The 57,671-nt window shown below is 37.1% G+C and carries 50 protein-coding genes, 1 pseudogene and 1 riboswitch (1 of these 52 only partly in view); of the genes and pseudogenes, 41 read left to right on the top strand and 10 right to left on the bottom strand.

Annotation, left to right across the window (positions count from 1 at the left end; translation table 11 throughout):
- Positions 1 to 94 precede the first annotated feature (94 nt).
- Positions 95 to 1,351, top strand: coding sequence for an MFS transporter (locus B3D98_RS00875; RefSeq protein ID WP_288579753.1), 1,257 nt, complete (start codon positions 95 to 97; stop codon positions 1,349 to 1,351).
- 70 nt (positions 1,352 to 1,421) lie between these two features.
- Here the strand turns inward: B3D98_RS00875 and B3D98_RS00870 are convergent, their stop codons facing one another.
- Entirely contained in the window at positions 1,422 to 1,862 is a 441-nt protein-coding gene (locus B3D98_RS00870; protein WP_054549492.1) for a cell wall hydrolase, read from the bottom strand.
- A gap of 134 nt (positions 1,863 to 1,996) precedes the next feature.
- The gene (locus B3D98_RS00865; protein WP_048394329.1) at positions 1,997 to 2,551 is read right to left on the bottom strand and encodes an ECF transporter S component; all 555 of its coding nucleotides are present in this window, start codon (positions 2,549 to 2,551) and stop codon (positions 1,997 to 1,999) included.
- 178 nt (positions 2,552 to 2,729) lie between these two features.
- Here B3D98_RS00865 and B3D98_RS00860 point away from each other — a divergent pair, with 178 nt between their 5' ends.
- Positions 2,730 to 3,578 (top strand): pyridoxamine kinase, encoded by an 849-nt coding sequence (locus B3D98_RS00860; RefSeq protein ID WP_288579752.1) that lies wholly within the window; start codon positions 2,730 to 2,732, stop codon positions 3,576 to 3,578.
- A 34-nt stretch (positions 3,579 to 3,612) separates the two neighbouring features.
- Here the strand turns inward: B3D98_RS00860 and B3D98_RS00855 are convergent, their stop codons facing one another.
- Positions 3,613 to 4,158, bottom strand: a complete 546-nt coding sequence (locus B3D98_RS00855; protein WP_288579751.1) for a DinB family protein — start codon at positions 4,156 to 4,158, stop codon at positions 3,613 to 3,615.
- Positions 4,159 to 4,266: 108 nt separating this feature from the next.
- On the opposite strand from B3D98_RS00855, the gene B3D98_RS00850 reads away from it, so the two are divergent.
- Positions 4,267 to 4,764, top strand: a complete 498-nt coding sequence (locus B3D98_RS00850) for a GNAT family N-acetyltransferase (RefSeq protein WP_288579750.1) — start codon at positions 4,267 to 4,269, stop codon at positions 4,762 to 4,764.
- A gap of 421 nt (positions 4,765 to 5,185) precedes the next feature.
- On the opposite strand, the gene B3D98_RS00845 is transcribed toward B3D98_RS00850, so the two are convergent.
- Positions 5,186 to 5,341, bottom strand: a complete 156-nt coding sequence (locus B3D98_RS00845; RefSeq protein ID WP_082148167.1) for a YvrJ family protein — start codon at positions 5,339 to 5,341, stop codon at positions 5,186 to 5,188.
- 172 nt (positions 5,342 to 5,513) lie between these two features.
- Between B3D98_RS00845 and B3D98_RS00840 the strand changes: the two genes are divergently transcribed.
- Both B3D98_RS00840 and B3D98_RS00835 read left to right on the top strand, forming a co-directional pair.
- Complete coding sequence (locus tag B3D98_RS00840; protein WP_288579749.1) at positions 5,514 to 6,062, top strand: sigma-70 family RNA polymerase sigma factor; 549 nt, start codon at positions 5,514 to 5,516, stop codon at positions 6,060 to 6,062.
- Positions 6,063 to 6,065: 3 nt separating this feature from the next.
- Positions 6,066 to 6,257 carry a hypothetical protein gene (locus tag B3D98_RS00835; protein WP_004228187.1) on the top strand — a complete coding sequence of 64 codons (192 nt, stop codon included), beginning with the start codon at positions 6,066 to 6,068 and terminating at the stop codon, positions 6,255 to 6,257.
- Between the two features lie 50 nt (positions 6,258 to 6,307).
- On the opposite strand, the gene B3D98_RS00830 is transcribed toward B3D98_RS00835, so the two are convergent.
- A complete protein-coding gene (locus B3D98_RS00830) occupies positions 6,308 to 7,207 on the bottom strand; it encodes a 3-hydroxyacyl-CoA dehydrogenase (RefSeq protein ID WP_054549488.1) in 900 nt (299 codons plus the stop codon).
- Positions 7,208 to 7,641: 434 nt separating this feature from the next.
- Between B3D98_RS00830 and B3D98_RS00825 the strand changes: the two genes are divergently transcribed.
- Positions 7,642 to 8,700 (top strand): S-layer homology domain-containing protein, encoded by a 1,059-nt coding sequence (locus B3D98_RS00825; RefSeq protein WP_288579748.1) that lies wholly within the window; start codon positions 7,642 to 7,644, stop codon positions 8,698 to 8,700.
- Between the two features lie 40 nt (positions 8,701 to 8,740).
- On the opposite strand, the gene B3D98_RS00820 is transcribed toward B3D98_RS00825, so the two are convergent.
- The gene (locus B3D98_RS00820; protein ID WP_231595704.1) at positions 8,741 to 9,427 is read right to left on the bottom strand and encodes a zinc transporter family protein; all 687 of its coding nucleotides are present in this window, start codon (positions 9,425 to 9,427) and stop codon (positions 8,741 to 8,743) included.
- A gap of 207 nt (positions 9,428 to 9,634) precedes the next feature.
- Here B3D98_RS00820 and B3D98_RS00815 point away from each other — a divergent pair.
- From B3D98_RS00815 to B3D98_RS00805, 3 genes and pseudogenes are all read left to right on the top strand, one after another.
- Positions 9,635 to 9,852, top strand: a pseudogene (locus B3D98_RS00815) (glutathione-dependent formaldehyde dehydrogenase); the annotation flags it as partial.
- 232 nt (positions 9,853 to 10,084) lie between these two features.
- Entirely contained in the window at positions 10,085 to 11,773 is a 1,689-nt protein-coding gene (locus tag B3D98_RS00810) for an FAD-dependent oxidoreductase (RefSeq protein ID WP_066037161.1), read from the top strand.
- Between the two features lie 133 nt (positions 11,774 to 11,906).
- Positions 11,907 to 13,520, top strand: coding sequence for a GNAT family N-acetyltransferase (locus B3D98_RS00805; protein WP_288579747.1), 1,614 nt, complete (start codon positions 11,907 to 11,909; stop codon positions 13,518 to 13,520).
- 38 nt (positions 13,521 to 13,558) lie between these two features.
- On the opposite strand, the gene B3D98_RS00800 is transcribed toward B3D98_RS00805, so the two are convergent.
- Positions 13,559 to 14,176, bottom strand: coding sequence for a 3-ketosteroid-delta-1-dehydrogenase (locus B3D98_RS00800; RefSeq protein WP_288579746.1), 618 nt, complete (start codon positions 14,174 to 14,176; stop codon positions 13,559 to 13,561).
- A gap of 224 nt (positions 14,177 to 14,400) precedes the next feature.
- Here B3D98_RS00800 and B3D98_RS00795 point away from each other — a divergent pair, with 224 nt between their 5' ends.
- From B3D98_RS00795 to B3D98_RS00755, 9 genes are all read left to right on the top strand, one after another.
- On the top strand, positions 14,401 to 16,002 hold the full coding sequence (locus B3D98_RS00795; RefSeq protein ID WP_288579877.1) for a Na/Pi cotransporter family protein: 1,602 nt from the start codon (positions 14,401 to 14,403) through the stop codon (positions 16,000 to 16,002).
- Positions 16,003 to 16,070: 68 nt separating this feature from the next.
- The gene (locus B3D98_RS00790) at positions 16,071 to 16,520 is read left to right on the top strand and encodes an SACOL1771 family peroxiredoxin (protein WP_054549471.1); all 450 of its coding nucleotides are present in this window, start codon (positions 16,071 to 16,073) and stop codon (positions 16,518 to 16,520) included.
- A gap of 141 nt (positions 16,521 to 16,661) precedes the next feature.
- Positions 16,662 to 17,297 (top strand): sugar transferase, encoded by a 636-nt coding sequence (locus B3D98_RS00785; RefSeq protein WP_048394351.1) that lies wholly within the window; start codon positions 16,662 to 16,664, stop codon positions 17,295 to 17,297.
- Between the two features lie 10 nt (positions 17,298 to 17,307).
- The gene (locus B3D98_RS00780; protein ID WP_175400733.1) at positions 17,308 to 18,438 is read left to right on the top strand and encodes a glycosyltransferase family 4 protein; all 1,131 of its coding nucleotides are present in this window, start codon (positions 17,308 to 17,310) and stop codon (positions 18,436 to 18,438) included.
- Position 18,439: 1 nt separating this feature from the next.
- On the top strand, positions 18,440 to 20,113 hold the full coding sequence (locus B3D98_RS00775) for a GNAT family N-acetyltransferase (RefSeq protein WP_288579745.1): 1,674 nt from the start codon (positions 18,440 to 18,442) through the stop codon (positions 20,111 to 20,113).
- Positions 20,094 to 20,840 carry a hypothetical protein gene (locus B3D98_RS00770; RefSeq protein WP_231595696.1) on the top strand — a complete coding sequence of 249 codons (747 nt, stop codon included), beginning with the start codon at positions 20,094 to 20,096 and terminating at the stop codon, positions 20,838 to 20,840. Before B3D98_RS00775 ends, B3D98_RS00770 begins: the two co-directional genes overlap by 20 nt.
- A 4-nt stretch (positions 20,841 to 20,844) precedes the next feature.
- Positions 20,845 to 21,837, top strand: coding sequence for a polysaccharide deacetylase family protein (locus tag B3D98_RS00765; protein ID WP_288579744.1), 993 nt, complete (start codon positions 20,845 to 20,847; stop codon positions 21,835 to 21,837).
- A 389-nt stretch (positions 21,838 to 22,226) separates the two neighbouring features.
- Complete coding sequence (locus B3D98_RS00760; protein ID WP_288579743.1) at positions 22,227 to 23,213, top strand: agmatinase family protein; 987 nt, start codon at positions 22,227 to 22,229, stop codon at positions 23,211 to 23,213.
- 115 nt (positions 23,214 to 23,328) lie between these two features.
- Positions 23,329 to 24,216, top strand: coding sequence for a 5'-3' exonuclease (locus tag B3D98_RS00755; RefSeq protein ID WP_004228212.1), 888 nt, complete (start codon positions 23,329 to 23,331; stop codon positions 24,214 to 24,216).
- A 90-nt stretch (positions 24,217 to 24,306) separates the two neighbouring features.
- On the opposite strand, the gene B3D98_RS00750 is transcribed toward B3D98_RS00755, so the two are convergent.
- On the bottom strand, positions 24,307 to 24,810 hold the full coding sequence (locus tag B3D98_RS00750) for a C39 family peptidase (protein ID WP_054549466.1): 504 nt from the start codon (positions 24,808 to 24,810) through the stop codon (positions 24,307 to 24,309).
- 56 nt (positions 24,811 to 24,866) lie between these two features.
- Positions 24,867 to 25,211 (bottom strand): thioredoxin family protein, encoded by a 345-nt coding sequence (locus tag B3D98_RS00745; RefSeq protein ID WP_081010969.1) that lies wholly within the window; start codon positions 25,209 to 25,211, stop codon positions 24,867 to 24,869.
- Positions 25,212 to 25,564: 353 nt separating this feature from the next.
- On the opposite strand from B3D98_RS00745, the gene B3D98_RS00740 reads away from it, so the two are divergent.
- The 19 genes from B3D98_RS00740 to B3D98_RS00650 all read left to right on the top strand — a co-directional run bounded on the left by B3D98_RS00740 (position 25,565) and on the right by B3D98_RS00650 (position 50,344).
- Positions 25,565 to 27,949 carry a 3-hydroxyacyl-CoA dehydrogenase/enoyl-CoA hydratase family protein gene (locus B3D98_RS00740; RefSeq protein WP_288579742.1) on the top strand — a complete coding sequence of 795 codons (2,385 nt, stop codon included), beginning with the start codon at positions 25,565 to 25,567 and terminating at the stop codon, positions 27,947 to 27,949.
- Positions 27,950 to 27,998: 49 nt separating this feature from the next.
- The gene (locus tag B3D98_RS00735) at positions 27,999 to 29,171 is read left to right on the top strand and encodes an acetyl-CoA C-acetyltransferase (RefSeq protein WP_054549464.1); all 1,173 of its coding nucleotides are present in this window, start codon (positions 27,999 to 28,001) and stop codon (positions 29,169 to 29,171) included.
- Between the two features lie 126 nt (positions 29,172 to 29,297).
- Positions 29,298 to 31,082: an acyl-CoA dehydrogenase family protein gene (locus tag B3D98_RS00730; RefSeq protein WP_054549463.1), complete on the top strand. Its 1,785-nt coding sequence runs from the start codon at positions 29,298 to 29,300 to the stop codon at positions 31,080 to 31,082.
- A gap of 184 nt (positions 31,083 to 31,266) precedes the next feature.
- On the top strand, positions 31,267 to 31,623 hold the full coding sequence (locus B3D98_RS00725) for an arsenate reductase family protein (protein WP_004228225.1): 357 nt from the start codon (positions 31,267 to 31,269) through the stop codon (positions 31,621 to 31,623).
- Between the two features lie 81 nt (positions 31,624 to 31,704).
- On the top strand, positions 31,705 to 32,085 hold the full coding sequence (gene gcvH / locus B3D98_RS00720) for a glycine cleavage system protein GcvH (protein WP_004228227.1): 381 nt from the start codon (positions 31,705 to 31,707) through the stop codon (positions 32,083 to 32,085).
- Between the two features lie 91 nt (positions 32,086 to 32,176).
- A complete protein-coding gene (locus tag B3D98_RS00715; RefSeq protein WP_004228229.1) occupies positions 32,177 to 32,518 on the top strand; it encodes a hypothetical protein in 342 nt (113 codons plus the stop codon).
- A 14-nt stretch (positions 32,519 to 32,532) separates the two neighbouring features.
- Positions 32,533 to 32,844: a thioredoxin family protein gene (locus B3D98_RS00710; protein ID WP_054549461.1), complete on the top strand. Its 312-nt coding sequence runs from the start codon at positions 32,533 to 32,535 to the stop codon at positions 32,842 to 32,844.
- 56 nt (positions 32,845 to 32,900) lie between these two features.
- Positions 32,901 to 33,004: riboswitch (SAM riboswitch) on the top strand.
- 82 nt (positions 33,005 to 33,086) lie between these two features.
- Positions 33,087 to 34,115, top strand: a complete 1,029-nt coding sequence (locus B3D98_RS00705; protein ID WP_288579875.1) for a methionine ABC transporter ATP-binding protein — start codon at positions 33,087 to 33,089, stop codon at positions 34,113 to 34,115.
- Complete coding sequence (locus B3D98_RS00700) at positions 34,105 to 34,773, top strand: methionine ABC transporter permease (protein WP_004228234.1); 669 nt, start codon at positions 34,105 to 34,107, stop codon at positions 34,771 to 34,773. Before B3D98_RS00705 ends, B3D98_RS00700 begins: the two co-directional genes overlap by 11 nt.
- A 68-nt stretch (positions 34,774 to 34,841) precedes the next feature.
- On the top strand, positions 34,842 to 35,693 hold the full coding sequence (locus tag B3D98_RS00695; protein ID WP_054549459.1) for a MetQ/NlpA family ABC transporter substrate-binding protein: 852 nt from the start codon (positions 34,842 to 34,844) through the stop codon (positions 35,691 to 35,693).
- Positions 35,694 to 35,906: 213 nt separating this feature from the next.
- Positions 35,907 to 36,779 (top strand): response regulator, encoded by an 873-nt coding sequence (locus B3D98_RS00690; protein WP_054549458.1) that lies wholly within the window; start codon positions 35,907 to 35,909, stop codon positions 36,777 to 36,779.
- Positions 36,776 to 37,819: a HEAT repeat domain-containing protein gene (locus B3D98_RS00685; protein WP_054549457.1), complete on the top strand. Its 1,044-nt coding sequence runs from the start codon at positions 36,776 to 36,778 to the stop codon at positions 37,817 to 37,819. Before B3D98_RS00690 ends, B3D98_RS00685 begins: the two co-directional genes overlap by 4 nt.
- Positions 37,820 to 39,241 (top strand): glycosyltransferase family 2 protein, encoded by a 1,422-nt coding sequence (locus B3D98_RS00680; protein WP_054549456.1) that lies wholly within the window; start codon positions 37,820 to 37,822, stop codon positions 39,239 to 39,241.
- A complete protein-coding gene (locus tag B3D98_RS00675; protein WP_288579741.1) occupies positions 39,238 to 42,417 on the top strand; it encodes a hypothetical protein in 3,180 nt (1,059 codons plus the stop codon). Before B3D98_RS00680 ends, B3D98_RS00675 begins: the two co-directional genes overlap by 4 nt.
- Before the next feature lie 468 nt (positions 42,418 to 42,885).
- Entirely contained in the window at positions 42,886 to 44,211 is a 1,326-nt protein-coding gene (locus tag B3D98_RS00670) for a nucleotide sugar dehydrogenase (RefSeq protein WP_288579740.1), read from the top strand.
- A gap of 17 nt (positions 44,212 to 44,228) precedes the next feature.
- A complete protein-coding gene (locus tag B3D98_RS00665) occupies positions 44,229 to 45,662 on the top strand; it encodes a polysaccharide deacetylase family protein (RefSeq protein WP_288579739.1) in 1,434 nt (477 codons plus the stop codon).
- Positions 45,659 to 47,527, top strand: a complete 1,869-nt coding sequence (locus tag B3D98_RS00660) for a glycosyltransferase family 2 protein (RefSeq protein WP_279495930.1) — start codon at positions 45,659 to 45,661, stop codon at positions 47,525 to 47,527. The genes B3D98_RS00665 and B3D98_RS00660 overlap by 4 nt, the downstream gene beginning before the upstream one ends.
- A complete protein-coding gene (locus B3D98_RS00655; protein WP_288579738.1) occupies positions 47,524 to 49,275 on the top strand; it encodes a polysaccharide deacetylase family protein in 1,752 nt (583 codons plus the stop codon). The genes B3D98_RS00660 and B3D98_RS00655 overlap by 4 nt, the downstream gene beginning before the upstream one ends.
- Before the next feature lie 22 nt (positions 49,276 to 49,297).
- The gene (locus tag B3D98_RS00650) at positions 49,298 to 50,344 is read left to right on the top strand and encodes a glycosyl hydrolase family 18 protein (protein WP_288579737.1); all 1,047 of its coding nucleotides are present in this window, start codon (positions 49,298 to 49,300) and stop codon (positions 50,342 to 50,344) included.
- A gap of 28 nt (positions 50,345 to 50,372) precedes the next feature.
- Here B3D98_RS00650 and B3D98_RS00645 read toward each other — a convergent pair whose 3' ends face one another.
- Entirely contained in the window at positions 50,373 to 51,275 is a 903-nt protein-coding gene (locus tag B3D98_RS00645) for a LysR family transcriptional regulator (protein ID WP_288579736.1), read from the bottom strand.
- Positions 51,276 to 51,429: 154 nt separating this feature from the next.
- Here B3D98_RS00645 and B3D98_RS00640 point away from each other — a divergent pair, with 154 nt between their 5' ends.
- The 4 genes from B3D98_RS00640 to sufD all read left to right on the top strand — a co-directional run.
- Positions 51,430 to 54,375, top strand: a complete 2,946-nt coding sequence (locus tag B3D98_RS00640; protein ID WP_288579735.1) for a histidine kinase — start codon at positions 51,430 to 51,432, stop codon at positions 54,373 to 54,375.
- Positions 54,347 to 55,111, top strand: a complete 765-nt coding sequence (locus tag B3D98_RS00635) for a response regulator (RefSeq protein ID WP_054549450.1) — start codon at positions 54,347 to 54,349, stop codon at positions 55,109 to 55,111. The genes B3D98_RS00640 and B3D98_RS00635 overlap by 29 nt, the downstream gene beginning before the upstream one ends.
- A gap of 479 nt (positions 55,112 to 55,590) precedes the next feature.
- Positions 55,591 to 56,370, top strand: a complete 780-nt coding sequence (gene sufC, locus B3D98_RS00630; protein WP_016994918.1) for a Fe-S cluster assembly ATPase SufC — start codon at positions 55,591 to 55,593, stop codon at positions 56,368 to 56,370.
- Positions 56,371 to 56,388: 18 nt separating this feature from the next.
- Positions 56,389 to 57,671: the 5' portion of a Fe-S cluster assembly protein SufD gene (gene sufD / locus B3D98_RS00625; protein ID WP_048394394.1), read on the top strand. The gene runs 25 nt beyond the window's last position; 1,283 of the gene's 1,308 nt are visible here — the first part of the coding sequence; it begins with the start codon at positions 56,389 to 56,391; its stop codon lies off the right edge, out of view.

Raw genomic sequence — 57,671 nt, 5'->3', positions numbered from 1 at the left:
TTGCGGTCGTAACTTTGAAGCTTCCTCAAAAGCAGGTTTTATCCTGACCTCGAACTCATATACATAAAATAAAAGCTAATAGGAGTAGTGATTATTGGACAAACAACAACATAAGTACAGATGGATTGTGTTTGTTGCTGTATTGTTTACCTATTTGTTAATGGCAAGTCAGCGAACTGCTCCAGGGTTAATTACAGATCAATTGATGGAGGATTTTGGGGTAACGGCTTCGACAATCGGGTTATTGACGAGTATTCAATTTTTTGTGTACACGAGTTTGCAAATTCCGATGGGGATTTTAGCTGACCGATTTGGGCCAAACCTTTTCCTCATCATTGGTGCCATCCTTACAGGTATAGGAACCATTCTTTACAGTCTAGGTACACATGAATTCATTCTATTCTTTTCTAGAATGCTTACTGGTGTAGGAGATGCGACCATATGGGTGAATATGGTGCTTATTTTGGCACAATGGTTTCATAAAAAGGAGTTTGTCCGATTAATTGGCTTTGCAGGTATGACAGGGAGCTTAGGTTTCTTATTGGCAACAGTGCCTTTTGCTACATTGATTCTTTTATTAGGTTGGCGAATCACCTTTTTCTCTACAGGACTTTTACTATGCTTATGTGGTGTACTTCTTTATTTTGTGCTCGTACAAAACACAAAACGCATTTTTTCAAAGGAATCTGTAAGCATAACTAAAGAAATAAAACGTGAAAAAAGCTCCATATTATTACGAAGAATATTTTCAAGCAGGCAAGCATGGTCTTTATTTTTTTGTCATTTTGGCGTTGTGGGCGGGTATGTTGGCTTTATTAGCTCGTGGGCAGTACCATATGGGATCAATATGTATGAGATGTCACGGTCAGAGGCTAGTCAGTTAATTATGATTGGTCTAGTCGGAGCGCTTTTAGGAGCACCATTAATGAGCTGGATTGCTGGCTGGTTAGGTACAATTAAGAGACCCTATATTGTTGTGCATATTGCGGTTTTAACGAGTTGGTTTGCCTTTCTTTTATTGAAAGGACATCCGTCCATTTTCATGCTCATTGTCCTGTTCTTTATCATCGGCTTTGGCTATGGTGCAAGTGCTTTAACCTTTGCGGCAGTTCGTCAAACTTTCCCTTTAGCTGAATCAGGCATTGTTTCTGGATTTGCCAATACAGGGGGCTTTCTAAGTGCCGCATTGCTGCCGATTATTTTTGGGTATATTTTAGATTACTTTCAAGCTGCCACAGGCAATGTAAATGATGGGTACTACTATGGCTTCATCTCGCCAGTCATATTTTCTATCATTGGCTTGATTGGAGTAATGATGTTTAAGGAAAAGCTTTTAAAAGTGATGGATTAAGCCATGCTATAAAATATAAGCATAAAGGGATACCTGCAATAGAGGTATTCCCTTTTTAACGTTGAACGTATTATCCCATATATACACTCTCACAAGTATCTGGAGCAGGTTCATAAAAGCAATGATTCTTAAATTGTCCTGTAAACGGCTGACCATACCATGTTGGGGGACATGGTGCATATGGATTGAAGTACCAGAGTGCGTATTTTGCTGGATGTTCTCGCCAGAAATCTAAGTTTTGTTTCGCCAATCTTTTTTCCGTTTCTCTCGCTCGTTGGTAAAACATATTGCCTTTTTGAACAGCTTCAAAAGAATAGTTTCCACCTTGTACCTGGTAAATAACCTGCTCAATCGTTCTTACATCATTGAAGTCTAAACAGGACGCCACTGCACGATTCACAATGACATTGCCCACGTAAAGCATACCTTGTTGACCTTCACCCTCAGCTTCTGCCCTCATCATCCTTGCCATTAAAGCAACGTCTGCATCGCGGTATTTTACTCTTGGCATTTTTCCACCTCCACCTTATAGTATGAAAAAAATCAAGGCTAGTTTCGAGTTATCTTGAAATTCATTGTTTCTATATCTCACACCATAAAAAATGCCATCTTTACTGTATTGAACAGCAAGATGGCGTATTCTCATTAAAAATTCTTTTTGAAGTATGGCGTTTTCTTCAGTACAACACATACCGGGATGGCGATAACTAAGCCTACGATGTTTTGAATGACATCCCCAGGAATGGATGCCAGCGGGGCAATCCAGCTGTTGAACATAATGGCCTGCCCAACATAGTATACGGCAATCATCACGGGCATTGATACTACTGCTCCTAAAATATTCAACCCAAGATTATCACCTTTATGTCCTTTTGACCAAGCAATTTTACCAACAATGAAGCCTTGTAATGCGCGTGAAATAATGGTTGTGGGTGCCCAAATTAACCAGCCACCTACGATATCGAATAAGCCCATTCCAATAGCTCCAGCAAGTGCTCCTTTTTTTGGTCCAAATAAAATAGCGGAGATAAACAGCATAGATGTTCCTAAGTGGATAAGACCACCTTGCCCTATTGGTAGCTTCAGATTGATAAACATTGTAGCAACGAAAACAAGTGCTGCTAAAATGGCTGTAATGACTAAATCAAATGTTTTTGTACGTGATTTTGTATAGGATGTTGGCCTTTGTATATTTTGCATTTGTCTCTTCCTCACTATGATGAATATTTTGATGATTTTTACTTTAACAAAGGACTGACTATTGTAAAAGTGTCAATTTCATAAAAAAGTTAAGGGTCAGTTAGAGGTTATTTTCGCATCTTTCTAATTGTGATACGATGAGGAGAGTAAAAGCAGGATGAGTTAGGTGGAATGTATGATGAAAAAAGTTGCAGTAATTCAAGATATGTCGTCCTTTGGAAAGTGCTCGTTAACGGCGGCGATGCCTGTACTCTCTGTGATGGGTGTGCAAGCAGTCCCACTACCAACAGCTATTTTAACGGCTCAAACAGGATATTCAAGCTTTTATTGTGAAGATTTAACGTCAAAGATGGACTCTTTTATAGACGAGTGGAGTAAGCTTGGAGCTACCTTTGATGGTATTCATACAGGCTTTGTTACAGGTAAGGAGCAAATCGATAATATATTTCGCTTTTTAGACGTGTTTCACTCAAATAAGACGACGTTGCTTGTCGATCCAGTAATGGGCGATCATGGTGAGGTCTATAAGATGTTTACTGGTGAATTGCTTGATCGTATGAAAGCGTTAGTAAAGTGTGCTGATATTATTACGCCAAATGTTACGGAATGTTGCTTGCTTACAGGTTTATCCTATGAAAGGCTATTGAGCTATCAAAATGATACAGATTATATTCATGCCCTTAAGGAAGCAGGTCAGCAGTTACAGCAAGCAACTGGAGCAAACGTCATTATTACGGGTTTGAATCCACCAGTAGGGGATACGGACAAGCGTTATGTTGGCAATATGTTTGTCGATTCCGAGCGGTCTTTTCATAATATCCGCAACTATAATGGTGAGAGCTATTCAGGCACAGGCGACCTCTTCGCATCCATCATAATGGGCGGCATGATGCGCGGACAAGATTTAATGGAGTCAATGAAACTAGCAGAAACATTTTTAGCCGCTGCAATTGAAGCTACTTCGAAGGAGCAAGTACCTCGTGAGGCAGGCGTGCATTTTGAAAAGTTTTTACGTATGCTGCTTTAGAAACTATAGAGTGACCTAAAATGTTAGCATCATTTTAGGTCACTTTTCTTTTAACAGCAATCTCATAGTGATGTCTCTCATGAATAGCCAGCAACTGAATAGCTTGAATGAGATTAGGATAATGCGCAATGGGATCAGGAAAAACAATATGCCCTGCAACATCCTCGTCTATATTTTGTACTAACTTTTGCAAAGCAAGTGTCTCGTTGATAAGTAATTGCTCGATATCATAACTGTTTAATACAAAGCGTATTTTCTTAGGTGGAATCAAAATACTGGGTGCTCGCATTCCATGTCCTTTTTTGGATTGATATTCTTCATAAATATCATGTATTTCAGTAGAGAATGGCTTGTTTCTTCGCATTTTAGCGATAGGCGTAAGGAATAAAGAATATTTGGTTGCTGTGTGGAGCATTTTGAGAATCAAATAAAGGTGATAAAAGTGTTCACCAATGGACCATTTTCCCTCGCGTGTTACTCGCCATAGTTCTTCCTGTGAAAGTGAATGAATAGCTGGTAGATAGTGTGCTCGTTGCGCCTGTAATGTAAGAAAGTGTTTTGACATATTAGTAGATTCCATAGATTTCCAGCTCCCTTATTTCCATTTTAAGGATTACTGTTGGAAAAGTACATCAAATGCCAATCGTTATGGCCGATAAATAGGAAAAGTATGATAGGAGGAAAAGGCATGGAAATTAGACAATTAAAAGCTGCAGATGCTGAAGTATATAGAGATTTAAGATTAGAGGGATTGCAAACAAATCCAGAAGCTTTTGGCGCTAGCTTCGAGGAAGAAAAGGATTTGTCAATTGAGTCGTTTGCAAGTAGGCTCGAAGGACAGGGAACATTTACGTTTGGGGCATTTGACCAGGAGGATTTACTCGGTGTGGCGACATTGGTGCAAGCAAATAAAATGAAGCTAAAGCATAAAGCGAGTATTTTTGCCGTTTATGTTTCTTCAAAAAAACGGGGATTGGGCATAGGAAAACAACTAATGGTAGAGATCATCAATCAAGCAAAGACACTAGTAGATGTCGAGCAAATTAATTTAACAGTTGTTTCTTCCAATGAATCAGCAAAAGGATTATACAAATCGTTAGGTTTTCACGTTTTTGGAACAGAACGAAACGCCTTAAAAATAGGGCAGCAATATTTTGATGAGGATTATATGGTGCTGTATTTCTAAAAATGCTAAAAAGCCTTTGAAGTATTCCATCTTCAAAGGCTTCAATTTATTAGGATGAGTAACAATGGAACAATGAAATTAAAGCAAGGAATAAAAGAATCCCCGTAATAAAAAGAATAAGTAAAGAGCTAACAATGCCCACTTTTTTTATAAGTAACCATAGACTTAGCAAGATAGTAAGGACCGATAATGGGAGTGCCAGCCAAAATCCAAGATTCCCCAAGTATTCAATCATAATGGGGAATGAATGTTGAAAGTAATTGTAGGGAATATCTAGCATGAGAAAAATGGCCAATATAAGCTCCATAAAATCCCCCCATCTACATATTTGTTCTTACATATATGGTATGCAGAAGCATCTTTAAGTCACACGGCAGCATCCTTTTTAAAGGATGCTGCCGTATATTTTTTTATAGGCTTATTAATTTTCCCTTTTATCTAACAACTTCAAGATAATCGCTTCCAAATTTTCTATTTTCTTCTCAAAACGCATAAAGAGATAGATGGTAATGGCAATAGGGAAACCTGAATTACCTATTAGGTGAACCCACATTTGTATAGTTTCAATTGGTATCATAACATCTTCCTCCCTCATTATTGTGATGCTTACAGTTATGAAAAGTGAACGTACGATTAATAAAATCAATATGAATGAATAAATTAGAGAACATTTGTTCTGTTTTGGTTTATAATAGATATATGATATTCACTTTAATGAACAAGAAGGCGAATATATAGGAGTGATGCGAATGTGTAATGAGTACAAAATAATAGAAGAGTTTTTTTACAGAAATAGAGAACAGGTTAAAAACCCAATTATCAGGAGTTTTTTGGCAGATGCACAAAATCTTTATTTGGTACAACATGCAATCTTATATCCCAATGATTGTAATTTGAAAATGGTTGATGAAACATTTCAAGCTCATTATCAAAGGGTACAGAAAATAAAATATATCAGCAATTTAATTTATTTCTTTAGCTTGGATTTCGATAAAAAAAAGAGAAGATTGCAAAATCGCTTTTTATTAGTCGCAGATAGTGGTCTAATGGACGACGGTATAAGTTACGAAGAGAGAGAAGAAGAAGGATTATTAGAAAAAATTGAAAATGAACAGCTCTTTAAAGGCTTGCAAAAATTAACAGACAAGCAACTGCAAATTTTAGAAATGATTTATGTCAAAGACTATTCTATAAAAGTAATCGCTGAAACATTAAAAACAACACCACAGAATATATCCAACCTGCATCGAAAGGCTTTAAAGAAGCTTCATCATATTATTAGAAAGGAGGAGATTTAGTCAATGCAGAACAATATGAATGAGGAGATGCTAATAATTATTGAAAATTTTACGCCAAAAATTAAGCAGTGTCTTCATCAAACAAGTTACCAGGATAGAGAAGACTTAGAGCAGGAGATTAAGCTGAAAATTATTGAAAAGCTGACAACGAAGGAATTTGAAAACACACCTAGTTTTTGGAATTTTTTTGTATGATAAAAAAAGAGCAATGCCCTTTTAAGAAGGACAATTGCTCTTTTTAATCATTAACCCTTTAAGAAATCTGGTTTTGCAAAGCTTGGATTTGGATATGTGTAGAAGCCTTCACCTGTTGCGCGGCCCAATTTGCCTTTTTCGATGTACTCTGTTTTTAAGAGGTTAGCTAATTTTTTCATGTTTTCATCACCAGTGGCAGTTGCTTTCGCTTCCACAATGTTATAGGCAGTGTTAATGCCAACGATGTCTAGAATAGCAAATGGTCCAAGTGGAGCGCCTGTACCAATCATCCATGTTTTATCAATTGTTTCTGGATCGGCCACTTCTTTTACAAGTAAAGATTCAGCTGCATCTAAAAACGGAACTAGTAATGAGTTTAAAATATAGCCAGGTTGCTCTTTATGCAATGGTAGTGGTACCATGCCAATGGCGCGTGCAAATTCAATCACTTCATCAAATACTTTCATATCTGTACCAGGGTGTTTCATAATTTCCGCAGTATTGTTTTTCCAAATTGTATTAGCAAAGTGAAGAGCTAAAAATTTATCAGGACGGCCAGTTGCTTCAGCAAATTGGCTTGGTAGTAAAGTAGACGAGTTTGTTGCAAAAATTGTTTTTGCCGGTGCTACTTTTCCAAGATTCGTGTAAAATTCTGTTTTGATGCTCACAACTTCAGGGATTGCTTCTATAACAAGGTCAGCATTGGCAACGGCTTGCGCCAAGTCACTATTAAAAGTAAGACGTGCATAGGCTGCATCCACTTCTTCTTGTGTAGCACCTAAATCTTGTTGATAAAATGGTTTTAATTTTGTAATACGATCCTGTGCATTTTTTAACGCCTCATCGTTAATGTCATACACTGTTACATTAAAGCCTTTGAAAGCAGATTGATAAGCAATTTGGCTTCCTAATACACCACTACCTGCAACCGTAATGTTTTGATAATTCATCGAAATTCCTCCTTTGAAATTGTTACATCAATATAATAGTGTGGATATGTAGATCAATCCTTCGTTACAATTCCATACTACTTCTACCGTTGAATAAAAATCAAATGAAAGCCTCTAACATTATATAAATATAAAGTATATTGAAAGAAGTTTCTTTCCAAGTATGTACCCGCTGTTAAAGAAATATAACAAAGAACAGCCTTTAAGCTGCCCTCATTTGAGAGATATATCTAATTACATATGTAATTGTTGTAGATAGCATTAAGTAATTTGTCTTTCTGTTAAACTAGTTTCAAACTCATAAGTAAAATAGGAAAATTATAATGTGTTAAAAATGGGTCTTTTATATAATTATTGTTTAATTCCCATATTTTTATAGATTTATAAACTGTTGTTTTAGTACACTGAATCTATGAATTGAAGGGGGAAAAACAGTGAAGAAAATAATGTTAGCTGGTGCACTGAGTATTGCATGTTTTACAGGGGTTGGTGGACAGGCGTATGCCCAGGATGCAGTAAATGTGGCAAATATAATCCATCCAAAGCAGAATGTTGCAGCCACTAGTCAGTTACAAGCCATGCCCTATCAAGATATTTATAAAATGCTTTTGTTATCTAAAATAGGCTTTGAAAATAACGAAGTGTCGATTGTTACAACAAAAAATAGTATTACAGTGAAAATTTCATTAGAGGCGATTCTTCAATCGTACAAAGATGGTACAAACCTCTATCCTGAGGGAGAAAAAGAGTTTAAGGAAAACTATGAAGAACTGAAGAAGTTATTTGGGCCTGCGATTCAAATAAAAATTACACAAACTAGTAATGGCTATAAGAGTGAGATATATACAGCTGGCAAATGGGAAGCAGTTAGTGCAGAAGATTTAAATGATATGGTACAGGTATTTGCTCGTGCCGACGTTGAGTTAAAAGCAGGTGGATATTTCAAGGATGCTATTGGTCATTGGGCTGAAAGCTATATTCAGTTACTATATCAAACAGATATCATTAATGGGACAACGGCTACTATGTTTAATCCAAATGGACAAGTGACGCGTGGAGAACTGGCGGCTATTATTTTCCGTGCATCTGGCTTAAATGTGAATGAAGATTATGAGGGTCCTGCTTCTTATACTGATCTTAGTGGTTTCTGGGGTGCTAAGGAGGTAGCGATTCTTGAGGAGTATGGCTTAATCGATATTTTCAATGGTGAAAAATTTGAGCCGAAAAAGCCCGTTACACGAGAGGAAATGGCCTATATTACTGCTAGGTATTTAGAAGGTATGGAAGTGAATGTTGCGCAAGTGAGCAAAAACAATTCATTCACAGATAAAAATCAAATGCGTCAAGAAACAGTAGAGGCTATCGGTCTATTGCAACATCTAGGTATTTTAAATGGTACGAATGGTAAGTTTAACCCAAAAGGTAATCTTACTCGGGCAGAGGTTTCTAAAATTTTAACGCTTACTTTAATGCTAGTTAGTGAAGAAGAATAAAAGAGGAAAGGGATGTCTCATGCGCGGAGACATCCCTTTGTTATTCAACAAGTATATGGAAAATATAGCTTAGGAAATAACCTAGAAAGAGATACATAAAAAATGCTTTAAATGAGACTTTCTGTAGCTGATGCAAAATGAATTCAGAAATACTAGCTGTAGCAATCAGTCCTATCGAAATGCCCATTAAGATCCCTTGTGCTTTGTCTGGTAAAGCCCAATACTGACCAAACCAGATGAAAATACTAAAGAAAATAGAGAAGATGAAGAAATAAATGAAAAGTCTCCAAAGCCTTTCACCTTGAGAGATGAGTGCAGTAGATAATGCAAATCCCTCTGGAACATGATGAAGAATAATGGAGGCTGTGAGAGAAATACTTAATGCAGCATTCCCAAGTAAATTTCCAACAGTGAGACTAATAGGTATTGTATGGATAATCATTGCTAGTGTTAATAGAGAGACAGAGGGATTCTGTGCATGAGAAGCATGAAATAAGGTATCTAGTAGTTGGAAGATGAAATAACCAATAAAAATACCTAATATAATCCCAAATGATTGATAGATTTGAAAGGAAGAAGGGATGATATCTAGCACAAGCAAGCCTACTAAAAAACCTCCGCACAATAATGATAACCCCTGTGTCGTATGCTGAAATAGCTTAGAGAAAATCCAGGCAATCGCGCCCCCAATGCTCACACTGAAAAATAGAAAACCGCCAAGTATCATTGCACTCACCTGTAAAATTCCTCCGCCCTATCATCAACTTAATCCTTTTTCAAACTATATGCTAAGTAGAAATGAATATGCTTGACATTGAATTGCCTGCATAAAAACGATCATGATAAAGATGTGCATACTGCAGGTTAGCGAAGGAAAGAATAGAGTCGAAAATATATGCTTGTTGTGATGATACTATGCAAAGGGAGTGTTGTCGTGAAGGCTATAACCTATCATGGAAATAAAGATATTAGAGGGTCCAACTGTTAAAAGAAGGATGATATTATTGTGAAAATCACTTCTACTGCTCTTCGTGGAACTGATTTGCATATTTACCAAGGCGCTATTCTGTCACATAAGAATTATGTAATAGGTAAGAGCATGTGACAAAAGTGAAAAAGGGTGACCGTGTCGTCTTGCCTTTTAATGTATCGTACCATTACATATCAATTGCCATTAGAAGAAGCAAGTAGCCTATGAAATATTTTGTGGACGGGAAGATAACTGTATAAAGGTGATTCTAAACCCTTAAATCGAGTGAGTATGCTCCTTTTTTTGTGGAAAAATAGGGAATGGTTTAAATTGACTGAATATTGGTTTAATTCTATACTTTTTAATAGAAAGGACAGATTCATCGATTTAGCTCATATAGGGAGGAATGGTTGAATGAAATGGGATGCTAGTTATGATGTAGTAGTAGTAGGCTCTGGTGCAGCGGGATTGACAGCAGGTTTAACAGCAAAGTTACAAGGAATGAAATCATTAGTGATAGAAAAAACAGATCGCTATGGTGGTGCTTCTGCTATTTCAGGCGGTGCTTTATGGATTCCTAATAATCATATCATTAAAGGTGCAGGTGTCCCAGATACACATGAACTTGCACGCCAATATCTAGATTCAACAATCGGTGATCGTGTGCCAGAAGAGCTAAAGGAAGCTTATATTACGAGAGGGCCTGAAATGTTACGCTTTTTATACAATAAAACAAAGCATATGCGCTTCCAATATGCAAAAGGCTACTCGGATTATTATCCAGAAAAACCAGGTGGGTTGTCACAGGGACGCTCCATTGAACCACTTATTTTCGATTTAACAAAAATGGGCTCTTTAGCAAATTCTATGCGTCGTGCAACTCTATCAACAAAAGGCTTCACGATGAATAGCTACGAGTTTCATAAAGTAAATATGATTACCCGGACGCTAAAAGGTAAAACTACTGCACTGAAATTAGGGGCGCGTTTAGTCAAGTCAAAGGTGACTAAGAGCGATCCAGTAGCATTAGGAGAAGCTTTAATTGCACGTTTACGCCTCTCCCTTGCAGAAGCAAATGGTGAGCTTTGGCTATCAACGGCCTTTAAAGATTTCATTATGGGCAAAGGAAGAGTAATTGGAATTATTGTGGAACGAGATGGACAAGAGCTTAAAATTGAGGCAAAGAAAGGTGTTGTTCTGTCATCAGGTGGCTTCTCACATAATCAGACACTTCGTGAAAAGTATTTACCAAGTCCTACGAATGCTGCATGGACTTCTTCTCCAGAAGGTCAAACAGGTGACATCCTTGAACCTGGCGTAAAAATTGGTGCGACGTTGGATTTAATGGATAAAGTATGGGGAGCGCCTTCTGTTATTGATCCACAAGGACATCCATTCTTCCTTGTGGCAGATCGTGGCGTGCCCAATATGATTGTAGTGGATAGTGCAGGGCAACGTTTTGTCAATGAAGCGGCTCCATATCATGAATTCGTGGATACGATGTATAAGCATCAAGAGGTCACACAGCAGGCAGTTCCTTCCTGGATATTAATTGATGCTTCAGCTAAAAGCCGTTATATTTTTACAGGATTGTTCCCAGGACAGGCATTCCCGAAAAGTTGGTTTGAGCATGGAGTTGCAAAAAGTGCGGAAACAATTGAAGAGCTTGCCAAACAAATGGAAGTGCCAGCGGAGAACCTAGTAGCAACGGTGAATCGTTTTAATGACTTTGCGCGGAACGGACATGATGATGATTTTTATCGAGGAGATAGTGCCTACGATAATTACTACGGGGACCCGACACTACCAAATCCAAATTTAGCAGAAATCAAGAAAGCACCATTCTATGCATTGCGTCTATATCCTGGAGACATCGGCACAAAAGGTGGCCTCGTAGTAGACGAATATGCTCGTGTAATAAAGGAGAATGGCGAACCCATTGAGGGGTTGTATGCTTCTGGCAATTGTTCAGCGTCTATCATGGGGGAAACGTATCCTGGCCCAGGCGCAACCATTGGGCCTGGTATGACACTAAGCTTTGTGGCGACAGCACATATGGCCAATGCAGTGACAAAAGATGAGGTATCACTTGTAAACGTGTAAATGAAACGAAGCCCTTCCTTTCTAATAAGGAGGGGTTTTTACGTTGGTGTAATGTTCTAATACTTTCTTGCTAGGAATATAGTGGCTACTAAATGTATGGCGATGATCATGTGAAAAGGAGCGATTTAGTTCATTGCTAGCTTATAAACTCATAACGACTATCGAAGAGTTAGAGCCCTATCGGAGCATTTGGTCAGAGATTCTTGAAAAAGAGTATAATAATAACCCTTTTATTGAGTATGAATGGATTTCAACTTGGTGGACAACGCTCGGGATTCATGACAATGTCAAAATTTACATAGTGGAGCATCAAGGTATAGCAGTGGCCTTTTTTCCGTTAGTGCATTCTGTACGATTTGGTACAATCCATTATTTCAGCTTTTTAGGACAAGGTTTTGCGACCTATATGGAAGTGATTGCTGATAAGGAGTGGTTAGAACCTTCGATTACGTTTCTTTTGAAGGAGTTTTCACGAAAATATAAGCGTTATTTAATCGTGTTACATGGATTATTAGAAAGTAAAAATACCTCTCAAGAATTAGAAAAATATGCGATTGAATATCAGATGCCTCATTCGATTTTTCGAACTGTCACATCTTATATTGATTTCCAAACCATTCCTATGGAAACATTTCTAAAGAAGCATCGCAAGAAATTCAAAAGCCTTAGACGGCGTGAAAACAAATTAAAGTCTCTTGGTCATGTCGCCTTTCAGGAAGTGAATCACAATCATCTACAAGACATGTTTACGTTGTTCAAGAGAAGATGGCAAAAGAAAATTGATAAAAGTGGCTTTACTGAAAAGCAAACTCGTCTATTTTATGAGCAGCTAGCTAAAAGCAACAGTAAGGAGCTTCGCGTAGAAGTCGATAGCTTACAATTTGAAGGACAGTGGATTGCTTTTACAATTGACCTATGCTGTAGAGAGCGCAATTTTTGTCAGGCAATGGGCCATGAGCCAGATTTTAATCTATTTGGTCCAGGACGCCTCATTGAAAAAGAGAATATGCTAAGAGCACATCAAGCTGGCTATCGTTATTATGACTTAGGAAGTGGCTATGAGCCATATAAGTTTGAATGGTATACACATATTGATTTTACTAGGAAGTTTGTAATGAGTACAAAAGGAGTTAAAGAGCGTAGTATTCGATTATGGATGGTCATGCGTGATCGCCTAAAAGGGCTATTAACGAATAATCATCAGCTAGTAAAATTGAAGCGAGACCGATTAGGAGAACTGCGTTATTTTCTGAAGCATGCAAGCACGAAAGATTGGCTAAGAGCTTTTACAAAAATGTTCCAACGAATGCTAGCCATTCATATTTTAGATGTTTATATTGCAAAGCAACAACAGAGTAACGGAAATGTGAGATTTCAAGAATTATCAATGAAAGACATCATGACAATGGAGGATCGAGCGAAAAATGTTACAGATTTCTATAAGGGCTATCGACTCTTTGCAGATAGCGATCATGTCATCTATAAGCGACACGATCAAACGGTAACCGAAGAAACGGTTAACTATTCCTATGAGCTGTCAGACAATATGTCGTTTATAAAAGAATATGATAGCTTGCGACTAGAGGAGATCGTTGCAGATGTGCAGCGGGAAGGGAGAGCAGTCTGTACAATAGTCCCTTGGTATAAGAGAACCAGACGAAGAAAGCTCATGCAGGCAGGCTTCCATAAAGTAGCTAAAATTAATATAATAAAGATTTTCAAGTGGCGAAAAATATACGATATCTAAATAACAACACCCTCAGCATATTTGCTGAGGGTGTTTCATTAAAAATGAATACCAGGTTTATCAATTAGCTTACAGCCTGTACCATACTTGGCTTTTAAGGCACCTCTGAAAAGAGTGTGCTCCAGCTCTGGGAATGTCTGTTTCCAAAGTTCAAAGACATTATGGCTAGATGCTTTGCCGTCCTTTGTTAATCGCGCAATATGGAAGCCATATTCATCATTACAGCGAGCCAATGGGCGGTTTTCTCTTACTGTAATAATTCGACCACTTGCCGTCATTTCATATAAGCCTTCATAGCCAGCAATCGCACGGCTTTCTTCTTGTCCTTCAACTAAAGGCTTTTCTTCATTTGGTGCTACTTTTTCCTCTGTCGTTGCTTCTTGTTCAGAAGATTGAGTTTCTTTAGCGCTGTTTCCTGCTGGTAGTTGTTCAACAATCACAAAATCTTTTTTAGAAGCTTTATCGCTCATTGTCGCCATCACGTTCATGATAGAGCCTACATAGCGTAATGGTTTTTCTCTTCCTTCTTCGAAAACAAAAATATTATACTCGGTTTTATTAATCTTTTTCATAATAATATTACCCGTTGTAATAGTAAAACCGATGAATTTGTTCTTTTTAAGTGCTTGTATTGCTTCTTGCTTTGTTAAAATCATTTTGAAAATCTCCTAAAGAATTATTTATTCTATTCTACCATAAAAATTATCACATTGTTTTTCGTAAAATAATGGATGATTTTGTGCGATGCAGGGAAATATCCCTATTTTCTCAAAATTAATAATGGTACTATTAAGAATGTTTGGGGAATAAAACTCCTTTAAAAAGGAGCTTTCATAATAGAGATACAATTTTAGTAGGGAGTGTTGAAAGGTTGATCAATGTGCTTGGGGGCATAGGTTTATTTTTACTTGGAATGACGATGCTAACAAACGGTTTAAAGGAATTGGCAGGAGATGCCTTGAAAAAATGGCTCAATCGTTTTACAGGTGGGACCATTAGCTCGGTACTATCTGGTACATTTATGACAATGCTTGTACAATCCTCCACGGCCACGACCTTGATTACGATAGGTTTTGTCAGTGCTGGACTTCTTACATTTGTCCAATCGATTGGCGTTATTATTGGCGCCAATATCGGGAGTACGAGTACTGGTTGGATTATTTCATTAATCGGCTTTAAGATCAATATGCAGACAATGTCACTACCTTTTATTGCGCTTGGTGTATTTGTCCAATTGCTCGCACCACGTGATTACAAAGCAATTGGAGGGCTAGTGACTGGTTTTGGCTTATTATTTTTAGGTATTGATGTTCTTCAAGGAGGAATGGCTGCGGTACAAGATAAAATTCCATTCGATGCATTTAGTGCAAATTCTATTAGTGGAAAACTAGTTTTAATTGTTTTGGGTCTTATCATGACGGTTATTATGCAAGCTTCTAGTGCTGCAATAGCGGCCACTTTAACAGCTTTATATGCAGGTGCTATTGATTTTGAACAGGCTGCTTATTTAGTCATTGGTCAAAATATCGGGACGACAGCTACAGCGTTATTTGCTGCGATTGGTGCATCAACAGCTGCAAAACGAACAGCTGTGACACATGTAATGTTCAATGTAGTCACTGCTATACTAGTGACATTGGGTGCAAGGTTTATGTTTGCTCTTACAGAGTTTGTCACGAAATCCATCAATGGTAGCTTTGATGAAACACTCGGCATTGCTGTTTTCCATACATTATTTAGTGTGATTGGCGCGATACTTTTTGTGCCATTTGTTCGTCCTTTTGCAAAGGCCATTGAAAAAATGATCCCTGAAAAAGGAAATTATTTAACTCGTAATTTAGATAGTAGTGTTGCCAAACTACCTGGAGTTGCTGTAGAGGTATCCTTTAATACATTGCAAGATATTACTAAGGAAATGACGACAGTACTCGTTTCCCTTATTCAAGGAAAAAAACGCACAGCTGAAACAGACAGTAGATTGGCTCAAATAGATGAGGCAATCGAAAAAACACGTTTATTTATGGATGCTATTCAATCTTCCTCTCAAAAAGAACGGTATAAGCATATTGCCCTTTTACATGCTTTAGACCACTTATATCGTTTGTCAAAGGCATTACGTGAGCAACATCCAAATGCCTTTCAATTACAGGAGACATTAACCCAAAAGTGGTTAGAGGTATTGGAAAAAGTACTACTAATCATTGATGAGGATGAACGTCTACCTGAGATTGCTACCTTGCTTGAGGTTACTTCCTCTGAAATGGCTACGGTGCGTCGTGATAAACGAAACGCATACTTTGAGCACACTGTTGAAAATGTGGTAGAGTTAGAGACAGCTGTATTGAAAGTGGAGACTTTGCTGTGGATTGATCGACTTGTCTATCACTATTGGCGTACGACCGCTCGTCTTGCAGAGTACCAAACCGTGACTAAGAAAGGTCGTCATATTGACACAGAAAAAAATACAGTAACAGTTGAATAAATGGAATGCTCGTCTTACGTTTGTAAGCGGGCATTTTTCTTCGCTTTACAAATAAAGGAGGATCTAGAATGGTTCAGCATAAATTTACAATGGACTTAACTTGGTCAGAAGGAAGAAACGGTACAGGAAATATCCAAGCTAGTAATTTGCAAACACAAATTTCTATTCCTCGGGAAATGAATGGACCTGGCATTGGTACAAATCCAGATGAAATGCTTTTAGGGGCAGCTGCAACCTGTTATTTAATTACACTAGCTGCTTTATTCGAAAGGTCAGAAATAGATGTACTGGAATTATCCATGCAGGCCCATGGATTTGTTAGTGTAGAAAATGGCATTTTTACGTATGAAAAAATTGTCCATAAACCGACTATTATTGTGCAAGAGCTAACAGAACATCTTGAAAAAAGACTTCTACGCTTAGCACACAAGGCTGAACAAACATGTATGATCAGTAAAGCATTAAAAGGTAATGTTGTAATTGAATGTGATGTTCAAATTTTTGAAGCAAGCATATAATAAGACAGCAAGAGTTATTCAGCAAGTAACGCTGATATAACTCTTTTTTTCATAAAATAAGCACTTTTTCTAAAATAGTTCTAGAAATGTTCAAAATGAATATATAGAGTTAAGTGCTAAAAAAATGCAAAGGATGATGTATTGCACGTTCAGACAGCTCAGAATCTCACATTCTATGGTCAGTACGGCAAAAGAATATTCGATATTATTGGGGCATTATTTTTGCTTTTTATAACAATTCCTCTAATGCTAGCTATATTCCTCATTTTACTCATAACGACAGGTCGCCCCATTTTTTTTAAACAAATCCGAACTGGCCTCGATCATCACCGCTTTGTGATTTGGAAGCTACGAACAATGTGTATTCAGGCAGTTCCAGTCAATATGCCGACTATTTGTGCTGATGGTATCCCTGATGATTATTATTTTAAAACAGAGCAAGATACACGCATCACAAAAGTGGGCGCTATTCTTCGAAAACTCAGTATTGATGAAATTCCACAACTTTTAAATGTGTTAAAAGGTGATATGAGCATTGTAGGTCCACGTCCTGAAGTACCAACGATCACGAATGCATATAATTCCTTACAGGCTCGGCGTTTGGAGGTAAAGCCAGGATTAACAGGCCTCGCTCAAATTAATGGTAGGTCGAATATTTCACATGGACAAAAAATATCATATGACATTGAATACGTTGATCATTATTCCTTTTGGTTGGATGTCCAAATTTTGTTGAAGACAATTTATGTTGTCGTTGCACGCACAGGTGCTTATTAAAAAATAAGGAGTGGCCATACTGAAGATCGTTCAGCTTATTACAAGAATGGATAAAGTTGGAGGTGCGCAAAAACATGTGGAGGCACTTGCTATCCACTTAAAACAGGATGGGCATGATGTCACAGTAGTGACGGGCTCCTACCAACCATCACTGTGGCACTTACAAGAGCATAAAATCCCTGTTATCAGTATATCTGCTCTTCAACGGGCTATTCATCTAGCGAAAGATCTTCAAGCATTTTGGCAATTAAGAGCCGTTTTCAAACATCTACAACCAGATGTTATAGCCACCCACTCCTCTAAGGCTGGTGTGATTGGTCGCATAGTTGGTAGGTTGTTACAAATTCCAACTATTTTTACGGCACATAGCTGGAGCTTTACAGAAGGTGTTCCTTACAAGAAAAAGCTATTCTATCAACGGATGGAAAGATCAATTCAGCCATTTACGACAAAAATTATTACAGTGTCTGAATATGATCGGGAACTAGCACTAATGAAAAAGGTCGCTCCTGCTCATAAATTGCTGACTATTCACAACGGCATTGACCCTATCGAGAGAAATAAGACAACTGAAAAGATATGCATGGAGCAGCCAGTCATTGTCATGGTTGCTCGTTTTGAAGTGCCTAAAAGACAAGATGTCCTGTTAAAGACTTTAGCGGAACTGACAGATATCCCTTGGCACCTTCAATTGATTGGAGATGGTTCTCTGCGTCCAGCTCTAGAACATTTCGTTGAACAAAATCGATTATCCAATCGTGTAACATTTTTAGGTAATCAATTAGACGTTCATTCTTATCTTGAGAAAGGCCACCTATTTGTTCTGTTATCAGATTGGGAAGGCTTGCCGATTTCGATTATTGAAGCGATGCGTGTAGGACTTCCTATTATTGCAACAAATGTAGGGGGTGTGAAAGAGCTTATTATTGATCATGACAATGGGTTTTTAGTGGAGCGAGAGAATAATGAATTATTGAAGAAGAGGCTGCATCAATTATTAATGGATGCTCCTTTAAGAGGGGAAATGGGGACGGCAAGTGAGCAGCGTTATTTACAGTACTTCACCTTCATCCCCATGTATCAAAAAACATTAATGGTTTATCAACAGGCTGTTTCAGAACTAGTGAAGAAAGGGGATTAAATTGCAATTAATTCGCATTAGAACTGATGATGAGCTTATGTGGTACAAGGAAATTTGGGATGCCATTTTAGAAGAAGAGAACAATGATAATCCATTTATAGAATTTGCTTGGTTTTATAATTGGTGGCAAATTGTAGGACGGAAAGTGCGTGTAGAGCTTTACGCCATTGAACATGAGGGGACAATTAGGGCCTTTTTTCCTTTTACAGTGTCTATTCGTTGGGGGGTAAGGGTGTATGCTTTTGCGGGAGAAAACATCGCCAATTATACAGGGGTTGTGGCTAAAAAGGAATGGTTACAGCAAGTTACAACCTTTGTTTTTGATGAGCTCATTAAAAAGCATCGGCATATTCTTTTTTCCTTGCATGGGTTATTAGAAAGCAAGGTGTCTACTAAGATCTTAGAGCAATACTTTGTAGAAAGACAATTACGTACAAGCCTGTTCCGAGTTGTGACACCCTATCTTGCTTTTTCGGAAATTGATTTTCAGCGCCATTTCAATCAACGTCGAAAAATGCATGGCGTTGATCGACGAGAACGAAAACTAAGAAATTTAGGCTCCTTAGAAAGACGTGAGGCTTCACAGGATGAGCTTTGGCAAATGTTTCGGTTATTTGATCGACGTTGGGCAAAAAAACTAGATACAAGTGGCTTTACAAAAGGCAAGAAAAGAGATTTTTTTGAGCGTTTAACGATGCTTAAAGGTGAGGCGTTACAGGTAGAGGTCGATGCACTTGTCTTTGAAAACCAGTGGATTGCTTTTACCTATGGATTATACTGTCGTGGCCGCTATGTAACATATGCTCTTGCACATGAGCCAACTTTTAATTTATTTGGTGCTGGTCGGATAGTCACTCAGGAAGCCATCCAGCGAACGTTTACTGCTAACTATCGCTTATATGATATGAGCATAGGCTATGAGTCTTATAAATTTGATTGGCGTTCAGACATTGATTTTACAAGACAGATGCTTGCTAGCAGCGGTACGAAACGTACAAATCTACTGGCAGGTTTTTTATCGTTAAAGCAAAGGCTCAAAGAATTTATGAAAGGGAACCAACGAGTCGTAGATTGGAAGCGTAACACACTGGGCCATTTACGATATTTAGTAAAGTATGGAAAGGTAAAAGATTGGCTAGAATATGGACAACAATTCGTAGAAAAATTTATTCGTTTGAAACAAGTGGAGCTGTATGAATTATCCCCATCAGATGACGTATCACCACAGCAACCTGTCGGAAACTTATTTGAAGAAATGTCGATTCAGGAAGCGATGCAACTTGATCAGGAAGAAGTCATGGCCCTCCTTTATAAGGGCTATACGATTTATAAAGACTCCTTTGCGGAAACGAATAAGCTGGCGTTTGCATTACATGCCACAAACTGGCGAGTGGATTCAATGCAAATTGTAGAAGCCTTACCGAAGCAAACCTATTTTGTAGCCTATGATGTTTTCAAACAAATCGACATTATTACAGCTTTTTTACGGAAAATAAAACCAGCACAAACATTGTGGGTATCGGTAAGTTTTTGGCAATGGCGCAAGCGCAAGCGCTTAGTACAACTAGGCTATAAACCTATTTCTCGAATGAAACATTATAAACTTGCTCGTTTTGAGCGACACCGTGTAGAAAAATATACAGAGAGTGGGGGCGATGTACATTCTGTCCATTAAAAGTAAGCGATGGAATATCGCAATGCAGCATTTTTATTTTCTCGAAAAGCCAGCCAATTTTCGAAAGTCTATGAAAGTTGTAGGCTATACGCATTCATTAGTACCAAGTCGGAAGCTTGTAAAAAGCGAAACGATTCACATTTATTTGCAAGAGCATGAGCTTTCATTGTATTTAGCACTGTCTGAAGGTAATCGTAAAATCTTACGACGTGCCCAAAAAGAATCCTATCAAGTCATTTTGTATAAAGAGCCATCCATAGAAAATTTGAAAGCCTTTCAGCAATTTTACAATCAATTTGCCAAAAGAAAAAAAATTGAAGCAATCGGCAAGTCGCAAATGGAAACCATTCTGCTCCTCAATGAACAGGGTGCCTTATTATTATCGGAGATCCAGAGTTTTTGTGGACAGACATTATGTTATCGATTAGATATTGTGCATGAGAAAAAAGCGATGTCTTATTTCGAGGCAACATGTCATGCAACCGCATTGCCTGCACAATTAAAACGTCCTTTCCGTTATGCAAATCGGTTTTTAATTTGGCATAACCTGCTACACCTAAAGGAGCAAGGTTTTGTCTTATATGATATGGGAGAATTAACGGACAATCGAAATGTACGAGCCTTTAAATTAAGCTTTGGTGGCCAGGTTGTTCATGTTTACTCAGGCTACATTATCCAATCAAAAATACGTGCACTTTTACTAGGTGTGCAAAAATGGAGGAAGTAGCAACATGAATGGTGGGGGTCTCGTTATTTCATTAGATTTTGAGCTGAATTGGGGTGTCCATGACGTATTTCGTTATGGCCAATACAATAAAAACCTATATGGTGTCCGTAAAGCCTTGCCCAGGATACTAGCGTTATTTGAGCAATATGACATCCATGCAACTTGGGCTACAGTTGGATTATTGTTTGCTGAATCAAAGGCAGAAATGGCTCATTATTTGCGAGGTATCCCTGTGAAATATGAAAATATGCGCTTTGCAGCACATACACAGCTTGCAAAAGTTGGCGAAAATGAACAAGAAGATCTACTGCATTTTGGTAAATCTTTAATAGAGGAAATTAAACGTACACCACATCAGGAAATAGGAAGTCATACCTTTTCTCATTTTTATTGCTTGGAGAAGGGCCAAACAGAAGCTGCCTTTTGTGCAGATTTACATGCAACCAAAACAATTAGTGACGGTTATACTGCGCCTATGAAATCGATTGTCTTTCCTCGTAATCAAGTAAACAAAGACTATTTTACAGCATGTATAGAAGCGGGGTATGTTTGCTATAGAGGCACCGAAAATCATGAGCTATATGACGCACAAAAGTTTACGAAAAAGGGAAGACTTTTAGGTGCTAAGAAGTGGTTAGATAGCTATTGGAATATAACTGGTCATCATATAGCCACCCTGGAAGAAATGCAAGAGGAGCAACTGATTAATATTCGATCAAGTGCTTTTTTAAGGCCATACTGTAGTCCATTGCGTATATTCGAAAATTTAAAAGTAAAGCGAATAAAGGAAGGCATGCTCAAGGCTGCACAGGCACAAGCCTTTTATCATTTATGGTGGCATCCTCATAATTTTGGCAAGCATATTGATAAGAATTTGGCGATGCTAGAAGAACTATTAAGTTATCATCAAGAACTGCGTAATCAATATAATTTTCAAAGCTATTCCATGTATGAGGTAGCGGAACTTTGCGATAGCCTTTCGAAACAGCAGAAGTAATAATGGAAGAGCTCTCTGTACGAAGAGTTGGTAAAAAGAGGTTTGCTCTCTGAAGAGTAATTAAAGTGCTTGTAAACGAGAGAAAGTCATTTATTAAGAGTGTCAAAGCGCTCAAGGTAGGTGAACAACACTCAAAAAGTTGAGAACAGCCACAATCTCCTAACAAAAGAAACATGTAATTTCTAAGCAAACTGATTTCACGTTTGCTTTTTTTGTTTATCAAAAGAATATTTTCAATATAAGAGAAAAAAAGAAAAACTTTGACGAAAATCATTGTACGAATGGTACTATTACTATAAAGAAAATATGTTAGGACATTTACAGGGGAGCACCAATTGATTTAGGTCAATTGAACTTGAATGGAAAAGAGAAGAAGGTGGTAGATGAATATGTTTATACAATCAGAATGCCAATGGAAACAGGAGAATGGATCAGCTATGCATCAGTGGATAAAGCAGCAAACAAATCCGAATCCGAATGAGGTGGATATTGTCGTATATGGAGCGCTTTTATCATATACCAATGGTGCGTCGTCAAAAGCGCAATACCCAACAGCCTTTCGTAAGGCTTGGCCAGGTTTTCAATCATATAATTTAGATGAGCAGGTGAATTTACGTGCCCTTTCAGTTGTGGACATTGGGGATGTGGCGATTCTAGAAAATGATCGAATGCTTTCGGAATCTGCCATCGAGGCTGCTGCAGAAAATTTAAGTATAGCCTTTCAAAGAAGTTTTACTTGTTTGATTGGGGGAGATCATACTATTACAGCGCACTCCATAAAAGGTATAAAAAATGCCTTCCCACAGGATCGCATTGGCATCATTCATATTGACACGCATTTAGATGCAAGAAACCAAGAGGAAATTGGTTTAGCACAAGATTCTCCAATTCATCAGTTAATTGCAGCAGGGGTTGTTGAGGGGAGACATGTCTATAATGTCGGTTTGCATGGCTTTTTCAATTCACCCGAAATGATTCATTATGCTAAAGAACAAGGCATTCATATGATTACGTTAAAGCAAATGCGGCGTGATGGTATTCAACTCACAATACGTGAAATGCTGCGTCAGCTTATGTATGAAGTAGATCGCATTTATGTGTCTGTGGATTTAGATGCACTTGATATTGTATTTGCCTGTGATGTTCCTGCAGCTTCACCTGGTGGTTTAACGGCTTATGAGTTATTCGATATCCTCAAGCTTATTGGCGAAAATGAGGGTGTTCGTCATATTGATTTTGTTTATGCTGATCCTAAAGAAGGTATACTACGTCCAGAAACTGTTAAAATCGGTGTAACTGCATTTTTACAATGGTTGACAGGCATTCAACTAGATCATCGCAATCGTATCTCGAAAAAAGGAAAGGTTATGTTGTAAAGCAAGTGTATTTCCGAGTATTAACAATGCTGATTTTTAAAAGTTTGCTATAATGTTTAAATAGAAAACAATAAATAAATACAAACTTTGTATTGTAATAGAGAGGAAATTTATGATGACAACAAAACCAAGATTATTGATTGTCGACGGTATGGCACTGTTATTCCGTTCTTTTTTCGCTTCGGCTGCCATGGGGCATTTTATTCGCTTGGCAGATGGAACACCTACGAATGGGGCCCAAGGATTTGTGCGACATGTTCTAACAGCACAAACTATTATGAAGCCAACACATATGGCTGTTTGCTGGGATATGGGCGCACATACATTCCGCAATGATTTATTTGATGGCTATAAAGCGAATCGCCCAGCACCTCCAGAGGAAATGCTACCACAATTTGATATGGCGAAAAATTTATCGCAGCAAATGGGTTGGCAAAATTTCGGGGTGAAGGGCATGGAGGCAGATGATTTAATTGGCTCCATGATAACGAAATGGCAGGACGAGGCAGACATTACGGTCATTAGTGGTGATAAGGATTTACTTCAGCTTTTAAGGCCATCTACAGAAATTGCGTTTATGAAAAAGGGCTATACAGAATACGATATTTATACGCATGCTCGCTTTAAAGAAGAATATTGTATTGAACCTTCACAGTTTGCACAGGTGAAAGCCTTTATGGGTGATTCAAGTGATGGCTATCCAGGTGTGAAAGGGATTGGCCCAAAACAAGCGTTAACGCTTATTCAAACATATGGCTCAATAGACAAAATACTGGCATCACTCGGTGAATTGAAGCCAGGTCAAAGAACAAAAATTCAAGATAATTTAGATATGTTGCAGCTATCACATGAGCTTGCAACGATTCAAACCAATGTACCAATTGACGCTGATTTTACAAGCCTTGTGTTACCAACTTACGAACCACATATTTTTAAAGCAATAGAAGAGCGTGGCTACACACTAATTGCCAAGCACGCCCGTTCTTTGTATTCGCTTATTTAATCAATCATCGCAGAGTATAGTCATATGCTCTGCTTTTTTTATTGTAAGGAAAAGAATAGAGAGCAAAAAGAAGGCTAATCGATATTTGCTCTAGTAAGGAACCATTTTCACGAAGGATAATACCTTTTCGTTGTCTTTATAGAGAGCCTGACGAATTTGGCTATCACGTTGCGGACCACCATTATCATGGAATATTAGCCATAGCTCATCATTTTTTATCTCATAGCCTATAAGCGGTACCCAATGATAAGCAAAGGTTGATTTTTTATCACGCCACTGAAGGCTAAAATAGCGATCAAAACGCATAGCAACTGGTCGACCTGCGTCAATTTCCTGTAGAGCTTCCTTTAATGAACATGTTCGAATATCCCAAGTTGGAAGCAATTGACGAAGATTGTGAATCAGTCTCCATTTGAATAAGCCAATTTTTGTACCACCAAGCAGTTTATATAGCTCATTAATTGAAGGAGCTGACTCATTTAAAAATTTTAAGATGACATGAATCGTAGTAGGTCCACAGGCAGAATTGCGATAGCTTGGTGCAATGGAAATCTCATATTGTGAAGCCCCTCGTAGTGCCAATTGTTGACGCATAATAAACTCCTTTCAAAAAGAGCTGCATTTCAAGAAGAAATGCAGCTCTCTCGCCATTATTGTTGAGCAGATAAAAATTCTGTTACTTGCTGAGGTGTTTTTGCATTTGCACTATGTAAGTGTGCAAGTTTTTCACCATTTTGGAAAATCAATAGACTTGGAATTCCCATAACATCGTACTTATCAGCGATTTCTGGAAGCTCGTCTCGGTTTAGCTCATACCAATCATATTGGTTGTACTCTTCAATGATTGGATCGATGAACATATTCATACGTGTGCAATCAGGGCACCAGCCAGCATAAAATTTCACTAAAACTTTTTGGTCGCCAGCGATTAATTCGTTAAATTGTTCTGCAGTAGTAATAGTTTTCATTAAGTATTCACTCTCCTTGCTTTCCATTCTACACATTTTTCTCGCAATCTGAAAGTTTTCTGTTTGGCCGTTTCAATCGCTACTTCTTGTCCTTTTTTAGCTCGTTAAAAACAAAAAAAGATGTATACTGCAAAAATAATTCTTGAAAAAAGATTGCTAAATTAGACAAAATAATCTACACTAAAAACAGAAAAGTAGTTTTATCTTCATTCATTGAGAAGTGTCATTTTGAAGCGAAGATAAACCTTAGTCGTGCTTGGTTGAGTGGAGGGAATCTCATTCAACAAAAGGACAAAAAATTCACTAAGGAACACTTGATATTTTTTTGGCCAAAAAATGAATGGCTATTCATTCAATGGGAGAATAAGGGGGAATTGCTTGTGACTTACAACATTAAAAAAGCAGCTGTTCTAGGTTCTGGGGTGATGGGCTCTGGAATTGCAGCACATTTAGCAAATATCGGTATACCAACATTACTATTGGATATAGCACCGAAGGAACTGACGCAAGAGGAAGAAGCAAAAGGCCTTTCTTTAGAGCATCCAGCTGTTAGAAATCGTATTGTAAACGGAGCTTTGCAAAAGTTATTAAAGCAAAAGCCAGCACCACTTACTTCTAAGAAAAATTTATCACTACTATCAGTTGGCAACTTTGAAGACGATCTAGGGAAACTAAAAGATGTAGATTGGATTATTGAGGTTGTTGTAGAAAATTTACCAATTAAACAAAGTCTTTATGAAAAAATTGATGCGGTTCGTTCACCAGGAACAATCATTAGTTCAAATACATCTGGTATTAGCATTAATGCGATGGCAGAGGGACGTTCAGATGATTTTCAAAAGCATTTTCTTGGCACACATTTTTTCAACCCACCTCGCTATTTAAAATTATTAGAAGTGATTCCTGCCAATACAACTGCACCTGAAGTAGTTAGCTTCATGAAAACGTTTGGGGAAGATGTGCTTGGTAAAGGAGTTGTACTTGCAAAAGATACACCAAACTTTATTGCCAACCGCATCGGAACATATGGTTTACTTATCACTTTACAGGAAATGTTAAAAGGTGGTTACTCTGTTGGTGAGGTAGACTCTGTAACAGGTCCGCTTATCGGCCGTCCAAAGTCTGCAACTTTCCGTACGCTAGATGTAGTTGGTTTAGATACATTCATTCATGTAGCGAAAAATGTTTACGATCAAACAACAGGTGAAGAGCAGCAAGTATTTGCAGTACCTGAATTTTTACAAAAAATGGTCACAAACGGTTGGCTAGGAGCAAAATCAGGTCAAGGTTTCTTCTTAAAACAAGGAAAAGAGATACATGAGATTGATCCAGCAACCTTAACGTATAGTCCAGCCAAAAAATTAAAAACACCTTCTATTGAAATGGCAAAACAAACTCGTGGATTGGCTAATAAAGTGAAGGCGTTAACCTATGCAAAGGATCGTACAGGCGAGCTATTATGGGGGATTTTTGCACCAACGCTCCTTTATTCTGCACAGCTACATGGGGAGATTGCAGATGATATCGTAGCCATTGATAACGCGATGAAATGGGGATTCGGCTGGCAACAAGGGCCATTTGAGATTTGGGATGCTATAGGCGTAAAAGGTTCTGTGGCGAAAATGGAGGCTGAGGGCCGAGAGGTACCTGCTTTTGTCAAAGAGATGTTAGCAAATGGCGTGGAGACATTCTATACAGAATTAGACGGAGATTTAGCTTACTATAATGGTTCACAATATGTGAAAGTGCCAGTCAATGAAAAAGAGATTAATTTAAAACGTTATAAGAAAAAGTATGGTGTGATTAAATCAAACACAGGTGCTAGTTTAATAGATTTAGGGGATGGAATTGCATTACTGGAGTTCCATTCGCAATCCAATGCAATCGGCTTGGATATTATTCAAATGATTAACTTTGCGGTAGATGAAGTAGAGGCTAACTATAAGGGCTTAGTCATCGGTAATCAGGGGAAAAACTTCTGTGTTGGGGCAAATCTAGGAATGATTTTGGTAGAAGCACAGGATGATAATATATTTGAGCTAGATTTCGTCATTAAAGCATTCCAAGATGCTATGCAGAAAATTAAATATTCACGTAAGCCTGTTGTAGCAGCACCGTTTGCCATGACATTAGGCGGGGGAGCAGAGGTTTGCTTACCAGCTGCACATATTCAAGCAACAATGGAAACATATATGGGCTTAGTGGAAGTAGGGGTTGGATTAATCCCAGGTGGTGGCGGAAATAAAGCACTCTATCAGAAATTCCTAAAGGGCTTACCAAACGGCGTAGAGGTAGACTATCAACATATTGCTAATAAAGTATTTGAAACAATTGCGATGGCGAAGGTTTCAACATCTGGTGAGGAAGCACGTGAAAATAATTTCCTAAACTTTGCGGATGGTATTTCAGTTAATCCAGATCATCAATTGTATGATGCGAAGCAGGCGGCATTAGCACTTTACGAAGCGGGCTATCAACCACCTGTACCAACAAAAGTGCCAGTGGTCGGTGCATCAGGCTATGGTACATTACTCATCGGTGCGCAAGGAATGTTTGAGTCAGGCTTTATTAGCGAACATGATTTAAAAATTGCTAAAAAATTAGCTTATGTTATTGCAGGTGGAAAGGTTCCGTACGGCACATTAGTCGATGAGCAATATTTATTGAACTTAGAGCGTGAGGCATTCCTTAGTCTTGTTGCTGATCCACTATCACAGCAGAGAATGCAACACATGCTGTTAAAAGGTAAACCACTTCGTAACTAATTGACGAAATAGATCAATCTTGCACATGAAACAAAGGGGGATTAATACGATGCGTGAAGCCGTTATTGTAGCAGGAGCACGAACTCCAATTGGAAAAGCAAAAAAAGGTTCTTTAGCAACAGTAAGACCAGATGATTTTGGTGCTGTTGTAGTCAAGGAAACATTGAAAAGAGCAGGCTATGAAGGGCCAATTGATGATTTAATTTTAGGCTGTGCAATGCCAGAAGCAGAGCAAGGAATGAATGTAGCACGTAGTATTGGGGCACTTGCTGGATTACCAGATACAACGCCTGCTCTGACAATCAATAGATTTTGCTCATCAGGTTTACAGGCAATTGCTTATGCAGCAGAGCGAATTATGCTAGGACACTCAAAGGCTATTCTTGCTGGTGGTGTAGAATCCATGAGTATGGTGCCGATGGTAGGGAATACACCACGTTTAAATCCGACTTTAGCAGAAACGGCTCCACAGTATTATATGGGCATGGGGCATACAGCTGAGGAAGTAGCTCGTCAATATAATGTTAGTCGTGAAGACCAAGATGCTTTTGCTGTTCGCTCGCATGAGCTTGCTGAAAAGGCAATTAAAGAAGGTAAATTCAATGATGAAATTGTACCAATTGAAGTGGAACAGCATTACGTAGACGATAACAATAAACCACAAGTGAAAAAATTCACATTCAGTATGGATGAAGGTGTACGTCCAGGTACATCAGTTGAAGGTTTAGCCAAACTACGTCCAGCTTTCCACGTAAAAGGCAGTGTAACGGCGGGCAATGCCTCTCAAACTTCTGATGGTGCAGCAGCTGTACTAGTAATGGATCGTGAAGAGGCTGACAAGCAAGGACTGACACCAATGGCAAAATTCCTAGGCTTTGCAGTTGGCGGTGTACCTCCTGAAGTAATGGGTATCGGGCCTATCGTGGCAGTACCAAAAGCGTTGGAAATTGCAGGTTTATCCATCGAAGATATTGATTTATGGGAAATCAATGAAGCATTTGCTTCACAGTCATTACAGGTGGTACGTCATTTAGGCATCGACCAAGAGAAAGTCAATGTCAATGGTGGAGCGATTGCATTAGGTCATCCACTAGGCGCAACGGGAGCTATTTTAACATTAAAGCTAATTCATGAATTGAAGCGTCAAGGGAAGAAATATGGTGTAGTGACAATGTGTATTGGTGGCGGCATGGGTGCTGCTGGCGTATTTGAAATTCTATAATTTTTGCTAGATCAGCTTGAGGTGTACTGTTTACGGTTGCCTCCGAACATTGTATACGTCAAGCTTTTCTATACATGATCATTAGGGGAATCAACTAACAAAAAGATATATTGGGAGGAATTAATCATGACTGAAAAAACAACTGATTTCATTAAAGGCGGCGGATTTCTTATTGAAGATGTGGAATTAGATCGTGTATTTACACCGGAAGATTTCACTGACGAGCATAAAATGATTGCTAAAACAACAGAGGAATACGTTACAAATGAAGTTTTACCAGTAGTGGAAAATTTAGAGCACCATGAATTTGAGCATTCAGTGCGTCTCCTAAAAAGTGCAGGCGAATTAGGCTTACTTGGAGCAGATGTGCCTGAAGAATACGAAGGGCTAGGATTAGACAAAGTTTCTTCAGCTTTAATCGCTGAAAAAATGTCTGTTGCAGGTGGTTTCTCTATCACACATGGTGCTCACGTTGGTATTGGGTCATTACCAATTGTTCTATTCGGTAATGAAGATCAAAAGAGAAAATATTTACCTAAGCTTGCTTCAGGTGAATTAATCGCTGCCTATGCATTAACAGAGCCAGGTTCAGGTTCAGATGCTCTAGGTGCAAAAACGACTGCAAAATTAAACGAAGCTGGCACACATTATATTTTAAATGGTGAAAAACAGTGGATTACGAATGCAGGCTTTGCTGATGTATTTGTGGTCTACGCAAAAATTGATGGCGATAAATTCTCCGCCTTTATCGTAGAACGTGCCTACAATGGTGTTTCAGTTGGTCCTGAAGAAAAGAAAATGGGGATTAAATCATCATCAACTCGTACATTAGTATTGGAAGATGCGGAAGTACCTGTAGAAAATCTATTAGGCGAAATTGGTCGTGGGCATATCATTGCGTTCAATATTTTAAACATTGGTCGATATAAACTAGGCGTGGGCACAATTGGCGGATCGAAACGTGCATTGGAGTTAGCTATTCAGTATACAAACCAACGTCAGCAGTTTAAGACAAAGCTTTCTGATTTCAATCTGACAAAAGAAAAATTATCAACGATGGCTTCTCAATTGTATGCTTCAGAATCATTAAACTATCGTACTGTGGGCCTATTTGAGGATCGCTTAAGCCAATTAAGCCTAGAAGAGCAAAAGCAAGGTAAAGTAATTGCAGGAGCGATTGCTGAATATGCCATTGAATGCTCTATTGCTAAAGTATTCGGTTCAGAAACTTTAGACTATATTGCTGACGAAGCTGTCCAACTTCATGGCGGTTATGGCTTTATGGCTGAATATGAGGTAGAGCGTATTTACCGTGATTCTCGTATTAATCGAATTTTTGAAGGTACAAACGAAATTAACCGCATGATTGTACCTGGCACATTTATGAAAAAGGCGCTAAAGGGTGAGCTACCATTATTACAAGTTGCCCAAAATTTACAGCAAGAGCTGCTTATGCTAATGCCAGAGGATATCGGTACAGAGCCGTTAGCACAAGAAAAATATTTAGTGAAAAATGCCAAGAAGATTGCTGTATTAGCTGCAGGATTAGCAGCACAACGCTTTGGTGCAAAGCTTGATCAAGAGCAAGAAGTATTGGTAAACATTGCGAATATAGCTAACCAATTATTTGCAATGGAATCAGCTGTCTTACGTACAGAAAAAGCAATTGCTCGTGACGGTGCTGAAAAAGCACATCAAAAATTGCTATACACACAAATTTTCAGCCAAGAAGCATTCGCAGAAATCGAAAAAGAAGCAAAAGACACAATTCTTGCTTCAGCGGATGGCGATGCAGCCCGTATGACATTATCTGCACTGCGTAAGCTAACGCGTAATAATCCATACAATTTAATTGCGAAGAAGCGTGAGGCTTCCGTTAAATTAATTGATGCTGAAAAATATATTGTATAATAGTGCAAATTTAACCTAGCTATCTGCAAAAGATAGCTAGGTTTTTTTATATGAGATGGATAATCGTAAAAGGAGCGGATAAATTTGCACAACTGGTGGATAAACTTACAAAAAAAAGTGAAGTTCACCATTGAAAACAACTATGATGGTATACTACAGAAAAAGACAGAAGAGGAGCATTGTAATGACGATTCAATTTTTCCATTATCCGAAATGTACAACATGTAAAAAGGCACAGAAGTGGTTAAATGAGCATGAGGTTTCCTATGAAGAGGTACATATCGCAGAGCAACCTCCCACTAAAGAAGAACTAACAGCTATTTGGCAAGCTAGTGGACAGCCTTTGAAGAAATTTTTTAATACCTCAGGCATGAAATATCGTGAGCTTGGCTTAAAGGACAAGTTAGCGGAAATGACGGAGGATGAGCAGCTTGAGCTACTTGCTTCAGATGGCATGTTAATTAAACGTCCCATCGTGACAGATGGAAAAAAAGTTACTTTAGGTTTTAAAGAAGTAGATTTTGAGCAAGCTTGGAAATAACCGTATTAAACCTTGTATTTATAGGAGAAGTATGGCACACTGAAAGTGAATATATTACATATTTATGGAGGGGTTTTTTGCATGAGCACACCTAAAGACTTACGATACTCTGAAGAACATGAATGGGTAAAAGTAGAAGATGGAAAAGTACGTATTGGTATTACTCACTTCGCACAATCTGAATTAGGAGATATCGTATTCGTTGAGCTTCCACAAGTTGGCGACGAAATCAAAACAGATGATCCATTCGGTAGCGTAGAATCAGTAAAAACTGTTTCTGAATTATATGCACCAATCTCAGGTACTGTAGTTGAAGTAAATGCAGATTTAGAAGATAGCCCAGAATTCGTTAATGAATCACCATATGAAAAAGCATGGATGATCGTTGTTGAGCCTGCTGACGCATCAGAAGTTGAGAAACTAATGACAGCAGAGCAATACGAAGAAATGATCGCTGAATAAGACAAGCCATAATCGAAAAACGTCGGAAACTACCGGCGTTTTTTGTTATATAATGACTTATAAGTGGGGATCTCTAAATGGAGGTGGCGTAATGTTCGAGGGAAAATGCTTGATAGTAGAAGGGCGCTCAGATAAGCTACAAATTGAGCCTATTTTGAATGAGAATGTTACAATACTATGTACGAATGGTACAATTGGTGTGCATCAATTAGAAGAACTACTGGATCCCTATGAGGGCTGTGAGCTATTTACTTTTTTTGATGCAGATACTTCTGGTGATAAGCTACGTGCATTAATGGACAGACATTATCCAGAGGCTGAGCATCTGCGCACAATGCCAACATACAAGGAAGTAGAAACGACACCAAGAAAAGTGCTAGCAATGATCTTACTGCGTGCACATTTTTCAATCCATAATGAATATATTTTGTAAGGTTGCGTGAGTAAATGGAAGAATGGTCAATAGAGCAGTGGGAAGCGGCTAAACAGTCGGGAGAGAAAACTGCATTTTATTTATATACACCGATGTGTGGAACGTGTGCAGTGGCATCTAAAATGATGTCCATTATTGAGCAATTACTGCCACAGCTACAAATTGGTAAAGCAAATATCAACTTTTTGGAACACATAGCTTATGAGCATCAAATTGAAAGTGTTCCATGTCTACTCATCAGTGATGGCGGAAAAGTGACAGAAAAGATTTATGCTTTTCAATCCGTACCATTTTTATATGAATTGTTAAAAAAATCAATTGACTGAACTTTACTAGCGTGGTAAAGTATCAAATATGTTACTAAAACATTAAATATATCGAACTCTTATGAAGAGTGGCGGAGGGAAGTGCCCTATGAAGCCCGGCAACCATCACAATGTGAAAAGGTGCCAAATCACCCAAAGATTTTTCTTTGAAAGATGAGAGAACGGTTTAACGTATCATACGTGACCCCTTCTACTTGTCTGTGAGTGAAGGGGTTTTCTATATGAGAAAAGGAGTATTCGCTATGATCCAGCTTCAAAATATTACAAAGAAATACAAAACAGCAAATGGCGAATTAACGGCAGTCAAAGACGTCAACCTTACTATTAATAAAGGTGAAATTTTTGGCATTATCGGCTATAGTGGTGCTGGTAAAAGTACCATGATTCGTTTATTAAACGGTTTAGAGAAACCGACAGCAGGAACAGTAACGGTGAACAATCAAGAATTTTCATCGATAAAAGGGCAAAAACTTAGAGCAGCTAGACAAAAGGTAAGTATGATTTTCCAGCATTTTAATTTACTTTGGTCAAGAACAGTTGCCGAAAATATTGCATTCCCTTTAGAAATCGCAGGCTTCCCAAAGGCTCAACGTGAAGCGCGTGTGAAGGAATTAATTGCCCTTGTAGGCTTAGAAGGGCGCGATAAGGCATATCCATCCCAGCTGTCTGGGGGACAAAAGCAGCGTGTAGGAATTGCACGTGCATTAGCGAATAATCCAGAGGTTTTACTATGTGATGAGGCGACATCCGCACTCGACCCTGAAACAACGGATGCCATTCTTGATTTACTCGTAGATATAAATGAACGCTTAGGCTTAACAATCGTCCTGATTACCCACGAAATGCATGTCATCCGCAAAATTTGTCATCGTGTAGCGGTGATGGAGGCAGGCGAAATTGTGGAACGTGGTGAGGTATTACAAGTCTTCCAAGCCCCACAGGCGGCTATTACTAAGAAGTTTGTATCTCAAATTACAGACACTAAGGAAACACAGGATACGGTAGCACAAATTAAAACAAACTATCCAACTGGACAACTTGTCAAATTGATTTTTGTTGGTGAAAAAACAGAACAGCCTGTCATCTCACATCTTGTGAAACAATTTGATGTAGAAGTAAGTATTGTTCACGGAAATATTTCGCAAACAAAAAATGGTGCATATGGTACATTGATTGTGCAAATTGATGGCTCTCAGACAAACGTCACTGAAGCCCTTCGTTATTTAAATATAGTGGAAGTACAGACGGAGGTGATTGAAAATGCTAACTAATCTCTTTCCGAATGTAGACTGGGAAAATATGTGGCAAGCTACCTATGAAACTTTATACATGACAGCTATATCAACGGTTGTGACATTTATTCTTGGGTTAGTCATTGGTATTGTTCTATTTCTAACTAGCCCCAATCAGTTATGGGCAAATAAAATCGTTAACTTTTTAACAGGATCACTCGTTAATATTTTCCGTTCCATTCCATTTATCGTATTAATTATTTTATTAATTCCATTTACGAAATTTTTACTAGGTACAATTCGCGGTGCCAATGCGGCGTTACCTGCTTTAATTATCGGTGCAGCACCGTTTTATGCTCGTATGGTATTAATTGCGTTACGTGAAATTGATAAAGGTGTGATTGAAGCAGCCCGTTCAATGGGAGCAAAAACTTCTACAATTATTTGGAAAGTATTGGTTCCAGAATCATTACCAGCTTTAATTTCTGGTATCACTGTAACGGCTGTTGCTCTTGTAGGTTATACAGCGATGGCAGGAATTATTGGTGCAGGTGGTCTTGGTAACTTAGCTTTCTTAGACGGCTTCCAGCGAAATCGCCAAGATGTGACATTAATGGCAACTATTTTGATCTTAGTAGTCGTATTTATTATTCAATGGATTGGTGATTTAATTACCGAGAAAATTGATAAACGCTAGCAAGAAAAAGTGGTTATTCCGGTTTTTACCGCTAACATATTTTAAACAAATAAAAGGGAGTGTCATAAATGAAAAAGTTATTAGCAGGATTATTTTTATCAATACTTGTACTAGCATTAGCAGCTTGCGGTACAGATAAAAAAGAAGATGAAAAATCAGCATCTGGCGATCAAACAGATAGCAAAGAAAACGTAACATTAAAAGTAGGTGCTTCTAATACACCACACGCAGTTATTTTAGAAAAAGCAAAACCGATCTTAGCTAAAGAAGGCATAGACCTTGAAATTGAAACATATACAGATTATGTTCTACCAAACCAAGATTTAGACTCAAAAACACTTGATGCAAACTATTTCCAACACATTCCTTACTTAGAGCTACAAATTAAAGACAATGGCTATGATTTCGTTAATGCAGGTGGCGTTCATATTGAACCAATCGGTATTTACTCTAAAAAATATAAAACGTTAGAAGACCTGCCTGAAGGCGCAACAATTTTACTTTCTAACTCAGTATCTGACCATGGTCGTATGCTGTCATTGTTAGAGGCTAAAGGCTTAATCAAATTAAAAGAAGGCATTGATAAAACAGCAGCAGAATTAAAGGATATTGAAGAAAATCCTAAAAACTTTAAATTCGATGCAAATACTGCCCCAGAAATGCTTGTACAAATGTACGAAAACGATGAAGGCGATGCAGTACTTATCAATTCTAACTTTGCCATCGATAACGGTTTAAACCCAATTGAAGATGCTATTTCTCTTGAAGATAAAGAATCTCCATATGTTAACATCATCGCTGTACGTGCAGGTGATGAATCAAAACCTGAAATTAAAAAATTATTAGAAGTATTAACATCTAAAGAAATCCAAGACTTCATTTTAGAAGAGTGGAAAGGTGCAGTAGTACCGGTAAAATAAGAATTAAAAATTTTATAAAAGGGTACATAAGTTCAACGACTTATGTACTCTTTTTTTATTTGTAGTTAAATTGATGAGAAACTATGTATTTTTTATGACGTCTATTTATGTTTAGATATTGTTTAGTCATATTTATTACTATAGTAATGTTGTTAATCTATGAAATAAATGATAGAAAGTAATAATAAGAAAAAACTAGATGGAGTGATTCTAATGAATGATATAAAATTCACCCATGACATCATGCAAGAACATGAAGTAGAGCGCTACTTTAAAATATGGCGAGAAAGTGTTATTAGATCACGCCTTACTATAACAGCAGTCTTTTTAAAAACAGCTAATGCTACACAACTGAATGAAAATGTGAATGATCAAGTTACCTCGTTTTTACAATCAAAAATACGCAAGACAGACTTGCTTTTTCAATTATCCGACGGGGATCATTGGGGCATCTTCTTTTTACAAAGTAGTGATGTAGAAGCTAGGGCGTTTTTAAAACGAATATTTGCCATCTTAAAAGCAGAACGGAAGTTCCAACAGATTGCATTAAAGGCCTCTATAACAGAAATAAGAAATAATAACGTTATTTTTGAAGAGCTGTTAAATAAAAATAAACAGATGTTATCAGGGGATGAGCAATTAACATGGAGTATAGCAGAGGTAAAGGATTACTGTGAGCAACCAACTGAATTAGTGAAAGTTAGTATTATTGAGCAAAACGCCATTTTTAGACAAGTATTAGAGTCAACGCTTAAGCAAATAAATATCCCTTATTTTTCTTTAGATGTAAAGGTTTATGAGGATGGCTATAGCTTTTTGCAATCGGATGATTATAAATCAGGGCATATGCATCTAATTCTTATGAATGATATTTTACCTCTGAAAAATGGCTTAGAAATATTGCATATCTTACGACATATGCCAAATGAAAAGAAATTTATTATTTATATGATGTCAGAACGCAATTCTGAAGGGGCAGCGCTTAATGCTTATGAGGGCGGTGTTGATGAATATATTGTCAAACCATTTAATTTACGTTTGCTAGAAGCCAAAATTAAAAGAACGTTTGCGAGGTTTTGGCAATGATCAAGCTGACTGTTTCGACAATTTTGGTGATAATTTCCTTTTTATTAGTTGTGCTCTTTATCTTTTTTATGTATTTACTTGTTCAGCGACAGCGTGAAAGCTATTTTGAAAAAGTTCGTGACCGTTATTTACAAAATTATTCTCAATTTTGGTATGATTACTTATTCAATAACGCATTATTTAGTATCGTATTGGTACCTAGAGGAAGCGCCCAAGTAGAAGCTATTGAAAAAATTTTTTCATCCTATTTAAAGAATATAAGGAATGAACAGGTGGAACTAAAAATTAAACAATTCTCCAATCAATATTTAAAAGCATTCTACGAAAAAGATTTATCCAGTAAACGATGGAGTATTCGAATGAATGCCCTCTATCGAATTGCAGACTTACAAATAGATGAATTGTTAACGAAGTGCCAAGAATTCGAAAAAAATAACATTACAGATGAAGAACATTTCCAGTTATTGAAAATATACTCGCTTTTCCAACCAGATTTATTTATGGAGAAAATAAAAAATTCCAATGTAAATTACGCTGAAAGTGAATATAGAAGACTATTTATATTATTAGATGATAATGTATTTATTCGATTTTTCCATGATTTTAATAGTTTGTCGGCCAAAATGCAATTTGCTGTTATTGATACTGCTGCTGTAAAAAGAAATATGGAGTATTTAGATGAATTAAAAAAATTATTACACCATGATACACCGGAAATTAACATCAGAGCATTAAAAGGGCTATATGAAATAGGAATTATTGATGAGATGGATTCCTTTGTCCCTTTTGTGACTTCTGAAATGTGGGAAGCCAGGTTAATGGTTGCCAAAATTTTTAAGCATGTACCGCTTACTTACACTTATAGTTATTTAGAGCAGCTTCTTCAAGATGAGAATTGGTGGGTACGTTCCCAAGCGGCAAAAACGATTGTAGAAGATCGACATGGTATTGCCAAATTACAGCAATTCATTGAATCCTCAAATGATCAATATGCAATTGAAATGGCCCAAGAAATTGCAGCGAGAAAAGAGGGGAAGTAAATGAAAATAATTGATTATTGCATGATGTTTTTTGGGGGCATTATTTTATTTTATATGCTGTTCGTTATTGTTTCATATTGTACAATGTTCATCATTGCTATGCTGGATTTAAGAAAACGCTATCGTCTCGATCTATCAGAGTATGATGATGCACATATCGATGCCTTTTATTCAAAACCGGTATCGTTACTTGTTCCTGCTTACAATGAAGAAGTAGGAGTTGTAGATACAGTATATTCATTATTGAATTTACGTTATCCTCAAACTGAAATTATCATTATTAACGATGGATCTACAGATCAAACCCTTCAAACGGTCATCGAACATTTTCAAATGAAGCCAATCAATAAAATTGTTCGAACTAACATCCCTACAAAAGACATTAAACAAATATATGAATCTGAAATCTATAAAAATTGTATTTTAGTAGATAAAGAAAATGGTGGTAAGGCTGATGCGCTAAATGTGGGTATTAATGTATCTCAATATCCGTATTTTTGCTCCATTGATGGGGACTCCATTTTAGATGAAAAATCCTTGCTGCGGGTAATGAAGCCTATCATTTTATCTGATGGTGAGGTCATTGCAGCAGGTGGTAATATACGTATTGCAAATGGCGCGAAGATGCAGTTTGGCTCTATTTATGAGACTCAATTACCTAGTAATTACCTAGTAATCATGCAAGTAATCGAATATTTGCGGGCATTTTTAATGGGGCGAATAGCGTTAAGTAAATTCAATTTAGTCCTTATTATTTCAGGAGCATTTAGTGTTTTCTCTAAAAAATGGGCTGTTGAAGCAGGTGGATATTCAACCAATATTATTGGGGAAGATATGGAACTGGTGGTGAATATCCATCGACTTATAAAAGAAAAAAAAGAAAATAAGCGTATTGAATTTGTACCTGACCCAGTTTGCTGGACGGAAGCACCTCAAACATTAGGAGTACTACGCAATCAACGAAGAAGGTGGCATCAAGGGTTATTTGAAAGTCTATGGAAGCATAAAAAAATGACCTTGAATCCTAGATATGGAATGATTGGATTTCTTTCGTTCCCGTATTTTTGGCTAGTGGAATGTCTAGGGCCTCTTGTCGAGTTAGGAGGATATATTTATATTGTCATAGCCTTTTTCTTAGGGAAAATTTATTATGAGGTTGCACTCATGCTGCTACTACTATTCGTTATTTATGGTGTTATTTTTTCAATAGCGGCAATATTGTTTGAATCGTGGAGTATGAATACGTATCCGAAAAAAAGAGAGTTGTTACGCATGATTCTTTTAGCGTTTACAGAAATTTTTTGGTATCGCCCACTAACATTATTCTGGCGCTGTGAGGGATTACTTCGTTTTGTCTTAAGAAAAAGTGACTGGGGTAATATGAAACGTGTCGGCATTGCTGAAAAGGAGAAAAGTGTATGAAACGAATCTATATAGGGGTTATGGTCGTACTAGTCCTCATGATAATCCCTATTACATGGTGGTACTTAGAAGATGAAAAACAGCTTAATGTGGCCATTATAGATAAAACCGTTCCGAATGAGTCTTACCGAGAGCACTTAGGGGTGAATTGGTTTTTAAACCATTATAAATATAGATTAAATAATGAACCTTATGACGTAGAACGCGATTATTATGGTACGGTCCCAAATGATGAAACTAAAAGTGTTGTAGAAAAGAATTTGCCAAATGATTATAGTGACTATGATGTCATTTATTTGGCAGATACGTACGGAGTTTATAAAGATGATTTACAACAAACAAAACGTTTAGGTGAACGTTCAGAAAAAATTGTTGGGGGACTTGAACAAAAAGAATGGCAGGCAATCGTCGAACGCTTAGCCAGCAAAAAAAAGAGTATGTTAATAGCTGAGTATAACACGTTTGCTTCACCAACATCAGGGGAAGTTCGTAAAGAATTACAGGATTATTTAGGAATCACATGGTCTGGCTGGATCGGGCGTTATTTCGATGAGCTTGATTATCATAAAAATTTAGAAATACCACAATGGGTGATCGATGAACATGGCGATAATTGGTCATATAAAGGTGGAGGCTTTTTACTATTTAACGAAATAACTGAGGAGCTTCTTGTTCTAGAAATGAACAAGCATGTTAAATCTGAAGGTATTCAAGTGCAGTTTACTGAAAATGGGAAAAAATTCTTTCATTCATCTGCAAGGGCGCAATACGATTATTGGTTTGATATTATTACACCTAAATATGCTGAAGATGCTCTTGCAAATTATAAATGGGATTTAACAAAAAAAGGAACAGAGCTGTTAAAGGATAATGGCATTCCAGAACAATTTGCAGCAATTGTAGGCCAAGATAAAAGCTACACATCTAGTTATTATTTTGCGGGAGATTTTAATGATATCGCACGGGTACCGAATATTTATAAAATAAAAGGGTTACCTACAATCTATAAATATGCTGAGAAGTATGCGGACAGTTCGTTTTATTGGTCCATTTACATCCCAGTAATGCATAAAATATTTGATTCATTTGAGCACAAAGAGGTTCAGGATACTGTAAATCATGAGAAATTAAACTATAATGCAAGGATTCAGGGACAATCTTTTGAGGTGCTAAGAGATAGCAAATGGGAACCAATCGTATTTAAGGGTGTCAATATCGGAATGGGGAAACCTGGCGCCTTTCCTGGAGAAGCAGCAATTACTGAAGAGGAATATTATCGATGGTTTAAACAAATAGCAGACATGAATGCTAATACGATACGAGTCTATACATTACATCCACCAGGCTTTTATAGAGCACTTGCTAAATATAATGAAGAACATCCAAAAAAACCATTATATGTTTTACATGGAGTTTGGATTAATGAAGAGGGCTTAGCAGGTTCATTGGACGCCTATGATAAAGATACGTTAGAAGATTTCCAATTAGAAATGAAACAAATGGTAGATGTCATTCATGGAAATATCTATGTGGAGCCTCGCCCAGGACATGCATCTGGCTTGTATGATGTAGACGTATCGAAATATGTTATAGGATGGGTACTAGGAATTGAATGGTATCCACACATGGTTGTGGGAACGAATGAAAAACATGCAAATATTGGTCAATACAACGGTACTTTTTTTGAAACAAAGGGTGCCTCTCCGTTTGAGCATTGGCTAGCAGAACAAATGGATGTGGTGTCAGTTTATGAAAAGGAAAAATATAACTGGCTACGTCCAATGAGTTTCACGAACTGGGTCACAACTGACATTCTTGAACATCCGTCAGAGCCATCAGAGGAGGAAGATTTAGTAGGGGTCAATCCAAATGTTATTTATACAAAAGGAGAGATGACCGCACCAGGACAATTTGCTTCCTATCATGTGTATCCTTATTACCCTGACTTCTTTAATTTCGATAAAGATTATTTAAATTATGTCGATTTCCGAGGGAACAAAAATAGCTATGCAGGTTATTTAAAAGAGCTCCATGAAGCTCATACTATGCCTGTTCTTATTGCGGAATTTGGTATCCCAGCATCACGTGGTAAAACACATGATAATGTATATGGTTGGAATCAGGGGCAAATGTCAGAGCAAGCACAGGGAGAAACACTTCAACATTTATTTGAGGATATTATGCATGAGGGGCTCATGGGAGGACTTGTTTTTACATGGCAAGATGAGTGGTTTAAACGAACGTGGAATACGATGGATTATGATGATCCGAATCGTCGACCATTTTGGTCCAATGCTCAAACAAATGAGCAACAGTTTGGATTATTAAGCTTCGATAGACTTAAGGTAAAAGTAGATGGAGAGACAACGGAATGGACGGGTAAACAGCTATATGATACTGCACCAAACAACCCAACAGATTTTGCAGTAGACTATGATGAGCGCTATTTGTACATTAAATTAAAAAGTGAGGAGTTAGCCAATACCTCCCCTCGCATTTTATTAGATGTTGTACCAGGTCAAGGAAATACGTCAGCTACATCTATAAAAAATATGACGTTTTCCAATGGTGTTGATTTTATAGTTGAGCTTAATAAAAACGGTCAATCTAGGGTTGTTATTGATGAATACTACGATTTCTATGATTATTTATATGGCCACCGTTTAAATTTAGTTGCTCCCCGAATGGCAAATGCCTTGAAAAATAGTGGAAAGTTCGCCCCTATTTACTATGTGTTAAATAAACAACTATTTTTACCTGAGCAAAATAGAACGACTGATTTTAGTATCTACGAAACAGGAAAATTACTTCAAGGAAATGCTAATCCAGAAGCAAAAGATTATGATTCTTTAGTTGATTATACTTGGACCGATGACAATGTTATCGAACTTCGCATCCCTTGGTTATTGATTCAAGCTAAAGATCCGAGTCAGCGTGAGTTTATAGGTAACCTGTATAAAGATGGCGATAAAGCGGCGGTTAAAGTAGACAATATTTATATTGGTGCTTTATTTGTAGATAAAGAGAACAACGTTGTTCAATCTATGCCAGCAGCTTCTAATGGTGTTTTACCACCACTCTCTACTTATACATGGGAAACATGGCAAGTACCAAAATATGAAGAGCGCTTAAAACAATCCTATTATATTTTACAAAAATTATTTAAAGCATATTAAAGGAGCTAAGGGTAGATTGTTCTGCCCTTAGTTCTTTTTTATTTACCAATCCCCTTAAGTGTCGGTGGACAACCGAGGCTTAAGGGGATTTTTAGAATTGTAGAAAGAAAAATTTTTCTAAACAAAAAAAATTACAGTTAATGGTTAATATAAAAAACGTCGTAAATAGACGTTTTTATAATGAAAATTTGATTTGTTTTTTATAGGAATAGGTTTTTATTACCTTGGGTGTAATTGTTTAGAAATTGTTTAGCTTCAATTAGTACTATATAAACGTTAATAAACTTATTTTGAGTGATGTGTAATCCTACTGATCTATTTCGACTAAAGAGTCCTGTGTAAGTTTGAATGTTGAAGGGGGTTTTTACAAAAGATGACGAGAATTGAACCATTGCTTTATGGAATGCGTTCCTCAATTAAAAAAAGAAAAAACAATGAAAATACAGATTAAATAAAGGAGTAATTTTAATGACGAGCGAAACGAAATCACTAAGTACAGCTTTATTGAAAAAAATCCAAACAAAAAAAGCAACAATTGGAGTGATTGGACTTGGCTATGTAGGTTTACCGTTTGCCGTGGAAATGGCTCAAAATGGATTTAAGGTAGTTGGCTTTGATAAGAATCAAGGAAAAATTAGACAATTGCAAAATGGTGAAAGTTATATTGCTGATTTACCGAGAGAAAATATAGAGCAAATGATCGAAAGTAAACATTTTGAAGCAACTAAAGATTTTTCTATGCTTTCACAAGCAGACGTTGTGATTATTTGTGTACCTACACCTACTACTCCTGATGGAACACCTAATATTTCATATATCGAAGAAGCAACGCATGCCATCGGTCAAAATATTAACGCCAATGTGCTAGTTATTCTTGAAAGTACGACTTACCCTGGGACAACAGAAGAAATGGTCCAGCCTATTTTACAAAAATATGGTTTTACTATTGGTCATGATTTGTTTTTAGCGTATTCACCAGAACGTGTTGATCCAGGAAATAGCAACTTTTCCGTGTCGAATACACCAAAAGTTATTGGGGGAATAACAGCCACATGCCTAGAATTATCAAAGATTTTTTATGAAACAGTTCTTCATACCCATGTGTGTACTGTGACAAGCCCTAGAGTGGCTGAAATGGAGAAATTACTGGAAAATACTTTTCGCCAAATTAACATAGCCCTTGTAAACGAGTTAAGTCAGATTTGCTATAAGATGAACATTGATATTTGGGAAGTTATTGATGCAGCTTCTACAAAGCCTTATGGTTTTATGCCATTTACACCAGGGCCAGGAGTGGGGGGGCATTGTATTCCAGTAGATCCTAAATATCTACTATGGGCTGGGCAACAACATGGTATCTCTGCAACGTTAATTGAAGCAGCTGATAAAATCAATGACTCAATGCCCAACTTTGTAGTAGAGAGATTAAGTAATTACTTACGTATTCAAAATAAAGAGCTGTATAGAGCCAATATTGTTGTCATTGGTGTCACTTATAAACCTAATATAAACGATTCACGTGAATCACCAGCACTTCATGTTATTCAGCAACTACTAGATAAACAATGCCAATTAACGATCATTGATCCTTATATACAAACATTTTCTATCGAACAATCCCATTTCAATACGGTTGCATTAACCGCACCAATAATCCAACAAGCAGATGCAGTATTAATTTTAACGAATCATTCAACTATTGATTACTCTTTAATTGATCAACAAGCTTCTTTAATTTTTGATACACGTAATACCCATTTTTTGTTCGAAAATAAAAATTATTACAAACTATAAGGGGGAATTCATAGGAAATGAAACGACTAAAACTATGTGGTCTGCTCATCATGCTGTTCTTAGCAGGCTGTCAGTCAGCGACACAAGAAACGATTCATCCAGTTGATTCTTCTATAGAGGTCAAAAAATCTGATGGTACTAAAAGTGAATTAATTAGTCATGCCAATATTGTGGTACCAAAAGTATCGTTAACATTTAATGGCTTAGCAGATAACGACACAATGAAGTCATTATTAACGAAACTAGATGAATCGAATATGAAGGCTACCTTTTTTCTAGAGGGAATGCGTGTTGCTCAAGAGCCAGAGCTTGTGAAAGATATCTTAAAAAGGGGACATGAGGTGCAAAACGGTACATTGACATTTCCAGATGTAACATCTTTGGATTATGACCAAACGTATGAAGAAATCATGTTAACCAATCAAATTTTTGAAGAGCATTTAGGCTATACACCGAAATTTGTTCGTAGTCGTTCAGGCGATGTTACCGATAATATGCGCTTAGCAGCAAAGGCGCTTGATATGAAAGCTGTTATTGGATTATCTATTAACCCACTTGATAGAAAAATGCAAAGTGCTCAGGAGCTGATTAATTATATCAGTAAATATATTGATAGGGGCTCTATTATTCATCTCAACACATACATTAATCCTGCCATTATTGATGCTATACCATTATTAGCTCAATTAGCTAAAGAACGCGAGTATACCATTACTACCTTAAGTGATCTATTAGATGAACGTTATTTAACAAAGTCCGTGGAAGAAATTTCAGGATATGATGCTGTCAGTCCAAATGTAAATTATGAGCAAGCCAAGCCGAATTTATATTATCGAAAAGAGACAACAAAAAAGGAAATAGCTATTACTTTTGATGATTGGGCACATGAAAAACGAGTAAAAGAAGTGTTGGATGTTTTACGTAAATATAATATCAAAAGTACCTTTTTCCTAATAGGAAGTGGTGTGGAGAAGAATCCACAATTAGCGAAGATGATTGTAGAGGAAGGTCATGAGGTAGCGAGCCACTCCTATTACCATTTAGATGTTACAAAAATGACACCCGAAGAATTACAAGATGATTTAGTGAAGGCACATCAGGCATTAACCTATGCTTTACAAGAGCCCCCTCTTCTATATTTCCGACCAGCCCAAGGAATAATGGATGAGCGAACGGCCAAGATCATTACTGCTGCGGGAATTAAAACGATTGCTATGTATGATATCGCTTCTTTTGATTGGAATTTAGATTACTCAGCACAAGACATTTACGAACGGGTGATTTCTAGGGTTGGGCCCGGCAAGGTCATTGTCATGCATATCCTAGATGGAACAAATACGGTAGAAGCACTTCCACTCATTATTGAAAAACTTCTAGAAGATGGTTATAGCTTTAGCAAAATGTCTACTTGGATTGAAGAAGATTCAAATAGGGATGTGAATGAACAATGAAAACAAAAAAAGAGATCTTAACGATACCACGCTCTGACCGTCGGATTCTTTCAAATATTCCCGATCCCGAAAATGTAAGGAGCCTTGTGAATCGTCGTGGCGCCTCCTATCAGAAAGAGGAAATTGATCCGACAGATGTGAATGAAATCTATCGACTTCAACAATTAAGTTTACGCTACGAAACTCATTTTGAGGTTCATATTAAAAGGGCAAAACGCCAAGTGAACGCAGAAAAACTTTTTGCAGAGGATATTTCGGTAACGGGTATCCTCGTTTACTCTAATCAACCTCATGAATTTTTAATAAATGAAATTTTAACAATGAATTTTAACATACCGGGTGGTGCAATGCCTGAGGGCTATGAAGCCAAAGTGAAGTTAAAGGCTAAGGTTGTCCGTTATTTTACGAAAGAAGTGGATGGAGAACTACGTTATTATGCTGCCTGTGAATTTTTACAGCCTTTAAACGAATATATGACAAAAAAACGTTGGGGCATTTCTATTTTTATGGCTAGTTTATTTTTATTGGTCGTATCGATTATTGTCATGTTAATGAGAGCAGAAAGCGTGATTTACTTTAGGTTTAATAAATTTTTATATCTTTATAGTATTATTGCAGCAACATTTCTATTAAGTAGATATTTATTTGGTATTTTCTATAAAAATGTACCGATCAATCCAAAATTTGAACCAGGTGTCTCCATTATTATTCCAGTCTTTAATGAGGAAGAGTGGATTCATCGCACGATTTCTAGTTGTATCAATCAATATTACCCAGTAGATAAATTAGAAGTAATCGTTGTAGATGATTGTTCAACAGATCGTACAGAGGAAAAGGCATACGACATGATTAACCTTATTCATCAAGAGGGTGAACGATTTAAGACGAATGATCGATTAAAGTTTTATAAGCTTCCGCAAAACGGTGGGAAACGGGAAGCGTTAGTTGCGGGTGTTCATCAAGCGAAGCATGATTTAGTTGTTTTTGTGGATTCCGATAGTTTTTTAGAGCCACATGCAATCCGTAATTTAGTGCAACCTTTTCAAGATCCCAAAATGGGCGGTGTGGCTGGCCGAACAGAGGTTGAAAATAAATTTACTAATGCGCTAACTAAATTACAGACGGTTCGTTATTATATTGCCTTCCGTATCATGAAAGCAGCTGAAGCATGGTTTGATACGGTTACTTGCTTATCAGGACCACTAGCCTGTTACCGGAAAGAGCTAATTTTAAAAAATGAAACAGCATGGCTTAATCAAAAATTTCTTGGTCAGCCAGCAACTTTTGGTGATGACCGTAGTATGACAAACTATATTTTAAAAACACATCGAACAGGCTATCAGGACAATGCCATTTGTTCAACAATTGTTCCATCTGACACAAAAGTTTTTCTATCCCAGCAAATGAGATGGAAACGTTCTTGGCTTCGAGAATCTTTGCGTGCATTTTTATTTATGTGGAAAAAAGAACCGTTTATGTTCCTTTTCTTCATTATTGGTTTAATTGTGCCGATTGCAGCACCAATTGTCGTTGTTTATAACTTAATTTATGTACCAGTCATGTATGGTATTTTTCCTACAACGTTTTTAATAGGTTTACTATTAATGGCCATGCTTATGAGTTTGGCTCATCTATTCTTTAGAAAAAGTAAACTATGGGGATTTGGTTTTATCTTTGTCCTCTATTATGAATTTATTTTGCTATGGCAGATGCCAGTTGCTTGGGTGACTTTTTGGAAATCTACATGGGGGACAAGGGAAACACCTCAGGATGTTCTAGCGAAGGAAAAGAAAATGGAAAAGCAAAAATTACGAAAATCCCGATTTTCGATGTTGAAAATTAGAAAAAAGGGTGAGAAGGAATGAACGGAAAAAGTGTAGAGCTTCAGCCAGCTAAAAAAAATCGTCGGAAAATCATCCGTTCGATCGCTCAATTAATTATAGTAGTATTGTTAGCTGTCATTTTAATTAAAGCTGTTTTTCTAACAGAGAAAAGGGGAGCTGAAACAGTTCCATTAAATAATAAAGAGGGTTTTATTGCCCTTTCTTATTTTGGTGTCAGTAGAAATGAATCACCTAAATATGTGTCTAAAAAGAATTTAGAAGAACAATTAACTTTGTTAGAAAAACAAGGGTATCAAACCATTACTCAAAAGGATATTTTAGACTTCTATCAGCATGATAAACCATTGCCAGAAAAAGCTTTGTATCTATCATTTGAAGATGGACGTACAGATTCTAGTATTTTTGCTCAAAATATTATGGAAAAATTAAATTATAAGGCAACGATGTTTACGTATGCCAATAAAATGGATACAACCGATAATAAATTTTTAAAGCCCAAAGATTTAAAACTGATGGAAAAAAGCGGTTATTGGGAAATGGGCTCCAATGGATATAGGTTAACCTATATTAATATTTTTAATGATAAAGGACAGTCCTTAGGCGTCATAGATGAAAATAACGTACCTAATAAAACAACAATAGAATACTATAATCATTATTTAATGGATTTTATTCGCAATCAATATATGATACCAAGTGAAACTCGACAAGAGATGGAGGCTCGTATTAAGAAGGACTACAATTTAATGCAGGATATCTATCATGAAGAGTTGGGGGAAGTCCCTAAAGCCTACGCAATTATGCATGCAAACTCACTTTATAACAATATGGATCCTCTCGTAGAAAGTGTGAATAACAAAGAAATTAAAGACAAGTTTCGTATGCATTTTAATCTAGAATTAGGAGCCTACAATGATAAAGAGGCAGATATTTATAATTTAAGCAGATTACAAGTATCACCATATTGGTCAACTAATCATGTGATGATGAAGATCAGACAGGCCAGTAGGCAAAACATACAATTTAAGATAGGAGATCAGGAAGTAGCACAACACTGGAAAGTGATAAATGGTGCGGCAGAATATGAAAATAATGAGATTACATTAACTTCAGCTCCATCAAGTGAAGGCAGAATTCTTTTAAAGGAGGAACTGCCAGATCAATATAATGTGAATTTTGCGTTTAAAGGGAATGTGGTTGGCCAACAAGCTTTCTATGTAAATTACGATGAAAAAACAAATAGTTATTTACGAATTGTACTAGTCGATAATGAGATTGTAATAAGTGAAAAATTACCAGGCTGGGGAATTGTTGAAAAAGAACGCTTTCCATTAAATGAAATTAAGTGGAATGAAGAAGAATACGCATTTAATAAAGCAACAGTTTACACTTACCATGATACGCAAAAAGGGTCACGTATAGATGAAGAAGAGTACCCAAGAAACTTAACGGAAAATAGAGTATTTAACATTGCTATAAATAAGGATAAAATAGAAATAGATGTAGATAATGTATTATCCGAGACCGTTCAAATAAATCCGAAATTACAGGGGGCACAGATTGGATTTGGTGCGTTGTACAGTAATAAGAACACTTCACACGAACAGTATGCAGATGATATTTACGATACATTAATTGAAGATATTTTGATTACAGATAAAAACAATCAAACTATTTTTACGAACCAATATACGAATTTCGAGAAGGTTAAGTATAAATCCACTGAGTTATTTAATCATGTCGTTGATTTCTTTATCGAGACCTTCTAAATCGGGGTGAAATTAGAGTCAAGTGAAGAACATTATGTTATTTATTTGTATTGCGCTACTATTTATTACAGCTTGTAGTAATAGTAAAGAACAGCCAGCTAAAGCAAAGGAAGAATTTAACGATAAGGAGAAGCTCCGATTATCTATTTGGTTACCAGAATGGCAAAATAAATCCGCCATGAAAGATGTAGAAAATTCTCAACTTGGATTACAAGATATACGTGTTTTTGGCGCATATTTTAATAGCAATGATGAACTATTGTTAACAGAAAATGCCGTAGATATGTTGCAAAAGACCAAGCAGCAATTTAATGATTCCCATCATGTGATCCTAACACTCATCAATGATTATATAACAGAGAATGCTCCATCTGTTCAAAAGGATAGCACGCTTTTGCATAGATTATTGCAGGATTCCTCAGCAAGGCAAAAGCATATTGGAAATATTTTGCGGGTTGTGGAACAATATCAAGTAAATGGCATTGAGATTGATTATGAAAAGGTGGCTAAAGATGACCTTCAAAACTATATCCTATTTTTAGAAGAGCTTTACCAAGAGCTTTCCAAAAAGGATGTTACATTGCATGTTGTACTCGAACCACGCTTTCCATTTGATGTGAAATTGCCAGATGGACCTCACTATACAGTAATGGCCTATAATGTTCATGGTTACCACAGTGGGCCAGGTGCTAAAGCTACTTTTTCTTTTCTAGATGATTTAGTAAAAAAAATGAAGAAGTCTAATCAAGATTTAGCTATCGCCTTTGCCACTGGAGGTTTTGATTGGGTAGCTCAGGGCAAAATAGTCGCATTAACAGAGCTTGAGGCCGAACAATTACTAGCCGATAGAAAAGCAGCTAAGCAGCGTGATCAAGCAAGTGGAGCCGTTTATTTTTCTTATGTAGATGACAATAATGTCAGCCATGAAGTTTGGTATGCTGATCAAGAAACGCTAGAAAAATGGGTTACTTACGTTCAAAAGAAAAGCTATCATGACGTTGTATTATGGCGTGCAGGAGGCTTAGGAGAGAAAACAATAGAATGGATTGCTGAGCAATCAACAGAATAATAAAAAAATCGCCCAAAAGGCGATTTTTTTATTGGAATTGTGAAAGGCGAGAAAAAAAGTTTTTCACAAAGTCTAAGAAAATGATTTCTGATGGTGCAATTTCTCGATTTACGGGTGAAATAATACCAACAGTTCTAGGGATTGTAGGAGATTCAATAGGGACCTTGATGGTAAAGCGAGCTGTTGAATCATAAAGAGAACTTTCTGGTAATAGACTAACACCTATGCCTGCGGCGACTAAGCCCTTTAGTGCATCCAAATCTTCCCCCTCTGAAATGACATTTGGTAAAAAGCCTGCGGCTCGACAAGCATCCATCGCTACCTTATGCAAAATGTAACCATCTGGAAATAATACAAATAGATCATTTTTCAACTCTGCAAGCTGTATGCTTTCTCTTTTAGCTAATGGATGATTGGCTGGTAGGAGTGCAGCAATATTTTCAGTAAACAGAATGGTTGATTGAATGGATTCGTCCTTAGGGGGCAGGGGTCCCAAAAAGGCGAGGTTCAACTCCCGATTTTTGACTGCATCAATCAAAAATCGATAAGACCCTTGACGGAGCTGGAATTGTAAATCAGGATATTCGCGTTTAAAGGCTGAAATAACGGTTGGCAGAACATAGCTAGCTAAACTTGTTGGAAAGCCGATTTTAATTGAGCCCTTTGCAGGATCAAGATATTCTTCTACTTGCTTTGCTGCAAAATCGATGGCCTTTAATGCCGTAATGGTATGCTCAAGAAATGTCTTCCCTATTGGTGTTAATTTGACATTTCGTCCCACTCGTTCAAATAACGGAGTGCCTAACTCATCCTCAAGATTTGCGATTTGCCGACTAATGGCAGATTGGGCTACATGAAGATGCTCAGCAGCCTCTGATATATGCTCACGTTCAGCAACCTCTACAAAATAGCGTAATTGACGTAACTCCACTAACACTTCACCTCTATTAATCTAAAAATAAGATTGATTATACCTTAATTATATATTATTTAAGATGAAAATGACTGTTTATGTCAAAATAAAAATTATAAGCTGTTAGATATTTGAGAGTTCGCTATTGTAAGATGAGGAGGAGGTGGGATTCATGATAAAAAAAAGTTTAAGTTGGTTATTTATTTTAGTAGCCATCACGATGCTAACTTATTTAATTTTTAACGATCAAGATACAAGCAATACTAAGTTACAGGCGGTGGATGGTCAATTAGATTTATCAGAAATAACAAAAGAGGAAGAGATTGTAGCATTGTCTGGAGAATGGCGTTTTATAGGCAATAATTTTCTTGAACCTGCTAATTTTCCTGATCATGCTCCAATTGAAAAGGTTCCTGGACCATGGCAGGCCGATGCAGAGTATGGTACTTATCAACTTAAAATTAAGCTACCACCTCATTTCAAAAAAATAGGTATTCGGGTACGAAATATTTGGTCATCTCATCGACTTTTTATAAATAATGAGATCGCTGCCTCCTATGGTAAACTTGCTACTGCTCGTGAAGCATCGAAACCAAGTAATCCTGTTTATGAAGTGTATTTTTCACCTTCTTCAGATTCGGTGATCCTAACAATACAAGTTGCAGATTTTCATAATGCAAGGCATGGCATTATATTTCCTATAGATATAGGAGATGCGGATGCTCTTGCAAAAGATGTCATTCAAGATGTGTACTTAGAAAAAACAACGATTATCATGTTATTAATATTTTCAATCTTTCATTTTAGTTTGTATTTATTAAGAATAAGAGACAAAGCGTTTTTTTATAGTGCAATGTATTTTTTTACGTTGGCAATTTTGGTATGTACAAGAGGCGAACGAACTCTTTATAGAGAGTTTCCTACTATAGAATTTGAATTTTATTTTCGTTTGCAAGATTTTATAACGTATATAAATGCAGTGATGCTATTCCTGTTCTTTGCCTATACGGTAACAGCTATGATGAAGCGTAGGACAGCTTTATTATTTGTGTCACCACTACTATTATATGGCGTTGGAACACTGCTTTTACCAGCAAGATCTTTATCAGAGCTACAATATATATTTTTTACCTATATAAATTTCCTAGCATTTTTTATAATAGGACGATTATTGTATTTGATCATGAAGAAAAGTGCTCATGTTCCGAAAAATGAACTGATAATATTAAGTGCAACAATTATATCTCTATTAATTTTTAGCATAAGTGGAACATTTGATCAGCTTTTTTTCTCTGGGCGAAATGTTTTTAATCGTATTGGTCTGCTATTCTTTGTAGTATGTATGAATATTTATTTGGCAATGCGACTAATTAATCGAACAAGAGACGCTGAATTATATAGTCAACGTCTGGAAAAGGCGACAATCGGTAAGGATTCCTTTTTAGAAGTGACAACAAATGAATTAGAACAACCTCTTTATCATGCATTAAATATTTCAAAATCCTTATCAACTCAATCTATGACGGATAAGCAACAACTACTAGAACAACAATTAGAACGTTTATTATATCTAGTAAATGACTTAAAAGATTTCACTAGAATAAGGTTTCAGGATTTTAAAATAGATGTACACCCAGTTAATATTCAAATGATTATTCAGCATGTATTAATTATGCACGAAAAGAAAATAAAAAAAACGCATATTCGTTTATACAAGCACACCAATCCAAAATTATTAGTTCAAGCTGATGAGCAACGTCTAGGTCAAATCTTATACAGGGTACTTGAAACAGCTATTGCTCATGCTGGGAATGGGGATATGATTCTAACTGTTTTACATCTTGATACAGACGTAAGAATCTTGGTAGAAGGAGCTGGCCCTGAGCCTATACAGCAAAAAGCAGCAGATGAGACTGGACAGTCGATAGGGAAAGCCATCATTGAGCAGATGGGTGGTACATATTCGGTAGATTTATTACAAAATGGCATTCGATTTATCATCACCTTGCCATTCGGGGGCTATGAGCAAGTGCTAAAAGACAATGAGATGATTATCATTATGAATGATCAGCCACTGTTCAATGAAAATTTGCCAAGATTACTCATAGTTGAGGATGATGTCATTCATGCAGAGGTTTTACAATCGTTACTACAAAGCCACTACGCTATAGAGGTAGTGCATTGCCCTGAGGAGGCACTCAACGTTATTCAGCAAAAAAGACCTGATTTTTTATTGATAGATGAAGTGATGCCTGGAATGGGAGGCATTGCCCTAACCAAATATATACGTCAGTATTATAGCTATATAGATTTACCGATTATTATGTTAGTAGCCAATGAATATCCTACGAATATTTCACTTATCCTGGAATCAGGGGCCAATGATTATATCCGTAAGCCAGCTACAAAAGAAATGTTACTTTCACGTTTATCGGCTATAGCATTAACGAAAGAGGCTATGGGCAAAGCGATACAGCATGAAATGGCTTTTCTACAGGCACAAATCAATCCTCATTTTTTATACAATGCGCTCAGCAGTATTATTTCGTTTTGTTATACAGACGGAGAGCGAGCAGGGCATTTATTAACGATGCTTTCTACCTATTTACGTTATATTTTAGAATCAGGTAAGGATGGGCAACGCGCAACGTTAGAGAAAGAGCTTGAAATTATACGTGCCTATGTAGAGATTGAACAAGCACGCTTTGGTGATAAGTTAACGGTTATTTTGACAATAGAAGATACATTAGATGCTGAAAAGATAGAAATCCCAAGTTTACTGATACAGCCTTTAGTTGAAAATGCAATTCGTCATGGGATTTTTGAAAAGGATGGAAATGGGACAGTCTTTATTGAAATTAAAAGGCAGCAAAATAATTTAAGCATTCAGGTGAGGGATGATGGCGTTGGTATGACTGAGGAACAGGTAAAAGCTTTAAACAATGGAGAAAATATATTTTCAAATGGCATCGGATTTACCAATGTTCTACGTCGAGTAAAAGAAATGCCGAGTGCTACTCTTTCTATTACTTCTAAGAAAGATGAAGGTACAACAATGGTATTCATACAACCTTTAAAGGAGCTTCAACATGTGGAAAATTATTATGGTAGAGGATGAACAGCCAATTTTAGATTTGCACAAACTATTACTTGAAAAAGAGGGGCTTTTTCAAGTTATTGCCACCTTTACATCACCTTTAGAAGCAATAACTCAAATTTTGTCCATTAAGGGTGAATATGATGCGCTAATTTTAGATATTGAAATGCCAAAGATGAATGGATTAGAGCTTGCAGCTATTTTAGTAGAAGAAGGCATTGATGTCCCTATTATTTTTTCAACAGCCTATGCAAAATATGCTGTAGATGCATTTCGAGTCCAAGCACTAGATTATGTATTAAAGCCCATGACACCAAGTATTGTACTACAAGTAAATGAAAGACTTACAAAATATTATGGGCGTCAAACACAGCGAAACACTACAAAGTTGGAAGTTAGTTTAAAAGGTGAGGTTGGAACAAGGATACATGACAAAGCTATTAAATGGCGAACAAAGGTTACGGAGGAGCTTTTTTATTATTTATTAGTCCATGAAGGAATCGTAGTATCGAAGTATCGTATTTTAGATGATATTTGGCCTAATATAGATGAGAAAAAAGCGTTAGCTAATCTTTATAATACGATTTACCGTCTACGTCAGCTTTTTATAGAGCTAGGTTTACCTATTCAAATAGAACGCGTGAATGAAGGCTATGAGCTGAAGACAAATGATGCAATTGTTATCACTACTACCTCAGAGTCAGATACTTTTTTACTGGAATCAAAAGGATATTTATGGGCATATCATCTAAATTAATGGAGAAATGGCAGAAATGTTGGATACAATCTACGTTTCTGTCTTTTCATTTGCCTAAAATTACTTTCTTTTGAGGAGACAATCCATTAATTTTTATAGCAAAATTTCTTTCTTCCAATATGAACTTAAATTGATTCCATTTTAATGAAATAGGTTATAGTATAGATATGTTGTTTATGCTAATTTGTCACAAAACCGCTACAATTAGCACTTTTCTCGAGGTTTTCACTATGTAGCTAGATGAAATCAATTCTCAATTAGGGAGATTTTATTGAAAATGAAGAAAGTCTATTCTCATTGTTTAGGTGAAGTAGTAATAATCTGAAAATGCTTACAAAGTCTTTATTTTTAAAGATTTTATTTAAGGAATGGGAAAGTAATTGAAATGGTTTGCATAGAGAACGATTTTCAGTTAAGATTAGAATGATGATAATTAAGGAATGGTTGACCCATTCACTGAACACTATGGAGGTATTTTCATGTCAACTTTAGTTATTAAAGATCTTCACGTTGCTATCGACGGAAAAGAGATTTTAAAAGGCGTAAATCTTACAATTAATACAAACGAAATTCACGCAATTATGGGACCAAACGGAACTGGTAAATCAACACTAGCTTCTGCTATTATGGGTCATCCAAAATATGAAGTAACTTCAGGTACTGTTGAGTTAGATGGCGAAGATGTGCTTGAAATGGAAGTAGACGAGCGTGCTCAAGCTGGTTTATTCCTAGCAATGCAATATCCATCTGAAATTGCTGGTGTTACAAATGCTGATTTCTTACGTTCAGCAATTAACGCGCGTCGTGAAGAAGGCGATGAAATTTCATTAATGAAATTTATCCGCGAATTAGATAAAAACATGGAATTCCTTGAAATGAACGAAGATATGGCTCAACGTTATTTAAATGAAGGTTTCTCTGGCGGGGAGAAAAAACGTAATGAGATTCTTCAATTAATGATGATCAAACCAACATTTGCAATCTTAGATGAAATTGACTCTGGTCTTGATATCGATGCATTGAAAGTTGTCTCAAAAGGCATCAACGCAATGCGCGGTGAAGGCTTTGGCTGCTTAATGATTACACACTATCAACGCCTATTAAACTACATTACACCAGACCATGTACACGTAATGATGCAAGGACGTGTTGTAAAATCAGGTGGTGCAGAGCTTGCACAACGCTTAGAAGCAGAAGGTTATGACTGGATTAAAAAAGAATTAGGAATCGAAGAAGAAACAGAAGAACAAGAAGCATAAGAAGGAGGACGAACTAGCATGACAGTGGAACTTAACTTGCCTGTAACAGTACAGGACGTGCGCTCGTTCTCAGAAGCAAATGGTGAACCTACTTGGTTTACAGAACTTCGCGCGGCAGCACTAGACAAAGTAGCTGGTTTAGATTTGCCAAAACCAGATAGAACGAATATTACAAAATGGGATTTCATGAACTTCCCAGTGTTGGCAGTTCATAGTGAGGCATTCCCTTCATTGGATGCTCTACCTGAAGAAGCAAAAGGTTTAATTGACCTTGAAGCACAAGAAAACCTATATATTCAACGTAATAATACACCAGCATATATTAAGGCATCACAAGAACTTGCTGATAAAGGTGTTATTTTTACTGATATTTTCACAGCAGTTCGTGAACATGGCGAACTTGTACAAAAATACTTTATGACAGAAGCTGTTAAAGTAGATGAGCATAAGTTAACAGCACTTCATACAGCACTTGTTAATGGTGGAGTGTTTGTATACGTACCAAAAAACGTGATCATTGAGCAACCACTTCAAGTTGTTTTCCTTAATGACAATGCGGAAGCTTCATTATATAACCATGTTTTAGTAGTAGCAGAAGCGAATTCAGCAGTAACATATGTGGAAACTTATGTTTCAACAGTTGAAGAGGCAAAAGGGCAAGCGAATATTATTGCGGAAGTCGTTGTTCAAGATAATGCACAGGTGACATATGGTGCAGTAGATGTCCTTGCAAAAGGATTTACGACATATGTTAATCGTCGTGCACGTTTAGCGCGTGACGCAAAAGTTGACTGGGCTCTTGGTCTAATGAATGATTCTGATACAATCTCTGAAAACATTACGCATTTGATTGGTGACGGTTCTCATGCAGATACAAAAACAGTCGTAGTTGGTCGTGGAGAACAAAAACTTAACTTCACTACTGAGGTTCGTCACTGGGGTAAAAACTCAAACGGGCATATCTTAAAGCATGGTGTAATGAAAGACGCAGCTCAGTCAATCTTTAACGGTATTGGCTATATCGAGCATGGTGCGACAAAAGCCGATGCACAACAAGAATCACGTGTATTAATGCTGTCAGAAAAAGCTCGTGGGGATGCAAACCCAATTTTATTAATTGACGAAGATGATGTAACAGCAGGACACGCAGCATCTGTTGGTCGAGTAGATCCATTACAGCTTTATTATTTAATGAGCCGTGGTATCTCGAAAGCAGAAGCAGAGCGCCTTGTTATCCATGGATTCCTTGCGCCAGTTGTTACGCAATTACCAATTGAAGGCGTTCAAAAGCAACTGACGGA

It is taken from the genome of Lysinibacillus sp. UBA5994 (genome assembly GCF_002429725.1).
Classification (GTDB): domain Bacteria; phylum Bacillota; class Bacilli; order Bacillales_A; family Planococcaceae; genus Lysinibacillus; species Lysinibacillus capsici.
Note: the sequence above shows the minus strand (reverse complement) of the source record. Positions and strands in the feature narration are given on the sequence as shown.

Excerpts from the sequence above, each read along its gene's own strand:
- B3D98_RS00640 (WP_288579735.1), top strand. The coding sequence starts at position 51,430 with ATGATAAAAAAAAGTTTAAGTTGGTTATTTATTTTAGTAGCCATCACG.
- B3D98_RS00735 (WP_054549464.1), top strand. The coding sequence starts at position 27,999 with ATGCGTGAAGCCGTTATTGTAGCAGGAGCACGAACTCCAATTGGAAAA.
- gcvH (WP_004228227.1), top strand. The coding sequence starts at position 31,705 with ATGAGCACACCTAAAGACTTACGATACTCTGAAGAACATGAATGGGTA.
- B3D98_RS00850 (WP_288579750.1), top strand. The coding sequence starts at position 4,267 with ATGGAAATTAGACAATTAAAAGCTGCAGATGCTGAAGTATATAGAGAT.
- B3D98_RS00725 (WP_004228225.1), top strand. The coding sequence starts at position 31,267 with ATGACGATTCAATTTTTCCATTATCCGAAATGTACAACATGTAAAAAG.
- B3D98_RS00830 (WP_054549488.1), bottom strand. The coding sequence starts at position 7,207 with ATGAATTATCAAAACATTACGGTTGCAGGTAGTGGTGTATTAGGAAGC.
- B3D98_RS00760 (WP_288579743.1), top strand. The coding sequence starts at position 22,227 with ATGTTTATACAATCAGAATGCCAATGGAAACAGGAGAATGGATCAGCT.
- B3D98_RS00670 (WP_288579740.1), top strand. The coding sequence starts at position 42,886 with ATGACGAGCGAAACGAAATCACTAAGTACAGCTTTATTGAAAAAAATC.
- B3D98_RS00770 (WP_231595696.1), top strand. The coding sequence starts at position 20,094 with ATGTACATTCTGTCCATTAAAAGTAAGCGATGGAATATCGCAATGCAG.
- B3D98_RS00870 (WP_054549492.1), bottom strand. The coding sequence starts at position 1,862 with ATGCCAAGAGTAAAATACCGCGATGCAGACGTTGCTTTAATGGCAAGG.
- B3D98_RS00845 (WP_082148167.1), bottom strand. The coding sequence starts at position 5,341 with ATGATACCAATTGAAACTATACAAATGTGGGTTCACCTAATAGGTAAT.
- sufC (WP_016994918.1), top strand. The coding sequence starts at position 55,591 with ATGTCAACTTTAGTTATTAAAGATCTTCACGTTGCTATCGACGGAAAA.
- B3D98_RS00705 (WP_288579875.1), top strand. The coding sequence starts at position 33,087 with ATGATCCAGCTTCAAAATATTACAAAGAAATACAAAACAGCAAATGGC.
- B3D98_RS00675 (WP_288579741.1), top strand. The coding sequence starts at position 39,238 with ATGAAACGAATCTATATAGGGGTTATGGTCGTACTAGTCCTCATGATA.
- B3D98_RS00800 (WP_288579746.1), bottom strand. The coding sequence starts at position 14,176 with ATGATTTTAACAAAGCAAGAAGCAATACAAGCACTTAAAAAGAACAAA.
- B3D98_RS00860 (WP_288579752.1), top strand. The coding sequence starts at position 2,730 with ATGAAAAAAGTTGCAGTAATTCAAGATATGTCGTCCTTTGGAAAGTGC.
- B3D98_RS00660 (WP_279495930.1), top strand. The coding sequence starts at position 45,659 with ATGAAAACAAAAAAAGAGATCTTAACGATACCACGCTCTGACCGTCGG.
- B3D98_RS00695 (WP_054549459.1), top strand. The coding sequence starts at position 34,842 with ATGAAAAAGTTATTAGCAGGATTATTTTTATCAATACTTGTACTAGCA.
- B3D98_RS00715 (WP_004228229.1), top strand. The coding sequence starts at position 32,177 with ATGTTCGAGGGAAAATGCTTGATAGTAGAAGGGCGCTCAGATAAGCTA.
- B3D98_RS00635 (WP_054549450.1), top strand. The coding sequence starts at position 54,347 with ATGTGGAAAATTATTATGGTAGAGGATGAACAGCCAATTTTAGATTTG.
- B3D98_RS00685 (WP_054549457.1), top strand. The coding sequence starts at position 36,776 with ATGATCAAGCTGACTGTTTCGACAATTTTGGTGATAATTTCCTTTTTA.
- B3D98_RS00835 (WP_004228187.1), top strand. The coding sequence starts at position 6,066 with ATGCAGAACAATATGAATGAGGAGATGCTAATAATTATTGAAAATTTT.
- B3D98_RS00680 (WP_054549456.1), top strand. The coding sequence starts at position 37,820 with ATGAAAATAATTGATTATTGCATGATGTTTTTTGGGGGCATTATTTTA.
- B3D98_RS00755 (WP_004228212.1), top strand. The coding sequence starts at position 23,329 with ATGACAACAAAACCAAGATTATTGATTGTCGACGGTATGGCACTGTTA.
- B3D98_RS00840 (WP_288579749.1), top strand. The coding sequence starts at position 5,514 with ATGTGTAATGAGTACAAAATAATAGAAGAGTTTTTTTACAGAAATAGA.
- B3D98_RS00710 (WP_054549461.1), top strand. The coding sequence starts at position 32,533 with ATGGAAGAATGGTCAATAGAGCAGTGGGAAGCGGCTAAACAGTCGGGA.
- B3D98_RS00730 (WP_054549463.1), top strand. The coding sequence starts at position 29,298 with ATGACTGAAAAAACAACTGATTTCATTAAAGGCGGCGGATTTCTTATT.
- B3D98_RS00865 (WP_048394329.1), bottom strand. The coding sequence starts at position 2,551 with ATGCAAAATATACAAAGGCCAACATCCTATACAAAATCACGTACAAAA.
- B3D98_RS00655 (WP_288579738.1), top strand. The coding sequence starts at position 47,524 with ATGAACGGAAAAAGTGTAGAGCTTCAGCCAGCTAAAAAAAATCGTCGG.
- B3D98_RS00790 (WP_054549471.1), top strand. The coding sequence starts at position 16,071 with ATGGTTCAGCATAAATTTACAATGGACTTAACTTGGTCAGAAGGAAGA.
- B3D98_RS00855 (WP_288579751.1), bottom strand. The coding sequence starts at position 4,158 with ATGGAATCTACTAATATGTCAAAACACTTTCTTACATTACAGGCGCAA.
- B3D98_RS00690 (WP_054549458.1), top strand. The coding sequence starts at position 35,907 with ATGAATGATATAAAATTCACCCATGACATCATGCAAGAACATGAAGTA.
- B3D98_RS00810 (WP_066037161.1), top strand. The coding sequence starts at position 10,085 with ATGAAATGGGATGCTAGTTATGATGTAGTAGTAGTAGGCTCTGGTGCA.
- B3D98_RS00700 (WP_004228234.1), top strand. The coding sequence starts at position 34,105 with ATGCTAACTAATCTCTTTCCGAATGTAGACTGGGAAAATATGTGGCAA.
- B3D98_RS00820 (WP_231595704.1), bottom strand. The coding sequence starts at position 9,427 with ATGATACTTGGCGGTTTTCTATTTTTCAGTGTGAGCATTGGGGGCGCG.
- B3D98_RS00745 (WP_081010969.1), bottom strand. The coding sequence starts at position 25,211 with ATGGAAAGCAAGGAGAGTGAATACTTAATGAAAACTATTACTACTGCA.
- B3D98_RS00750 (WP_054549466.1), bottom strand. The coding sequence starts at position 24,810 with ATGCGTCAACAATTGGCACTACGAGGGGCTTCACAATATGAGATTTCC.
- B3D98_RS00665 (WP_288579739.1), top strand. The coding sequence starts at position 44,229 with ATGAAACGACTAAAACTATGTGGTCTGCTCATCATGCTGTTCTTAGCA.
- B3D98_RS00765 (WP_288579744.1), top strand. The coding sequence starts at position 20,845 with ATGAATGGTGGGGGTCTCGTTATTTCATTAGATTTTGAGCTGAATTGG.